This window comes from Williamsia sp. CHRR-6 (assembly GCF_018474015.1).
In the GTDB taxonomy this organism is placed as follows: Bacteria; Actinomycetota; Actinomycetes; order Mycobacteriales; family Mycobacteriaceae; genus Williamsia_A.
On sequence record NZ_JAHCSG010000004.1, the window covers coordinates 461129 to 505964 of the forward strand.

Genomic DNA, 44836 nt, shown 5'->3' on the forward strand with positions numbered 1-44836 from the left:
CCATCCGGAGATTTTTCCGGCGAGATGGAACCGAATCGGCTCCTTCGACGGTCGTATGTCGGTACCGGGCAATAATGTCGGCCACAGACGGCGGGATCACCCCGCTGGTTGCGGGCGACACCGGATGCCCGGTGCGCATCGACCTCGACAACACACCTCACGTGTAGGGAGCTTCACCATGGCCGGCGACACCAACCTCACCGTCATCGGAAACCTGACTGCCGACCCCGAGCTGCGGTTCACCGCGTCGGGCGCGGCGGTGGCCAACTTCACCGTTGCCTCCACCCCGCGGATGTTCGACCGTCAGAGCAACGAGTGGAAAGACGGCGAGGCGCTGTTCATGCGCTGCAGCATCTGGCGGGAGGCGGCCGAGAACGTCGCCGAGAGCCTGACCAAGGGCTCCCGGGTCATCGTCACGGGCCGTCTCAAGCAGCGGTCCTACGAGACCCGTGAAGGCGAGAAGCGCAGTGTGATCGAGCTCGAGGTCGAAGAAGTCGGCCCCTCGCTGAAGTACGCCACCGCCAAGGTCAACCGCGCATCGCGTGGTGGCTCCGGTGGTGGCGCCTCCTCCGGTGGCGCCAGCCGCGGCGGGTCTTCGGCACCGGCCCAGAACGACGATCCCTGGGGCAGCGCCCCGGCGAGTGGATCGTTCGGTGGAGCCGACGACGAACCACCCTTCTGAGCGGGATCGAAACGATCTTGCTCACCCGGGTCCTCACATGGCCCGGCAGCATTTTTTCGGAGCAACACATGGCAAAAGCACGAGCCGGTGGCGGGCGGAAGCTGCGCACCGAGAAGGTGGTGAAGGCGAAAGCCTGCTCCTTCTGCAAGGAAAAGAACCACGGGATCGACTACAAGGACACGTCGCTGCTGCGTCGCTTCCTGTCTGACCGGGGCAAGATCCGGTCGCGTCGCGTCACCGGAAACTGCGTCCAGCACCAGCGGGACGTAGCCATCGCCGTCAAGAACTCTCGCGAAGTCGCCCTTCTGCCGTTCACCTCGACGGCACGCTGAGCGGAAAAGGACCACTCATGAAGCTCATCCTCACTGCTGAAGTCGACAACCTCGGAGCGCCTGGCGACACCGTGGAGGTCAAGGACGGCTACGGCCGCAACTTCCTGCTGCCGCGCGGGCTGGCCATCCCGGCCACCCGTGGCGCACTCAAGCAGGTCGACGGCATCCGTCGGGCCCAGGAAGCCCGCGCGGTGCGCGGCCTCGACCACGCCAACGAGCTCAAGCAGGCCATCGAAGGCCTCGAGAGCGTGGCCGTTCAGGTCAAGACCCACGACTCGGGCAAGCTGTTCGGCTCGGTGACCACCGGCGACATCGCTGCGGCCATCAAGTCCGCCGGCGGTCCGGTCGTGGACAAGCGCGCCGTGGAGCTGCCCAACGGTCACATCAAGGCGACCGGCTCGTACCCGGTGGTCGTGACGCTGCATCCGTCGGTGCAGGCCAAGGTGACCGTCGCGGTCACCGCCGGCTGACGTTTTTCATCCACGCCACATTCCGCCGATCGGGGTTCACCCCGATCGGCGGAATTGTCGTGTCAGCGGCCCGCAGTGGCCAGGTAGGTCGCGGTCTGCGATCGCACCAGGCCCACCAGGTCGCGGTCGGCGACGTCGATGTCGAGCAGGTGCAGTCCCCAGTTCGCCTGGGGCAGTTCAGGAAGCAGGTTGGCCGGCACCGGTGACCCGCCGCGCAGCTGCAACACGTGCGGGCCGGCGCCGGTTGTGCATCGCGCCGAGTAGCTGCTGGGCAGCCCACCGGGCAGTGTGCCGTGCAGTACGGCAGATGCCGTGGATCCCAGGGCCGCGGGATTGGTGCAGAGCACGCTGTACTGCGGCCCGAACGGCAGCCGACCGGCGGGGCCGTAGGAGGCCGCGCGCGGGGCGGTACCGAACCGGGTGTCCGGCGGCGGTGTGCGACCGTAGGCCGAATAGGCCACCACACAACCGATCTGGCCGCGCGCGGTGCACGCGGGGACGGTGGTGAAGTCGCCACCGGTGGTAGATCCCTTGCGCACCAACACGTTTCCGCCGATCAACAGCGCCGAGATCAACTGCTTGCGCGCGGTGGTGTTCTCGATGCGTTCGCGGATGAGGGCCCGCAGCAGGTAGGTGCCCTGGGAATGGCCGATGAGGACCACCCCGCGCCCCCGGTTGTGGTGGGTCAGATAGTCGGTCCAGGCGTTGACCACATCCTGGTAGGCGCGTTCCAGCGCCGCGTTGCGCGCGGTGGGGTCGCTGGCGGCGAACAGTCCACGCAGGGTGCTCTGTCGATACATCGGCGCCCACACGGTGCACGCCGAGGAGAACGGCGCAGCCTGCTGCGCGGCCACCGTCCGCTCCTCGAGTCCTGGGCGCAGGTCGGAGTTGGCCCCGGGATCCAGCGACACCGTCGGGTAGACGTAGAAGCAGTCGACGGGTGCACCGGAGTTGCCGCCGCACGGGTTGTCGGGCTGACCCGGGCGGCACAGCCACGTGGTCGGCGCGGTGACCGCCCCGGCGGGCTGGGTGCTCAACGCCTGCGCGCACCCGGTGCCCAGCACCGTGATCGCCAGCATGGTCGCCAGTCGCATCGCCAAGCTGTGCGCGCTCATCCAGGTCCGAACCGTCACCGTCATCGCCTCCCGATCGTGGCGACTACCCATGGCCGCCGATCACAGTAGACACCCTCACCGTCGGGCGACGGTAGCTGCCGGCGATCAGGGAGTCGACCGGTTGTGGTGCCGTCGCCAGGGCCGGTACCGCCAGCAGATCGCCCACCTGCAGATCCTCGGGGAGAAAGGCGTGAACCCTGCTGTGTCGCAGGGGATTGTCCAACGTAGCGCAGCTGTTGTGGCCGTCGGCGAAGACCACATGGGGATGTCGGTGTGCCACCGAGATCCGCCCGATGAGACGCACCTCCTCCCACGCCGCCGCCCGTGCGGCCACGCAGCCGTCGAGCATGGCCACCGGTGACTCGGTGCCGGCGAAAACGGCGGTCACGGTGTGTACCCAGATGCCGATGATGTCGCGATCACACGCTCTGGCGACAGATGCCATGGCTGCGGCGGGCCGTGACGCCGCGATGAGGGTGCGGGTACCCCGTCGGTGTGCGGCCGCCACCGCCGACCGTCCGCCCAGGATGACGTCGTCGAGGGTGATCGTGGTTTCCGAGGGCCAGCGGTGTGGGTCGTGGGGATCGGGGATGCTGAGGCGAAGGGTGGGAATGATGTCGGTGAGCGTCATCGCCGCATCGCCCCCCGCGAATCATGTTGTGCCGTCGCGTATTGTCTCACCAGATCGGTCTACGCGCACAGGTGCGCGCTGCGGGGGTTCGTAGCGGAATCATTACGCACCCATGCATCGTGTTCACGTGATCTTGACGCTGTGTCGCGGCGTCATCAGCTGTTGGGCGGGCCTTCACGCAACGGCAACCCCCCGCTGGTTGCGGAATTCGAACACGCCCGAGGCGCGGCACGTCGCGACACGCCGAACGAATATTCCTCCACAGCCTGTTCAGCGTGTTCTCGCAGCCTGAACAGCGAATATATTCTCGCTTGCCCGGCTCCTCCACAGGCTTTCCACACGCGGTCAACACAGCTTCTGCCGTGGTCCACAGGTAGTGCACACAGCTGTGCACAGGGCCGTTTGTGGGCCGCTGACATCGGCCCTATGTTCACGGGGTGGCCTACGACGGCCTACCTGCAGTAGCGGTCGACCCGGCGCTCGTGGCGAGCCTGTGTCAGACCCCGCAGGTAGGACTGGACTCGGCGCAGCCGGTGGGGGACCGGTGGTGGTTTCCTGCCAGGCGGTTCGACTACGGAGGTTTGCAGGCGTGGCAGTTGTGGATGATCGTGGGAATCAGCAGCGCGACGAGCCGCCCCCGCCAGAGGACTTCGGCCGGCAGCCGCCGCAGGATCTGGTGGCCGAGCAGTCGGTACTGGGCGGGATGATGCTGTCCAAGGACGCCATTGCCGATGTGCTGGAGGTGCTGCGCCCCGGTGACTTCTACCGTCCCGCCCACCAGGCGGTGTACGACGCCGTGCTGGAGCTGTATGGCAAAGGTGAGCCTGCCGACGCGGTGACCGTCTCGGCGGAGTTGGAACGCAAGGGCGAGTTGCGGCGTATCGGTGGGGCACCGTACCTGCACACTCTCATCTCCACGGTGCCCACCGCAGCCAACGCCGGTTTCTACGCCGAGATCGTGGCGGAGAAGGCCATCCTGCGGCGGTTGGTGGAGGCGGGTACGCGCATCGTGCAGTTCGGCTACGCCGGTGCTGACGGCCAGGACGTGGCCGAGGTGGTCGACCGGGCGCAGGCGGAGGTCTACGAGGTGACCGAGCGCCGTACCGCCGAGGACTACGTGGCGTTGGAGGAGCTGCTGCAGCCGACGATGGACGAGATCGACTCCATCGCCTCCCGCGGCGGCATATCGCTTGGTGTGCCAACCGGTTTCGCTGATCTGGACGCGGTCACCAACGGCCTGCACCCAGGCCAGATGATCATCGTGGCGGCCCGTCCCGGTGTGGGCAAGGCGTTGGCGCTGGACACCCCGCTGCCCACACCACGCGGCTGGACCACCATGGGTGAGGTTCGGGTGGGCGATCACCTCCTCGACGCCGCTGGTCGCCCCACCAGGGTGGTCGCGGCCACCGAGGTGATGACCGAGCGCCCGTGCTTCGAGGTGGAGTTCTCCGACGGCACCGTGCTGGTGGCCGACGCGCAGCATCAGTGGCTGACCGAATGCGATGGCGTGTCGGCGGTGCAGACCACGGCAGCGTTGCGCTCGCAGGTGGGTGCGGTCGAGGTGCGCAACGCCGCACCGTTGGACCTGCCGTGGCGGCACTTCTGCTACGGCCCCTACACCGTTGCGGCGTTGGCGGGCATGGCTTTCGACGATCCGGAGATCGCCTTGCGAATCGAGGCCGAGGGTCCGGTCGACGTGATGGCTTTGATGGCCGATCTCGGCGGCCGTATCCCGCACGAGTACCTGCGGGGGTCGCAGGCGCAACGGCGGGCGCTGCTGGCCGGGCTGCTCGACGCCCGCGGCATCGTCGACGAGGACGGCTGGATCACCGTTCCGGCCGCCACCCAGCACATGTCGACCGTGGTGGCCGATCTGGTTGCTGGACTGGGGTATTCGTATCGTCGGTCCGAGACCGGTTGGGTGCGTGTGGACATCGGCGACGATGTGTTCACCGTCCATCACAAAGCGTTGCGCCACAAGGAGTTGCGTGGCCACAGCACCACCCGCACCGTGGTTGCGGTGCGTCCGGTGCCCAGCGTGCCGGTGCGGTGTGTGCAGGTCGACAACGCCGAGCACATGTATCTGGCGGGCGAATCGATGGTGCCGACCCACAATTCGACGCTGGCCATGGATTTCCTGCGGAGCTGCTCGATCGCCAATCAGATGACCAGCGCGATGTTCTCGCTGGAGATGAACAAGACCGAGATCGTGATGCGGCTGCTGTCGGCGGAAGCGAAGATCAAGCTGGCCGACATGCGCGCCGGGCGGATGAGTGACGCCGACTGGACCAACCTGGCCCGCCGGATGGGGGAGATCTCCGAGGCGCCGATGTTCATCGATGACTCGCCGAACCTCACCATGATGGAGATCCGCGCGAAGGCGCGTCGACTCAAGCAGCGCCATGACCTCAAACTCATCGTCATCGACTACATGCAGCTGATGTCCTCAGGCAAGAAGGTCGAATCCCGTCAGCAGGAGGTCTCGGAGTTCTCGCGCAGCATCAAGCTGCTGGCCAAGGAACTAGAAGTCCCCGTGGTCGCCATCAGCCAGCTCAACCGTGGCCCCGAACAGCGAACTGACAAGCGCCCCATGGTGTCTGACCTTCGCGAGTCGGGCTCTCTGGAACAAGATGCGGACATGGTGATCCTGCTGCACCGGCCGGATGCGTTTGAGCGTGACGATCCCCGCGCGGGTGAGGCCGACATCATCTTGGGCAAGCACCGCAACGGCCCCACCGCGACCATCACCGTGGCCCACCAGCTGCATCTGTCCCGCTTCGTCGACATGGCGCGCGGCTGATAGGGCCGGTGTAGGTTCTCAAAAATTTGACTGCACTTTCTCACGACTGACTGCAACACGGCTGCACTTGTGCAGAAAGACTGAGACACGCCGTCTGGAATCCGCGTAGCGGCATTTCGGAGATGCGATGGTGGCGGCATGCCGGAAGCGGGGGCACCGCCACTCCCAAATATCTCTGTGCGTTCAAGGGACTCCTTGACGGAGGCCTGCATGGAATGGGGTCGCGCTCCTCTTGAATTGATCAGCAATGCCGCGCCTTGGCGGACGTTCCGCTGGCGCCACGGTCAGACGCACTATTCGGGTACCTACTGGCCGGCGACCGAGCGGGCGCATGTCATCTACGAATCTCGCTTGCAACTCGCGCGGCTGCTGTTCGCGGACTTTGATCCCGCGGTTACTCGAATCATTGCGCAGCCGTTTATACTTCGCGCTTTCATCGAGAAGCGTGCGCGCAAGCACGTGCCGGACTACCTGCTGTTGACGGACGATGGGCCGGTAGTCGTTGATGTGAAGCCGTGCTTCCAGCTCGATGAGCCCAAAGTCAAGTTCACGCTCGACTGGACGAGGACGCTCATCGAACGGCGTGGATGGTGCTACGAAGTGTGGAGCGAACCTCCGGCGACCGAGCTCGAGACCGTCCGCTTTCTGGCTGGATTCCGCAATGCTGAGCGTTTCGACCCGGAACTCATCAACGCGCTGAAGGCCCGAGACGATCTTACAGGCCGAACGTTGGCTCACGCGTTCTGCGAGTACCGCAAGTGGACAGAGCCCATTGTGCGTTCCGCCGTCCTTCATCTGTTGTGGTCCAACTACTTTGCGGTGAGTGTCGACCAACCCCTCAGCCCCCGAACCGTCCTTAGGTAAGGATTCCGTCATGAGCGATGGCCTCGTTCGTGTCAGTGTTGGCACCCGATTCATTCACGATGGCGAACTCATGCAGGTCGTGGAAATGTAGGCCGCCGCGACCGGAACGGTGGTCGTTCTTGGAGCTGCCACAGGCGGGAGCACTGCCGTTATCCGAGTGGCATTGCGTGAGCTACTTGACGGTGGTCGTGCGCGACTGCTGCCTGACGACAGCGGCCCGCAGGCTGACGATGATGTGGACCTCGCCAGCGTCCTCTTTCAATGGAACAGCTTTGACCACTGGGGGCGGTCGAGTCCGGGACCTGCCAACCCGAAGAAAGCTGGTGGTGCAACTGCGGAGGTTCGCGCATAAAACTCGGTGTCCGGCGCAGACGTGCTCCTGGCCAGGGCGCGCGGCCGGTTCCTGGCCGTGCCGACGGATCTCGGTTGTATGGTCAGCACCATCATGAGCAGCGGCCCGCGCGTGCAGGAGGAGGTGTGACGTGAGCTTCCCCGAGGATCTGACTATGGTGCTCACCGGCGTCACCGCGCACCAGCTGCGCAGCTGGCGATCGACCGGCTTACTGGTACCAGAGATCAGCCCGAAAAGGCCGCCGCTGTACTCGTTCCGCGACCTGGTCGCGCTGCGGGTTGTGGCACATCTACGCGCGAGCACTTCGCTGCAGCAGGTGCGGAAGGCTTTCACGAACTTGGAAGAGTTCGACCTCACGGACCACCCGTCCAAGTACAAATTCGCCGTCGCCGACGGCAGCATCGCGGTGTGGACCGACGAAGGGTTCATGGATCTGGTGAAGAACCCCGGCCAGTACCACATCGTCTCACTCGCTGACATCTATCGGCCGTTCCGCAACCACCGCAACGACGAGGTGGTGGATTTCGAGCACCCGCGCGAGATGTTGCGCGGCGATGCTCGTCGCCTCGGGGGATGGCCAACGATCGACGGGACCCGGGTGCCCTTCGACACGGTCGCCGATGCGATGAGCGGTGACAGCCCGATCAACCCCGAAGACCTCCGCCATTTCTACCCAGGTGTGACGGCAGCGGCTGCCGCCGATGCACTGGGCTTCGCAGAGGGCGTCGCCATCCGAAGCCGGCGGTCGGCATGAAGTTCTTCCTCGACGAGAACATCAACGACGGGTGTCTGGCGCCGCCGCGCGCCGTGTACCGCGACCACGAATTCCGCCACGCCCACGACGAGGGGTTGGCCGGAGAGCAGGACGTTCCGCTGTTCGGCAAGCTGCAGGAGCAGAAGTACGATGCCATCCTCACCAAGGACCGCAATCAGCTGACGAACCCTGAGGAACGGCGTGCGCTGTTTGACTCTGGCCTTCACTGGATCGGCCACGTCGCCAAGGGGTTCAAGGGTCTGATGAACCTGACGATGGAGACCGCGACGGTCACCGCGGGCCTGATCTACGTGCTGAACGATTGGAAGCGTGAGCCGCACAGCTACCAACTGCGCGGGATTCCTAACGAGCCCGGGCGGCGGGTGAAGGTGCGGGCCGTTGCGCTCGGTGAATGGCCGGACGACTACAGCGGCCGCGGAGTCGCGTAGCTGGTGTGTCTCGTCGCGCTGGCCCCGGGCAGGGGATCGCAGTAGTCGGGCAATGGTGGTTTCCGGAGCACGTTCGGCGCTTTGGATGTCAGTGGTTGCCAATAGCCTTCGACCGGAGTCTTTGGGCGATCGACGGCGGTCGCGGCTCAGCAAGATTAGGGGGCATACATGACCGACAAGAAGACCGTATTCATCGCGTTCGCGATCGAGGACGAGCGCCAGCGCGACCTACTGAAAGGGCAGTCGCTGCACCCGCGCTCCCCGTACGAGTTCATCGACATGTCGGTGAAGGAGCCTTACGACACCGGGTGGAAGGAGAAGGTTCGCACACGCATCCGCCGCTCCCACGGAGTCATCGCACTCGTGAGCAAGAACTCGCTGACGTCCTCCGGGCAGAAGTGGGAGATCCAATGCGCCAAGGACGAGGGCAAGCCACTGCTCGGAGTCTGGGCTTACGCCTCCGACCGTACGAATCTCGCCGGCGTCCGGACGGTGCCCTGGACCGACGTGAACATCGCCGGCTTCATCGACTCGCTCTGATGCCGAGGGACACGCGCAAGGCGCTCATCATCGGGATTGATCACTATGACAAGATCCAGTCGCTCAGCGGCGCAGTGAACGACGCTCACAGCGTCAAGGCCGCGTTGGAACGGCATGCCGACGGCACGCTCAACTTCGCGCAACCGCGGCTGATGACGGCTACCGGTCCGGGAGCAGCTGTGTCCCGCACGGAGTTGCGTGAGGCGGTTCAGGAGCTGTTCAAGGACGATGCCGAGATCTCGCTGTTGTACTTCTCCGGACACGGCTACATCGACGGGGCCGGCGGGTACCTATGTGCGAGCGACTGCGCCTCCGGGCACGACGGTCTCTCGCTCAACGAAGTGCTGACCTTCGCCAACAGCTCGCCGGCGAAGAACAAGGTGATCATCCTGGATAGCTGCCACAGCGGGGTGGCCGGCACCAACCCAGTCGCGGAGCAGGTTGCCGAGATCAAGGAGGGAGTCACGATCCTGACCGCGTCGACCGCGGAGCAGTACGCGATGGAGTCCGGTGGCTCGGGCGTATTCACGAGCCTGCTTGTCGACGCACTGAACGGGGCTGCGGCCAATCTCGTCGGCGATGTAACCCCCGGCAGCGTCTACGCGCACATCGACCAGTCGCTCGGTCCGTGGGCGCAGAGACCGGTATTCAAGACGAACATCAAGAAGTTCGTTTCGCTGCGGGAGGCGGACGCACCGATCGAGCTCGTCAAGCTGCAGCAACTCACTGTCCTGTTCAACCTACCGACCGTGCAGCTCCAACTCGATCCGAGCTATGAGCCTGAGCGCACGGGAAACGAGGACGACTCGGTTCCGCCGCCGGACCCGGCCAAGAACGCCGATTTCGCTGTGCTGCAGGAGTTGGTCAGGGTCAACCTGGTCCGCCCGGTTGGTGCGCCGCACATGTGGCACGCAGCGATGCAGAACAAGGCGTGCGAGCTCACCGTCCTTGGCCAGCACTACTGGAAGCTCGTGAAGCAGGACCTGATCTGATGCCATCGACCGACGCAATTCGGAAGGTTCTAGAGAGTGAGCAGCTCGTCGACGAGCTCGCCGCCGTCGAGCACGAGCGTTGGGCGCACTGGCAGCGGTACGTCCATGACCACTGCGAGCGCCAGCACGATGGATCCTTAGTGATTCCGGCCGTGCTTGCTGCGCGCTGGGAGGCTCAGATCGAGACACCATACGTCAGGCTGTCTGAGCGGGAGAAAGACAGCGACCGGGAGCAGGTTCGTCGGTACCTCCCCGTAATTTCCGACGCTCTCACGCGATGACGACAACCAACGACGGTTGAGGGTCCCGGAAGGCTACGCCGCTCGTGCTTACGCGTGTCACCTCTGCAATTTGTCTGGGTGACAGCGTTGCCCAGGTCACGACCTCGGATGGGGTCGGCATGCCTGCAGCTGCAGACAAGGAATCGACGATCCTGGCCGCCTGGAACGACGCTGCCACCGGGTCGCCGCGGCCACACCGGCGGAGCCGTCTCCCGTTGAAGGACCCTCAACTCAACGCATCGGAGAAGCGCGCACGCTGCGACAGCCACCAGAAAGCACGGTAGGGCGGCCGAGATACCTACCTTAAATTCACAGATGACGTGAACCGCATAGGCACTTGACAGGTGCGGCAACTACGTGCGAATCTTCTGACATGCGATTCACGGAAACTCTCAAGGACGCCAAGGGCCGCAAGACCGCTAAGCGCCGGATCGTCCTGATCGATATCGAAAATGTTGTCGGTGGTCTATCTGCTGTCCGCGGTTACGTCTCATGGGCCAAGGCCGTAGTAGGTGAGTGCGTCCCGGCGCAGTCTGGTGATCAGGTTGTGATCGGCGTTGGTCCAACTGGATTGCTGGACCTCGCCTGCGTATGGAAGAGCGTCAGGTACGTCATGCGTCCAGGACAGAACGGCGCAGATTTGGCCTTGCTTGAAGTGCTTAGCGAAAACATCGCCGACCGCTTTACCGAAGTCGTACTGGTGTCGGGCGACGGAATTTTCACGCACGCGATTGCTGAACTCGCTGCGCGGGGAGTGACGACAACTGTGGTTGCACACGCCAGCGGTTTGTCTCGGCGGCTGGAGCTCGCTGCCGCAGAGGTCAGGCTACTTCCCGAGCAGCCGTCGCCGCGATCTGTCGCAGCCGTGTCGAACATGGATGTGGCCTGATGGGTGAATCGGCAGGGGTGCTGCTCACTCCGAGCGAGATCGCAGACCTGGCGGGCGTCACGCGAGGAGCAGTCACCAACTGGAGGAAGCGGCCGAGCGATCCGCCATTTCCAGATCCGGCGCCGGAGTCAGCGACCAAGCCGCTGTACGACCTGGATAAAGTCATCGCTTGGCTTGCTGAAACGAAGCCGGAGATCCAGATACAACGCGACAGCGGTCTGGCGGCGCTTTCGCATTCGTTGAACGTGCTGCGGGGACGTGTATCGGGTTCGGTAGCGGGTGAGCTCGCTCTAGCCCTGTGTTGTGCAAAGAAGCTGTCGCTAGAAGCCGCCGACGCGAATTGGAGGCTTATAGCGGCAGCCAGTCCGTCTCAAACAGCGGATGTACTGCGGCGGATTGCGACCGACGCGCAGTGGGACGACATTCTTTCAACCCTCGATGATGTTGAGCGGGAGACAAACGGGCGGCTCGACACACTCCCGATCGCGGCCGTGGTGAGCGCCGTTGACGGGATCGAGCCTGACCGCTTGGCGGTTGCGGCAGACGAGGTGCTCCGACGCGGAAGCGGTGAACGCGGTCGCGCCGCCGGGTACGGAGTCGGCGAACACGGGATTGTGAACTCGCGCGTATCGGAACTCCTTTCGAGCCTCGCATCGTCGACCAAGGGCCTCGTCTATGACCCCGCATGCGGGATTGCTGAGGCACTCATTCGGACGCGGACGAAACGCGCGGGGGGTGTTCGCTTGGTCGGCCACGACATCAATGTGCGCGCCATTCGGATTGCTCGCATGCGCAGCTTCCTGCATGAGCTGAACGCCGAGTTCGAGTGTGCCGACGTGCTGCTCGAAGACCCTGCCCCAGATCTTCGAGCCGACACCGTCGTCGCTGAACCTCCGTTTGGTATGGACTGGTCGCGCTCCCAGAACATCGCGGATCCGCGTTGGGCCTTCGGCATACCGCCCGCGAACAACTCCGAGTTGGCCTGGCTTCAGCACGCAATTGCTCACTTGAAGCCGGATGGGAGTGCATACGTCGTCACATCCATGGCACCGTTGACGGCGCGTGGCAGCAGCACCGCGATCCGCGCCGAACTGCTCCGATCAGGCTGGATCGAAGCCGTCATTCTGCTACCCCCAAAGATGCTGCCGCACACTACTATTCCGGTAGCACTATGGGTATTGCGGCAGGCGGACCATCCGTCCAACACGGTTGACGTCTTACTGATTGACGCTTCGGCGGCGGAGAGTCCTGAGACACACGTACTTTCGTGGCTAGACGACTGCCTAAACGGATCGGCGGTCGACGCGCCGCCGTATGCACTGGTCACAACGTTGGACCTGCTCGCTGATGACGCACAGCTCGATCCTCGGCGCTGGGTACAAACACCTGGCTCCGATCCGAAGGACGTGGCGGCTCGTCTCTCCGACTCGCAGCGTGTTCTCCAGAACGCACTCGCCTCGTTGTTGGATCGCGCGGTAGTGCCGGTACCGCAGGGACCGTCGGCAGCGCCGCGGCTCCTGACCGTGAAGGAACTAGTGCAACTAGGTGTGGCCTCGATTCAGAACGGACGCATCAAACGGGATGACCTCGACGAAGCAGATGCCGCTGTGCTGATCACGCCGAGCGAGGTGCGCGACGGGCTACCGGTGCTCGACGAGTTGCCGACCGATGGACAGCCAAGCCTGGCAGGCGGACGCGACGAACGAACGCGAGCCGGCGACGTGCTGGTGACGACCTGGAATGCCGTCCGGGCGGTGGTCGATGAGCAGGGCGGCCGAATCATCGGCAGTGGCGTACATCGTCTGCGCGTCGATGACAAGCAATGCGAACCGCACTACGTAGCACGGTGCCTGTGCGGCAGTTGGAACGAACGATTCAAGAAGGGTTCGTCCATTCAACGCGTTGATCTGCGGGATCTTGAAATTCCGCTAGTCCCGCTGCCGGATCAGGAACGCCTTGTCGAAGCATTACGTGAGATCGAGCAACTTGCTCGACATGCCGCGGCGGTGGCCGAGGCCGCTGCAGCTTCCGCCACCGCGATCCTCGACGCCGTGCGGTACGACGCGCCGATGGACGACAACAAGTGATCCCGCATTCCGTCAGAACTGGGGTGCCACACTCGTGCGACACCCACAGTAAGCGCAGTTTCAGAAGGAGAGTCAATTGAGCAAGCTGGGCAACTTCGTGTGGGGTATCGCCGACCAGCTCCGTGGTGTGTATAAGCCACACCAATACGGCGGGGTGATCTTGCCCTTCACAATCCTGAGGCGTCTGGACTGCATCCTCGAACCCACCCGCGACGAGGTGCGTGAGTTGGCCGAGAAACACCCCGGAGGCGCGTTGGATGTGCAGGTGAAGCGTAAGACCGGCCTCGCCTTCTACAACACGAGTCCCTTCGATTTCAAGCTCCTCTTGAAGGATCCGGAGGGTCTGCGCGCCAACCTGATGGATTACATCACCGGGTTCTCGGCCAACATTGATGTGTTCGAGCGGTTCAAGTTCGAGAACGAACTCGCCACACTCGACGAGAAGAACCGGCTGTACCTCGTGACGTCACAGTTCGCCGAGGTGGACTTGCACCCCAACGCTGTGTCCAACGCCGAAATGGGGGATCTATTCGAGCACCTCATCTATAAGTTCGCGGAAGCCTCCAACGAGGAGGCTGGTGAGCACTACACCCCACGTGACGCGATCCGGTTGATGGTCGATTTGTTGTTTGCCGAGGACAATGTCGCTCTGCTCGAACCTGGGACTGTGCGGACTATCTATGACCCCACAGCGGGCACCGGCGGCATGCTCTCCGTTGCCGAGGAGAGACTCCTCGAACGAAACCCCAGTGCGCGGCTGCGGCTGTACGGGCAAGAGATCAACGACCAGTCCTACGCGATCTGTAAGTCCGACATGATCGCCAAGGGACAGGACGTGGGGAATATCAAGCTCGGCGACACCCTGGCCGACGATCTCTTCTTCGATCGCACCTTCGATTTCTGCATGTCCAATCCGCCGTACGGAGTGGATTGGAAGGCGTCGCAGGAGTCTGTGAAAAAGGAGGCGTTAGTTCAGAATTCGCGCTTCTCACACGGTTTACCGTCAATTGGGGACGGACAGATGCTGTTCCTGTCGCATCTGGCATCGAAGATGCGGCCAGCGCACGACGGAGGTGGCCGCGCCGGCATTGTTCTCAACGGATCGCCCTTGTTCAACGGAGCGGCAGGGTCGGGTCCCTCCTTGATCAGACAGTGGCTGCTCGAATCCGACCTGGTGGAGGCGATCGTTGCGTTGCCGACGAACATGTTCTTCAACACCGGGATTGCCACGTACATCTGGATTCTGGACAACGCCAAGCGTCCTGAGCGTGCCGGCAAGATCCAGTTGATCGACGCCACCTCGTTCTGGACCAAGCTGCGGAGGAACCTCGGCGCGAAGGGGCGCGAGGTCGACGCCAAGTCCCGGGACCGGATTCTGGCGCTCTACGACGCGTTCGACCAAGCCGACCCGGAGTACTCCAAGGTGTTTACCGCCAACGACTTCGCCTACTGGACGGTCACGGTCGAGCGTCCACTTCTGACCCAAACAGGGAAGGTGTCGACGGACCGGAGAGGCAACCCGAAGCCGGACGCTAAGCTGCGCGACACCGAGAACGTCCCCTTTACCTACGCCGGTAACACTGACGGCGATGCCAGCCGAGCAGCGACGATCAAGGCGTACCTCGACGCCGAGGTCCTGCCACACGTACCGGACGCGTGGATCGACACGGCGAAAACGAAGGTAGGCTACGAGATTCCGCTCACTCGGCACTTCTACAGGTACGTTCCGCCCCGACCGCTGGCTGATATCGACGCGGACCTGGAGAAGCAAGTTGCCAAAATCATGGACTTGCTGCGGGAGGTTGAGGGGTGAGTCAGCCAGCACTGGCTTCATGGTCCGAGAAAGCGCTAAAGCACTGGGTCGAGAGCCTCGACGGTCGCCGGATCCCACTTAGTGCGGAAGAGCGGGGCGGACGACAAGGCGCTTACCCCTATTATGGTGCTTCAGGGGTAATCGATCACATCGACGGATTTCTGTTCAACGAACCGTTGGTCCTGGTTGCGGAAGATGGCGCTAACCTGCTCTCGCGGTCCACACCTATCGCGTTCCTCGCTACCGGGAAATACTGGGTCAACAACCACGCCCACGTATTGAAGCCACGTTCAGGTCCTGCGCGCTACTGGGCCTATCGACTCGAATCTGTTGACGTGACTCCATTCATAACCGGATCGGCACAGCCGAAGTTCACAGCAGCAGCGCTCATGGATATGAGGGTTACTGCACCTGAGTCCGTAGATGAACAGGATGCCATCGCCGACTTCCTCGACCGAGAGACGGCCCAGATTGACACGCTTACCGTAGAGCAGCAGCGGCTCGTCGAGATGCTCCGAGTTCGCAAGCGGGCGGTCTTGGACCAGGTGACGGGAGCGGCCTCAGGAACTCGCGTCCGCCTGAAGTACCTTTTCGCGCCGTCATCCGAAGCGAATCATCCGGACGAAGAGGTGTTGTCGGTGTATCGCGACTACGGGGTTATCCCGAAGTCCTCCCGCGACGACAACTTCAACCGCACACCCGAGAACGTCGCGCGGTACTTGCTTGTGCGGCCAGGCGATCTAGTCATCAACCGGATGAAGGCGTGGCAGGGGTCGTTGGGCGTCTCGGAGTATCGAGGCATCGTCAGCGGTGACTACGAAGTGGTGCGGCCAATCGGCAACCGCCTGCTGCCGCGTTTCGCGCACCTTTTCCTGCGGAGCCCTCTGATGGTCGCTGACTACGCCGTAAGGTCGACCGGAATCCGCCCGTCGCAGTGGCGCCTTTATTGGGACCAGATGGGGAACGTCGAGGTCCCAGTACCGCCGCCCGCGGAACAGGCCGGCATTGTGGAGCGCATCGACGAGCAGACCACAAAGATCGACACCCTCATCGCCGAGACGGAGCGGTTCATTGAGCTGGCGCGCGAGCGTCGTGCCGCGCTGATTGCCGCCGCGGTGACCGGGCAGATTGCCATCCGAGCGGAGGTGGACTGAGCCATGGCTCAGCACAACGAGATCGAATTCGAAAAGGACATCGCCGAGTATCTCGCCGCCCGCGGCTGGATGTACTCGCCGAACGACACTGGGTACGACAAGGAACGCGCGTTGTTCCCCGAGGATGTCCTTGGCTGGCTCGCGGACACCCAGCCCGACCAGTTGGAGAAGGTCGTCAAGCCCGGCTCGAAGGATGTTGCCAAGCAGCAAGCGCAGGTTCTCGACCGGATTGTGAAAGTGCTCGATCTGCCGTTGGAAAATGGTGGCGGTACCCTAAACCTTTTGCGTAAGGGCTTCTCACATTTGGCTGCGAAGTTTCAGACGTGCGTGTTCAAACCCGAGTCCACGCTGAATGCCAAGCGCAACGCCGACTACGCAGCTGTGAGGGTGCGGGTGATGCGCCAGGTGCACTTCTCAACCGCTGGCAATCAATCGGTCGATCTTGTGTTCTTCGTCAATGGACTGCCGGTGGCTACAGCCGAGCTCAAGACGGATTTCACCCAGACTGTCGCCGATGCCATCACCCAGTATCGGACGTCGCGGCTGCCAAAGGACCCGGTGTCCGGGAAACTGCAGCCGTTGTTCACGGCTGGCGCGCGGGCCCTGGTGCACTTCGCGATATCGAACGACGAGGTGTGGATGACCACTCGGTTGGCCGGTGAGAAAACGCACTTCTTGCCGTTCAACCGCGGCTCCGAAACAGGCGGCGCCGGGAATCCCCTGAATCCCAACGGGTCACGAACGTCCTACCTCTGGGAGCGGGTACTGCAGCGCGACGCGTGGCTCAACATCTTGGGCCGGCTCATGTACATCAAGCACGAATCCTCAACCGACCCGATCAGCGGGAAGACCAGCAAGTCGGCAACGCTGCGGTTTCCCCGCTTCCATCAGTGGGAAGCGGTCACCGAACTCACCGCGGCGGTCACCACCGAGGGCGCTGGCAAGCGCTACCTGATCCAGCACTCTGCAGGTTCTGGCAAGACCGACTCGATCGCATGGACAGCGCACCGGATGGCCCGGTTGCAGGTCGACGACCAGAAGGTCTTCGACTCCGTCATCGTGGTCACTGACCGCAACGTCCTCGACGCTCAACTGCAGGACGCAATCAAGCAGATCGACAACGACCAAGCCATCGTCGTGGCAATCGACCGCGACGAGGCAGCCAAAGCCGGCGCCTCGAAGTCAGGGCTCCTGGCAAAGGCGCTCACCGACGGGAAACTGATCATCGTCGTCACCATCCAGACGTTCCCATTCGCGATGCAAACGATCCGAGAAAACAAGGGGCTCAAGGGCAAGAAATTCGCCGTCGTCGCCGACGAAGCGCACTCGTCACAGTCTGGGCAGGTCGCCGGCAAATTGAAGGCGGTGTTGACCGCCGAGGAACTCAAGGAGATCGGAGAAGGCAAAGAGATCGACGTCGAGGCCGTCTTGGCCGCCGAAGCCACTGAACGAGCGGCATCGGAGAACATTTCCTACTTTGCGTTCACCGCCACCCCAAAAGCCAAGACCCTCGAACTGTTTGGCCGCGAGCCGGCACCGTACGAGAACCCGGTGCCGTTCCACGTCTACACGATGAAACAGGCCATCGAAGAGGGCTACATCCTCGACGTACTGACCGGCTATCACTCGTTCAAGCTCGCCTTCCAGATCGGGCAGAACGCGGGTGGCGGTGACGAGGTAGACCAGAACGAAGCCACCAAAGCAGTTATGCGTTGGGTCAAACTCAACCCGCAGACGATCTCGCAGAAGGCCGCCATATCCGTCGAACACTTCCGCGAGAACGTCGCATCACTACTTGACGGTCACGCCAAGGCCATGGTCGTCACCGACTCCCGCAAGGCCGCCGTCCGCTACAAACTCGCGATTGACGACTACATCGCCAAGAAGGGCTACGGCTACGGCACCCTGGTCGCGTTCTCCGGTGCGGTGCAGGATCCCGAATCCGGTCCGAATGACTTCACCGAAGCGACCATGAACCCGGGCGTGCACGATCTGCGCACCGCGTTCCGCGGAGACGACTACAAAATCATGATTGTCGCCAATAAGTTCCAGACCGGGTTCGATCAGCCGCTGCTCTGCGCGATGTACGTCGACCGGATCTTGTCCGGGGTGACGGCCGTGCAGACTCTGTCTCGGCTGAACCGCACCTACCGCACCCCGTCGGGGATAGTGAAGACGGCGGCCATGACTCAGGTCGTGGACTTCGTCAACGAACCCGCCGCCATCAAAGATGCGTTCGAGCCGTACTTCACCGATGCGTTCTTGGAAACTGCGACCGATCCGAACTTGGTGCATGACCTCGCCGCAAAGCTCGACACCGCCGCGATCTACACCCAAGTCGAGATCGACCAGTGCGCTGAATCTTTCGTGAAGGGCAAGGGCAACAGCGCTCTTGCCGGGGCGGTCGGCCCGGGCCAAAAGCGCTTCGCTGACCGGTACACCGCGGCTCTGATTCACAACGGCGGCGAGGGAGACAGGGCTGCGCTAGCGGAGCTGGACATGTTCCGCAAGGACGTCGGGTCGTTCGTCCGCCTCTACGACTTCATGTCGCAGATCATCGACTACGGCGATCCCGGGTTGGAGAAGAAGCAGATCTACCTGCGACTTCTCGACCGGTTCATCCAGTCGGAAAACTACACAGCGCCCATCGACCTGTCCGACGTAGTGCTCAAGCAGGTCAAGCAGATTGACCGAGGCCGAATCGACATCGGCCTCGGTGTGCGTGTCGGGTTGTCCGGGGTCACTGCTGCTGGCTCGGGTGAGAAGCGGGATCCGAAAATGGTGGCATTCCAACAGGTTCTCGATCGTCTCAACGACCTGTTCGGGTCGGAGGACTTCACCCAATCCCAAAAGGTGTCGTTCCTCGAAGCGTTACTGCGAACACTGCTCGACGACCATGCGCTCGTCCAGCAGGCAAAGGTCAACTCCGCTAAGCAGTTCGTCGAGTCGCCCGACTTCGACGATGCGGTTACCGGTGCAGTCGCTGACAACCAAGGTGCTCACGAAAAGATGAGCGATTACTTCTTCACCAACGCGCCGGGCCGCACCCACCTGATGTCCGACATCGCGAAGTGGTTCTACCAGGTCGTCACGTCAGAGACCGAGCACATCTCGTTGCAGTAAGTAATCGGAGTCGGCGCTGGCCGGCGTCGTTGTCGCTGAGGATCGAGTTGTCTCAAACGGCGGCGGTCGTGTCGGTCCCTCGGAGTACCATCGGGGAGTCGAGCAAGACTACGAAATTTGGGGGGCGAGTGAAACTCTCGACTATGTACGTGCGGTTCTACCGCTCGTTCAATTTCGACTACTTGCGCAAGAGCAGGGAGGACACTACCTCGACGCCGAACCTGTGGGATCTTGTGGGTGATAACGATCTGTTCTTTCCCTTCGTGCGCATTCCGCTGGAGCCTGACGTCACCACGGTGGTCGGCGCGAACGAGGCGGGCAAGAGCCAGCTGCTGTACGCGATCGAGGCGCTGCTGACCGGAGAGGGATACGTCAGGCGCGACTTTTGTAGGTATTCAACGGAATTCGCTGAGGAAGCGGCACCGACTCTGCCCGAGTTCGGTGGCGAGTTCACCGATCTCACCGAGGACGAGCACACCGCTGTCCTTGCGTTGGCGAAGTGGAATGTGGAGACGATCGACTCCTTCCATTTCTTCCGATTCCATGACAGAACGATCGTGTACGTCGGTGAAGAGTCTGTCGAGGTCGACGAGATGCTCTCTGGCCTCACGCTGCCACGTTCGTTTCGAATCGACGCACGAGTGCCGCTTCCAGACAGTGTCGAGATCGCCTACCTGGCCGGCGACACATCGCGGACCGGGCGGACCCGCGAGGGCTGGCTGGGCCGGATGTCCTTCCTACGCCGCAACCCCGAGTCGCTGGATACTCCACCCTCAGGCGAGGTCAGGGCGGTGTACGACGGGGCCGACGACCCGCCCAGCGATCGGCTGCTCGAGCAGTGGAATCTTGCCCGGCGGCTGCTCCTCGACGTCGCCGAAGTTACCGAGGACGAGTTCCAGGAGCTCGGAGCCGCGATCTCGATCTCAGAGGGTTACGCCGAGGCCCTCGTGAAGAAATTCAACCGTAAACTGGCCGATAGTCTCAACTTTCGACGATGGTGGACCCAGGACAGCGACTTCTCCCTGCAACTGCGGCTGCGTGATTTCGATCTGGTGTTCACGATCCGCGACCGGACGGGCACCGACTACACGTTCGCGGAGAGGAGTCAGGGTCTCCAGTACTTCTTAAGCTACTTCGTCCAGTACATGTCGCACGACCGAAATAAGGGCGAGATCCTGCTGATGGACGAGCCCGACGCCTTCCTATCGAACTCGGGGCAACAGGACCTGTTGCGGATCTTCGAAGCATTCGCTCACCCGGACACCGACACGGCGGTCCCGGTCCAGGTCGTCTACGTCACCCACTCCCCGTTCCTGATCGACAAGAATCACGCCGAACGAATTCGCGTTCTGGAGAAGGGCGAGAATGAGGAGGGAACACGGGTCGTCAAGAACGCGGGGCGCAACCACTACGAGCCGCTGCGATCCGCCCTGGGCGCCTTCGTCGCTGAGACGACGTTCATCAGCTCGTGCAACCTGATGTTGGAAGGCCAGGCCGATCCCATTCTCCTCGCCGGGGCTAGCGCTGTGGCGAGGAGAGTCGCGCCTAGCGGCAACGCGCTCGATCTGAACACTCTGACCCTTGTCCCGTGTGGAGGTGCTCGCAACATCGCCTACATGGTTCACCTGGCTCGTGGACGTGACGAGGATAAGCCGGCAGTGCTCGTCATGGTTGACGACGACGATGAGGGCCGGGCGGCGATCGAGGACGTGAAGGCGATGAAGGGACTATTGCCGACGTCGCTGGTGTTCACCGTGGCTGACACAGTAGACGGCGAGCGGCGCCCAGGAACTGTCGAACTTGAGGACCTCGTTCCCGTCGCGTTCGCCAACGAAGCCGTTAAGCGGATCGCGGACGCGGTGCTGCCCGCCGACCAGGCAGGGGCTTTCAGGTCCGCATGGGTCGACGTGAAACCAAGAGGTGGACAGCGGCTCTTCAAGTTGCTGAAAGACGCCACCATCGCTGCCAGCGCCACGGGCGAACTGGGTCGGCCGCTTGAGCTCGAGAAGGTGCCCTTCGCGCGAAGTGTGATGGATCTTGCGCTGGCCAAGGACGCCGACCTCGAGCGGCAACAGGAGTTGTACAAGAATTTTCAACCGGTACTCGCGCACATCGAGATGAGGCAACGCGAGGCCATGCGCGACCATGCACAGGCAAGGATCTCGACCGTCATCAACCGGCTTCGGAAGAACTTCATTCAGGACCATCCGGGGAGGATCCGCAAGACCGATGCGGTGTCGTTGCTGGAGTCGTTGCAGGCCCAGCTTCCCCTCGAAGCAGCCGAGGCCGATGCGGTGCTGCAAGGAATGCGCTCCATCCACCGCGACTTCAAACTGGCCGACGATCCTCGCTCGATGCTTGATGAACCGGACCTATTCAGGGATCGGCTTTTCACTCTCAGCTACGGAGCGACGAATGCGGTGCAGCAGGAACCCTGACAGGGCGTCGGCTGGTGGACACCTGCTGATCTTCGCCCCCGAACCTGTCAGTCTGGTTTCTTACCGATGGGGGCAGGACAAACTGTGGCGTGGTTGTGCATCAGACCCGGCTTGCTCGGGCTGTCTGATGCGGTGTTCCGCTCTGTTTACTAGGGCTCGGCTGAAAACGATAAGCGCTGGGCCGAACGTGAGGCGGGGGCGAACGGGTGAGCGCGGCCAGCAACCCCGCTGAGTCCAGTACGTTTGCCCGGGCGCTGGTCGGCCAAGTTTGCCGGCATGCGCGCGAGTTCTCGGTAAGATGTCTCGAACGGTGACTGCCGCGCAGGTTGAGGAGAACAAGGGCCATGGCACGTGCAGACCTGCTCCTAGCACTCGTCCAATCGGGTGCGGGTGGTGACGACCTCGCGTTCAGGCGTGCTGCGGAGGCATTGATCGCCGAGGAGGAAAACAAGCGGCACAATGTTCTCGCTTCGCAGCTCACCGAGGCGCTGCGCCGAAAGCGGCCCCAGTCTTCATCGAGTGTGACGGCGCTGAGCCGCAACGAGGCGACTAGAGGCTTGTTCTTCGAGCAAGAGCCGGAGCGCCGTGTATCGGAGTTGGTCCTACCATCCGAGGTACGCCACGCCGTCGGGCAGCTAACCGAGGAACACTATCGACGCGATCTGTTGCGCAGCCATGGGGTCGAACCTCGGCACCGCGTCTTGCTCGTGGGCCCTCCCGGTGGTGGCAAGACGTCCTTGGCGGAAGCGGTCGCCACCGAACTCGCCGTGCCGCTGCTCAGCGTTCGCTACGAGGGTCTGATCGGGAGCTTTCTCGGCGAAACTGCGTCGCGGATGGAAGCACTCTTCGACGCAGTGCGTGTTCGTCCCTGCGTCTTATTCTTCGATGAATTCGACGTGGTCGCTAAGGAACGCGGAGACACACACGAAACGGGCGAGATCAAGCGCGTAGTCAGCTCTTTGCTGTTGCAGGTTGATCGTCTACCTAGCCATGTGGTGGTGATAGCGGCGACCAACCACGCCGAGTTGTTGGACCGAGCGGTTTGGCGCCGGATGCAACTGAGGCTCAACCTCCCGCACCCAACTCGGGCGGGGAAGGTTGAATGGCTACAAGCTTGGTCTGCCAAGTCCGGAATCCGCTTGGGTCTGACGCCGCGAACCATCGCGGATCGGCTTGGTCGGGTCAGCTTCGCTGAGTTGGAAGAGTTCGCACTCGACGTTCAGCGACGTTCGATCCTGTCGGGTCCTGAGCCGGACGACACGGCGGTTACCCAGCAGGTTCTTAAACAATGGTCCGCGCGAGCCGGCGCTGAAGACGGGTAATGGCGCCTGAAGAGCGCGCCTCGACCCGACCGGTGATCTTGGGGCGCGTTACCCCACCCCGCGCGATACCGCCACGTCGTGGAGGCGGGGGACGAGCTCAATTCACCGATCCGGATGCCCGCGCGCGGCGCATCGATGCACAATTTGACGCTGCGGTGGCTGCAATCGGCGACCAGGTGCGTATCTCGGATTCTATCCAGGCCGCTGATCCGCAGCTGGTCCTCGTTTTCGAGGCGCTTGACGAACAGATCGACCTGACAAACGTTGCCGAGAAGCTCGGCATCGAAGTGTTGATTGAAGCCGAAAATGCTGTACTGCCGACCGACGAAGTTCGGCTCACGAGCGACAAGCCCCGCAATCCGTTCATCGCATCGTGTCTTCACGCGGTCTGCATGAATCAGTCGGCGTTCGACAACCTCTTGTCATTGTGGCGTACATGGAGGGACAGTCGAGAGCTGCCGCGAGGGTACTCACCACTACGAGACTTGTTCGCCCGCCTCAAGGATGTTCGGCCGTGGGGTCCGCAAGACCGGTTGCAGACGATAGATTGGGATGAATATTTCGACGGCCGAATCGACGACCGCCTCCACTCAATCGAGATCGAGCTTTGGTACCGCCGCGGCCCCACTGCACGCGACAAGAGCCAGCGGGAGGTCGTGACTCTGGTCGAGCAGGCGGGTGGGCGAGTCGCCACAGTCGCAGTCATCGATCAGATTGGATTTCATGGGCTCAAGTGCGAGGTCCCGACCGCGCTCTTGCGCGAACTGGCAGCGGGCAACTTTGATGGTGTCCGCTTAGTTCGTTCCGCCAACGTGATGTACCTGCGAATCACGGGGCAGGCGCTGCCGATAGTCGGACCCTCCATCGAGATCTCCGAGGAGATCGACGATCCGCTGCCTGGTGGCGACCCCGTTCTTTGCCTTCTTGACGGTGTGCCCATGGCGAATCACGTCCTGCTACGTGATCGAGTAGCTGTCTATGACCCAGACGATCTCACCCAGCTTGCGACGGCCGGCGAACGCCGACACGGAACTTGGACAGCGTCTATCGCTGTTTGGGGTGACCGCGGCTCGCAACAGGTTCCGGCGGCTCGGCCTGTGTTAGTTCGCCCCGTGCTGGTTCCATCGGACGAGACAGCCGATCGGACAGAGGAATTGCCATCCAACGAGCTGGTACCAGATCTGATGTGGCGGATATTCCGGGAGTTGTTCGAGGACGGCCCGAGCGGGCCTGCCGCGGCACCCACCGTCGCTATCGTCAACATCTCAGTAGGTGACCCCGCGGTGCCCTTCGAGACCGTCTTGTCTTCCTGGGCGCGCATGCTCGACTGGCTGAGCTACGAATACGGTGTTCTCGTCGTAATTTCCGCAGGAAATCATGGCAAGCTGACACTAAGTCCTTTGGTGTCAACCGATCTCACGGGAGCGGCCGGAACTGACCGGCGTCAGGTACTGCTGGATGCGATCGATCGTCGACAGAATGAGCGGAGACTGCTCGCTCCGGCGGAATCTGTCAACGCAATCACCGTGGGAGCCACTCACGACGACGGTTCGACCGCAGTCGCGCAAGGTTACCTCGTCGACCCGACGGACGGGTGTCCAAGCATTAGCCCCGTGACCGCGACGGGAAGTGGATATCGCCGCAGCATCAAGCCGGACGTACTGGCCCATGGTGGTCGCGCGTTCTACGTTGACGGTGCAACAGCCCAAGAAGTGATCACGCTGCGTGGCCTCTCGCCTCTCGGCCCCGGGCTCAAGGTGGCGACTCCGCCGGGACTCAATGAAACTCATGTAACAGGAACCAGTTTCGCTGCAGCACTAGTATCGCGACAGGCTGCACGCCTCCATGATCTCGTCGAGGAAATCGCGACGGGAACCTCCTTAACTCGCCGCCAGCGAGCGGCGGCGATAAAGGCATTGCTGGTGCATGGCACTGCGTGGCCGCCTGATCTAGCCTACGATCCCTTGTCCCCGGAGATTGCGATCGGGAATGGAGTTGTATCACGGGACTATGCGGACGGATGTGCCAGCAACGAGGCAGTGATCCTCTACCTCGGCTCGATTGGGGCAGCGGAAGAGCAAGAGCTGTTGTTTCCGTTGCCTGACGGACTCAATGTCCGCGAGGCAAAACGGATCGATGCAACCCTTGCCTGGCTTACGCCAGTCAACTGGCGCAGCCGCCAGTACCGTTGTGCAAGTTTATCTTTCGTCACACCGAGCGGTGCCATCCCAAGGCTTGGCACGCCAGCTGGCCATCCATCGGCCGTAACCACTCGCGGCGCAGCAACCGTACAGCACCAACGATGGGAGCTGGAAAAGACTTTCGCTTCGGGGCAAGGAAGCGATATGAACATTCGGGTGAAGTGCTATGAACAAGCTGGCGGACTTGGTGGACGTGCTGTGGACTTCGCCGTAGCAGTCTCCTTGTGGGTAGCGCCGACTATCAACGTTGATGTCTACAGCCAAGTCCGGGACCAGGTCGCTGCGCGCGTAGCGGTACGACCTCAATGAAGCGTGCCGACCGGGCGTAAATCCGCATCCCCGCACTCTCCTAGGAAATGAAGCGCTCCGTGAGACAAAACATAGTGCAGCGATCATGAGACAACTCGGATACCCCCAGGTCAGCAATGCGTGCATATGCAGCGAAAAGTGAGAACCTACAGCCGCGCCTTCGGGTTGCGGCGTATGTGCTGCGACAGCGAGAAGCGTTCTGGGACCTACTTGTTTTCGAGCAGGCCGGTCAACCCGGGGCGGGTCTGCAGGTCCCGGCAGGCGGGGTGCATCCGGGCGAATCGCTGGTCGCGGCGGTACTGCGGGAGGTCGGTGAGGAGACAGGGCTGCACGCCGTGGCGATCGGGCAACCCGTTGCAGTCGAGGACAAGCCGCACCCGGTGACCGGGCAGCCCCGCCGAACAACGTATTTCGTCGCACACGTTGACCGCGACACCCCAGATGGCTGGGAGCACCGGGTCAGTGGTGACGATGGCGATGCGGGCATGGTGTTCGTGTGCAGGTTCATGCCGCTACCTTTGCGTCAGGCATTGGCCGATGATCAAGACCGGTGGCTGGGTGAGATCGACCCGGCGAACAACTCAGCCGGGTAGGTCTCACGGGTGACACGGTGGACGTGATGGAGATGGTGACGGTGCGTGAGCTGCGAAACAACGGTGGCGAGGTGTTGAACCGTGTGGCACGCGGCGAGGGTTTGGTCGTGACCCGCGACGGGCAGCCTGTCGCCGAGCTGCGTCCTGTGCGTTCGGGGTGGTGGCTGCGGGATTACGCGCCGCTGGACGCAAGCCGGCGGCTCGCGCCATGACGCGTTGATCGCGGCTACCGCGATCGCCAACGACATGCCGATCTACACGTGCAGTCCCGACGACTTCGCTGACATCGACGGCCTGACGGTACACGCGGTGCCCCATCCCGATCACCAGGCCCGCGTGTAGCGCGGACAAGTGCGATCAGGCGTGGCAGGGTCCGCTTCAGTCGACGCCGTCGGCGCAGGAGCGTGACCTGGTGACGGCAACTCGCGTCCACCGGGCGGCAAATCTCATCGGCTGGGCGGAAGCCTCCGAACTCGTGGCGAGCGACGCTCTGACGCGACGGTGAGGGCAGATGTTTGGCGCCCAGCGGACGGCAACTAGCGCCCACTCGGCGGTGGTGGAGGCATCGACGTGGTGGATGCATGGCATCGGGCCTGAATCTTCAGCCCAACGCTATCGCCGTTGCCAAGGCGGTCGCGAACACCGCTGAGGGGACGAACATGCCGGCCACGAATGCAGCACCGAAGCGCCTTCCGCCAGAGGTGAAGGCGAGTATCGACTTGACCAACAGGTTGGAGCCGAGCGCGGCGCCGATGGCGATCAGTGCGGTGTCGGTGGAAATGTCGCCCTGGGCCGCGAGGCTTGCCGCTGCCACCGAACCGGCGTGAGCGTCGGCCAGACCGGCACCGAAGGCGCCGAGAACAGCTCCACTGGAACCCAACACGTCGGCACCCCAGCGCCCCACCAACAGGGCCAGGGTGAGGACGACGGCGAGGATCAGTGCAGGTTTCAACGCGAAAGGCCGCGCGCGCGATGCCGGTTCGGTCGACGGATCGGACTGGGCGGCCGCCTGCCCTCGCCGATACACCAGCGCAGCGACTGCGGCCAGGACCAGTGCTCCGGCGGCGGCGGCAGGCCACAGTCGTTGCAGCACATCGGTACTCACCACGCCGATGACGGCGATGAGTTGGATGAAGGTGGCCAGGCTGGCCATCAGCGCGCCCGACAGCGGGGCCTGCCAGTTGGCGGCGGTGCGACCGAAGCGCCCCATGGTGGCAGTTGTGGCACTCGCCGAGACGAAACCGCCGGCCAGGCCTGAAACAAGCAGTCCCCGTTCTGGTCCCAGCGCGCGTACGGCAAGATAGCCCACCCAGCCGATGCCCGTGAGTAGCACCACCAGCAGCCACACCTTGGCCGGGTTCAATACGCCGTAGGGACCCAGACCCCGGTCGGGGAGCAGCGGCAGCACCACGAAGACCACCGCGAAGAACTTGATCGCGTCCTCGAGTTCGGTTTCGGTGATCACCTCGCGAACAAACGTATGCAGGCGACTCTTGGACACCAGCAGCCCGACGACGATGACTGCCAACGCGCCGGCGATGGCGGACCGTGACACGGCCAACGCACCGAGCAAATAGGTCACCACCAGGGCGATCTCGGTGGTGGTGCCCGGGTCGGCGCGGGAGGTGCGCAGGTAGGCGACCACCGCCAGCGCGGCCGCCCCTAGCAGGCCGACCACGATTGCGGCGCCGCTGACTGTCGCGCACGCCGCACCAGCCAGCGCCAGCAAGGCAAACGACCGCGAACCGGCCGGGAGGGTGCCGGCATGGCTGCGTTCGCGTTCCACCCCGATCAGCAGGCCGATGGCCACCGCCACCAGAAACGGCTGGATCTCGTTCCAGCTCATCGCATCCCCACCGATCCGCCGACACCACGTCCGTTGACGTCTGTCAATCTAGACGCGTGCGGATGTGATCGACGACCGGTTCGCGACCCGTTGACCGGACGCCTGGGTCTTCTTGACCCGATCCCCGCGCGTTGATCACACCTACGAAGGACCGGTGTGGCTGAGAGCTGAGCAGCGTTGTGATCACGCGGGTAACGGCGGAACCCGCTTGAGTCGGCGCCGTCGGATCAGCGCACTGACGGCGACCGTGATCAGGGAGATGATGGCCGGGATGGACGCAAACAACACGAACAGGACCACAGGTGCGCGTATCGCAACACCAGAAACGCTAGAGCTCCACTCGTAGTGATGGTGCTGCAACACTTCTGCGCCAGTCAGGTCGGTATCTGCTAGACACCGCCAGGGACGCCGACACTCGTCTCTGCACCGAACGAAATGGTCCGACTATCGGGGACCTGCCACGCTGAGATCAGGCCGCGACGCCGGTGTTGGCGCGACGACGGTTGAGTACGTTCATCACCACCAGGGCGATCAACGCCAACGCCATCAACGTGGTCGATGCCGCGTAGGCGCCGTATTCCTTGCCCTCTTGGTGGCGGCCGTACACCAGCAATGTCAACGTCTGCGACACGCCAGGTTGGTTGCCCGACACCATGATCACCGCGCCGAACTCGCCGAGACTGCGTGCGATGGTCAGGATGATCCCGTAGCTCAAGCCCCACCGGATGGCGGGCAGCGTGATGCGCCGGAACGTCTGCCAGGTACCCGCGCCCAGGGTGGCCGCCGCCTCCTCCTGCTCCACCCCGATCTCCTGGAGCACCGGCTCCACCTCGCGCACCACGAACGGCAGCGTCACGAAGATGGTGGCCAACACCATGCCGGGGACGGCGAAGATGACCTTGAAACCCCAGTCGGACAGGAAGCCGAACCAGCCGTCAACCCCCCACACCAGGATCAGCGACACACCCACGATCACCGGTGAGATGGCGAACGGCAGGTCGACGATCGCCTCCACGACCGCCTTGCCGCGCCACCTCCCGCGGGCCAGTGCGATGGCGATGATCACGCCGAACACCACGTTGAGTGGCACCACGATCGCCACGATCAGCAGCGACAGGTTGATGGCCGACTGTGCGGCCGGGGTGGTCATCGAGTCGATGAACGAACCGAATCCGGGTTCGAAGGTGCGATACATGATGAGCCCCAACGGAACCACCAGCAGCACAGTGAGATAAAGCAGCGCGAACGCGCGGTTGAGGTACTTAACTGTGGGTTTCGATCGCATCGGCGCGCCGCTCCTTCCGCGAGATCTGTGCTGCGGCACTACGCAAGACCAACAGCACCAAGAACGACGCGAGCAGCAACACCACCGACACCGCCGCAGCCGCCTGCGGGCTGTCCTGCTCGATCAGCGCACGAATGTACTGCGAGGACACCTCGGTCTTCTTCGGGATGCCGCCGCCGATCAACACCACTGAGCCGAACTCGCCGATGGCCCGCGAGAACGCCAACCCCGCCCCCGACAACAGCGCGGGAGCCAAGGCGGGCAACACGATTCGCCGTAGAATGGTCAGATTGCGCGCGCCGAGGGTGGCCGCGGCCTCCTCGACATCAGCCTCGAGCTCCATCAGCACCGGCTGTACCGTGCGCACCACGAACGGCAACGTGACGAACAGCAGCGCAATACCCAGCCCGATCTTGGTCTGCTGCACATGGATTCCCACCGGACTGTTGGGTCCGTACAGCGACAGCAACACGATGCTCGCCACGATGGTGGGCAGTGCGAACGGCAGATCGATCAGCGCGTTGACGACGCCCTTGCCGGGGAAGTCGTCGCGAGTGAGCACCCAGGCGATCTGCAAGCCCACCACGGTGTTGATCAAGGTGACCACCAACGACGTGCCGATGGTCACCTTGAACGAGGCGATGGCCGAGTCGGTGGTGACGGCCGAATAGAAGGTGTCCCAACCGTTCTCGAACGATTTGGCGGCGATGGCGGCAATCGGGATGAGCACGATGAGGCTGAGCCACAGGGTGCCCACCCCGACGCCGATCGCGGGGACGAACCGAGCGCGCCGCCGCCCCGCACCAGGGTTCCGGTGCGGGGCGGCGGCGGGCTTGACGGGCGACGATGTGTCGGTGTCCGACATCTAGCCGGTCGCCTTTGCGTACAACTTGGTCAGCAGCCCGTTGTCCTTGTCGAACAGGTCCTTGTCGACCTTCGTCCAGCCGCCGAGATCATCGATGGTCCACACCTTGCCCAAGGCGGGGAACGACGACGCCGTCGCCGCGGCCACCGTGGTGTCCACCGGACGGAAACCGGCTTCTGCCCACAGCTTCTGACCTTCTGGTGAGGTGATGTAGTCGACGAAGGCCTTGGCCTCGGTGGGGTGCGAGCCCTTGACCACGGCCACCGGGTTGTCGATGCGGAACGTGACCGGCGGATCGATGAACTCGATGTCCTTGCCCTGACGCTGCAGGTTGATGGCCTCGTTCTCATACGAGATCAGCACGTCGCCGGTGCCCTGCAGGAACAGATCTGAGGCGTCGCGGCCCGAACTCGGGCGAGCCTTGATGTGGTCGGTGACCAGCTTGCTGACGAAATCGAGGCCGGCCTGGGTGTTCTTGCCGCCGTCGCTGGCTGCCGCATACGGCGCCAACAGGTTCCACTTGGCGGAGCCCGACGAACGCGGATCCGGGCTGACCACCTCGACACCTGGCTTCAGCAGGTCGTCCCAGGTCTTGATGCCCTTCGGGTTGCCCTTGCGGACCACCAGCGAGACCACGGAGCCGAACCCGATTCCCTTGTACTGGCCGGCATTCCACGAGGCATCCACCTTGTCGGCCTTGACCAGACGGGTCACGTCGGGCTCGACGGAAAACGCCACCACATCCGCCGACAGACCGCTCACCACCTTGCGGGACTGATCGCCCGAGGCGCCGTAGCTCTGGTTGAAGCCGATCTTTTTGCCTGCCTCGGTCTTCTGGAACCCGGGGATCACCTTGGCGAAACCGGGCTGCGGCACCGCATATCCGACCAGCGAGAGGGTGACGTCGGACTTCGTCGATCCCCCGTCGCTGTCGTCGCTCGAGCCACCTCCACACGCGGTGAGGGTCAAAGCGCTCGCCACGGTCAGGGCCGTGAGGGTGATGACTCCACGTGCTCGTCTCATCGACACGAGACCTTCCACTCGGCGACGACCCACCGGCCGTCGGAAAACAGGAGAAAAGCGACAACGTCGTGTGCAGCGGATCGAGCACCCGACGACGGATCGAAGGCTAACAGCGGGGCGTAGACCTGCCCGGATGACTGTTGAGCCGTTGAAACGACCCAGCTCACGGCCGCATTGACGGCCTCGCGAGGTCAACGGTGAACACCCAGCTCAGGGCCATGGCACCGCTGTGACCAGCAGGTTGTCTCAAATGCGCGACACCAGCGTCAACTTAGAATCGAGCTGATCGCAACGTCGGGCGCAGGCTGCCACCGCTCCACCGTCTGCAGCAACCAGTACACCGCGAACTCGGCGAGCAGGGTGGCTTCGATGATCAACAGCCTTGAGCCGGTCGCGTCGAGTGCGGTGTGCGCCAGGATGGTGAGCACCAGGGTGAGACCCATTGCGCCTGCGACCACGAGGTAGCCCAGACCGAAGGCGTGCGAACGGGAGTCGGCGCGGCTTCGGCTGCGCAACGCCTGCGTGAGCACCACGCCGATGATCGCCACGAACAGGCCGATCGCGGCCACCGCATGCGCATCCCGGCGGAACCCGACCGCGTCGACGGCGTGGGTGAGGAGAACGATCGTGCCGGCGACACTGAGCGCCAACCGACCGAATCGGCGCGCCGCGTGTTCGAGCCGACGAAGCAGCCGATGACGGCACCACCGCAACGAGCGGGTGTCCACACCCGGATCGAGCAACACCTGCGCCAACACCCCCGCAGCCGCTGCCACCCCACCGATCGCGGGGACCGACACGTCGACGAACGCGGTCGGGTCGGTGAGATCGACAGGTCCACACCGGCCGCTCGGTGCCCAGGTGGGAACGGCGGCCACCACGATGGCCGCGAACCCGGCCAGGTCGAGCAGGGTGTCCTCCACCGCCGAGTCGCCCCGGTAGGCGATGAGGATGGTTCCCGCGGCGTAGAGCGCACCCACGAAGACGGTGCGGGCCGGGGTGTACCAGTACGCGCTGATCGAGGATTGCGCGCAATCGCTGGTGGCGATCACCTGTCCGATGGCCAAACCGATCGTGATCACAGCGAACACCAACCCGATCCGCAGCGAACGATAGGTCGACACCTCCGAGCTGACCGCCGTCGTGATCCTCACCGCGTAACGGTAGCGAACATCACGACCCGCCCGGATCGGGAACTTTCTGCACTCCCCGCCCGACTACCCCTTCGACTTGAGTCATGGCACGACCGAAAGGGGATCGACGATGGGTGGCGGCCCACTGCTGCAGTGGTCGTCGACCGCGATCTTCGCTGTCGTCGTGGTGCTGTGCGCTCGAGACCTGCTGACCCGTGGTGACCTCGCCGCCCGTCTCGCCGCCGGGCTACATGTGCTGATGGCGGCCGCGATGATTACCATGACCTGGTCGTGGGGGTCGCACATCCCCGTGCTCGTCTACGTGCTGGTGTTCACCGCCGCCGCGCTGTACTTCGCCTTCCTGGCTCTGTATCGAGACCGCCACCCCCATGCCAGCCCGTACCACTTCCTGATGATGGCGTCGATGGCCGTGATGGCGGTGGTGATGTACGCACCGGGCAACGGCGCGTTGAGCACCGCGCAGGCGTCAGGCACCGGCGGGATGTCGCACTCGATGGCGGGTATGTCGATGGGGTCGGGCGTCGGCGGTGACACCCCGTTCTGGGCGGTGGCGACCAGTGTCGTCGGGGCCACCGCGTACGCCGTCGCCTTCCTTGTCGGCTTCTACCTTTTGGTCCGGTCGTCGGGCCGCACGCCCGACGGCGGCTCCACCCGTCCTTACGCCCAGGTGTTGATGGCGGCCGGTATGGCCGTCGGCTTCGCCACGATGATCTGACCACGTGAAATACATGCTGGTCGCAACAGATGGAGATGTTCCACGATGAAGAGATGGTTCACCCGGTTGATCGCTGTCACCGCCGTCCCGGTGGCCGCCTTGACGTTCTCAGCCGGAGCGGCAGCGGCGCACGTGCACGTCGACGGCACAGATGCCACCCAGGGCGGATACGGCGTGCTGACCTTCCGCGTGCCCACCGAGTCCGACACCGCGTCGACCACCGGACTGACCATCACCCTGCCCGACGACACCCCGATCATCTCGGTGTCGGTGCAGCCCAAGGCAGGCTGGACCTCGGAGCTGGTGAAGAAGAACCTGCCCACCCCGCAGAAGGACGACGACGGCGGCGAGATCTCGCAGTACGTGTCCCAGATCGTCTGGAAGGCCACCGGTCCGGGTGCCCCCATCCCCCCGGGTGGTTTCGACACGTTCGCCGTCTCCGCAGGCCCGCTGCCCAAGGCCGACTCGATCGCGCTGCCGGCGTTGCAGACCTACAGCGACGGCAAGACCGTGAACTGGAACCAGAAGACCGCGCAGGGGCAGCCCGAGCCGGACAACCCTGCGCCGGTGCTGAGCATCGACGAGGCCTCCGACGACCACGGTGCCGGCCACGACCACAGCTCGATGGGCGCGGCATCGACCTCGGAGAAGTCTGACTCGGCGTCGTCGAACAACTCCTCCGACAGCGACAACGGACCCAGCTGGCCCGGCGTCGTCGGACTGGTGGTCGCAGTGATCGCGCTGCTGCTCGGAGTGGCCAACCTGGCCGTCGCGCGCCGCAAGAATTGAGGCGACTGGCACCACTGCTGGCGACGCTGGGCCTGATGGTCGCCGGCGCCGCAGTGTCGCCGGCGCCGGCGTCGGCGCATGCCACGCTGTCGTCGTCGAACCCCGCAGACGGGTCGCGCGTGGAGACCGCACCCACCGAGGTGCGGCTGGTGTTCGACGAGGCTGTGCGCGTGGGAGGTGGTGCCACCGCGGTCATCTCGTCGACCGGCGGTCGTGCGGACGCCGGGCCGGCGCGACAGATTGACGGCACCACCCTGGTCATCCCGCTGCGCGCGGGACTGCCGCGTGCGGCATACACCGCCACCTGGCGGGTGGTCTCGGCCGACTCCCACGTGGTCACCGGGTCCATCTCGTTCGGCGTCGGGCAGGACGCGGTGGGCGCCCCGGGCGGTGCACCGGCGGACAAGGCGTCCTCGCTCACCCTCGCCGACGATGTGGCGCAGGGGGTGTTGTACGCCGGAGTGGTCGGCGGCGTGGGGGTCCCGTTGGTCGCAGTCGCGTTGTGGGGCTGGGCGTTGCGTCGGCGTGTGGTCCGAGCGACCGTGATCGTCGGCGGCCTGGCGATGCTGGCCGCCACCGTCGTCCAGTTCCTGATGGCCGGACCGCGCACCCTCAACGTCGGTTGGGACCAGGTGCTTACCCGCGACTCGCTGCGGGCCGGGTGGGAGGGTGACGGCGGCCAACTCGCCTGGAGATTGGTGTTCATGGTGGCGGCCACAGTCGGCGCCACGCTGATCCTGCGGGTGGGCGGGCAACCACGGTGGCCGACGGTGCTCACCGGGGCGGCGGGGCTGGCGGCTGCGGGGGTGATCGCACACGATGGCCACGCTGGCGTGGGCTCGGACGCGTGGCTCGCCACCACCGTTGCTGCGGTGCATATCTCGGCGATGACGTTGTGGCTCGGGGGTCTGGCGTTGCTCATCGCCGTGGTCCTGCGCACCGAACACACCGACGGCCTGCGACGCTGGTCGTTGCTCGGATTCGGGTGTGTGGCCGTGTTGATCCTCACCGGCGAGTACCAGTCGTTTCGACAGATCACTCCCGTCGAAGGGCTCTGGGACACCCGCTACGGAGTGACCCTGCTGATCAAACTGCTGCTGGTGGCCACGATGCTGGCGCTCGCGGTGGCCGGTCGTCGGGGCTGGCGGCGCCGTGCCGCGCCGACGTTGGATTCGGGGCGGTTGCGACGCACCGTCCCGATCGAGGCGGCGCTGGGGGTGGCGGTGTTGGTCGCCACCAGCTTCCTGGTGGCCGAACCGCCGGCCCGCACCACGTTCGGGCCCCCGTTCACAACCGTTGCCGCCCTCGATGGTTCACGCTCTGTGCGCATCCAGACCGACACCACGCGGCGAGGTCCGGCGCAGGTGACCATCACCGCGCGAAACCGGGACGGCGAATCGCTGGCGGTGTCGTCCATCGCTGCCCGGCTGTCCTCGACGGACTCCGACATCGCGTCACTGCCGTTGCGGCTGCGCGAGGACCCGACGACCGGATCGTGGCGCAGCACCTACGCGGTGATCCCCGAACCCGGTCGCTGGACGGTCACGGTCACGGTGAACTTCACCGAGGCCGACGCCGTGGTCACCTCGGCCGCGTTCCGGGTGTGGTGATCAGTCCGCGCAATCCTGGGGTGCCAGTGTCACTCTCGGGCGGCCGGTCAGCGGGTTCTCATCGACGAGTCCGCGCACCCCGAACACCGACTGCAACACGTGGGCGGTAAGGACCTCGCGCGGTGTGCCGTGGGTGACGATGCCCCCGTCGGCCACCACCACCAGCTGATCGCAGTAGGCGGCCGCGAGATCGAGGTCGTGCAGGGCAGCCAACACGCCCAGACCCAACTCACGCACCAGCCGCAGGATCCGCAGGGCCGCACCCACGTCGAGGTGGTTGGTGGGTTCGTCGAGAACGATGAACGGTGCTCTCTGCGCTATGGCGCGCGCGATCAGCACCCGTTGCCGTTCACCCCCAGACAGATTGCCCAACAGTCGATCGCGAGCCCACGACATGTCGACCCGGGCCAGCGCGTCGTCCACGGCCTGCTCATCCGGTGCGCTGGCGCGCTGTAGGAACGTGCGACCCGCCAGCGCGCCGGTCAGCACAGTCTCGGCCACCGTGAGATCGTCTGCAGCATCTTGCATCTGGGTGACGATGGAGCGGACGGTGGCCGCGCGCCGCAGTGGCATCGACAGCAGATTGTCGTCGTCGACGGTGATCGCGCCAGATGCCGGCTTCAGCGACCGGAACACCGTTCGTAGCAGCGTTGACTTTCCGCTGCCGTTCGGGCCGATGATCCCCACCATCGCGCCGTGCGCCACCGCAAGCGAGACCTGCGTCAGCACCCGCTGCCCGGCCAGGTCGACGGTGACCTCGGTCAGACGGAGTCCATCCGATTCGTTCACGTCGTGGTGTCCCGCCGACGCATGAGGAACAGGAAGAACGGCGCCCCGATGGCCGCGGTGAGAATCCCGATGGGTAACTCGTTGGGGGAGTCCAGGGTTCGCGAGGCCACATCGACCAAGACGAGAAACACTGCGCCGATCACCATCGACACCCCGACCACCCGGCGATGATCGCCACCGACGAGAAGTCGGGTGACATGCGGGATGATCAGGCCGACAAAGCCCACTCCGCCCGCCACCGAGACCACCGTCGCGGTGAGCAGTGAACCGACCACCAACAGCTCGATCCGGAACGCGAACACGTTGATACCCAGACCGAATGCTGCATCGTCACCGGCTGCCATCGCGTTGAGAGCGCGGGAACGCAACACCAGCCAGGCCGCCAACAGTCCGACAACGATCGATGCCAGCTGCAGCTGCGACCAGGTGCTGCCGGCGAGACTGCCCAACAGCCAGAACATGATTCCCTGCAACTGGCCGGGTTTGGTCGACAGCTGCACATATGACGTGATCGCGTTGGCGAGATACGCCACGGCCACGCCCGACAGGATGAGCCGCGTACTGGTGATCCGGCCGAAGCGTTGGGCCAGCGCGAACACTGCCCCGGTGGTGATCAGCGCGGTGACGAAACCGGCTGAGGTGGCGCCTAATCCGGCTGCAGCGGCTGAGCCGAACGCGAACACCAGCACTGCACCGACCGATGCCCCTGACGCCACGCCCAGCACGAACGGGTCGGCGAGAGGGTTGCGCACCAGCGCCTGGAACACCACCCCGGCCACGCTGAGGGCCGCGCCCACCAGCGCCGCCAACAACACTCGGGGAAACCTGATGTCCCAGAGAATCTGGTCGGCCAGCGCATCAGAAGCGCTGTGGCCCTGCAGATGTGCCCACGCCACCGAGGCCACCGATGACAGCGGCAGGTGCACCGATCCGATCGAGGAGGCCAGCGCCATCACCATGATCAGCAGTGGCAACCCCACCGCAAGCGGCCCGCGGACGCCACGGCGTGCGCGGGCCACCGGTGTGGCAGACGTGGTGCTCAGAGGCCTGCGTCCGGGTGCACGGCCTGAGCGATCTTGCGGACCGCGATGTTGTTCAACGGTCCGAAATAGACGCTGTCGGAGACGATCACATACTTCTTGTTCTTCGACGCCGACCACTGCGGATACTTGTCGAACAGGGCCTGGGCCAGCGACGGCCCGTCCTCGTCGGGGGTGAACAGTCCGATGGCCAAGACGTCGACATTCGCCGCAGCCAGCTTCTCGGCGTTGAGGGTGCTGGTCAGATCATCTCCGGCGTTGGGGAAGGAGTTTCGCGCCCCGGCCGCATTGAGGATGTCGTCGTAGACACCGCCGCTGAACACGGCGGGAAGTCCACTGGAGTTCATCATCGACATGCCCGGATAGGCGATCAACACCGACTTCTTCGGCAGGCCGGCCACTTTCGCCTCGACGGCCGCGATGTCGGCCGACTTGGCGCGGATCACCTCGGCGGCTTTGGCCTGCACATCGAAGATGCGTCCGAGATCGATCATGAACCGATACGAGGAGTCGATGGACCGCTGGGCGTAGGTCTTCTTCTCGGCTGGGCTGGCGTCGCTCTTGCCGAACGCACAGTTGTCAGGGTTGACGTAGGAGGGAATGCCCGCGGTGGTCAACTGATCCCGCGTGGCGAACCCACTCTTGGCTTCGAAGCCGCCCGACCAGGTCGACACCACCAGATCGGGTTTGGCCGCCAACAATTGCTCGGCAGGCACGTCGAAGTTCTTGTTGCTGGTGAGCCCACCGGTGGGCAGGGCCTTGATCTTGGCCACCATGCCCGGGTCGTCGGAGACGCCGTAGCTCTGCGCGTTGCCATAGATCGACTTCTCCAGGCCGAGTTCGATGAACGTCTCCACTTCGCCCACCGACGTGCCGTTGAGGATGACCACCCGCGACGGAGCCTTGGAGAAGGTGAGTTTCTGTCCGCAGTTGTCGATCGTCAGCGGATATGACGTCTTCTCGGGAGTCGGTACCGCGAACGCGGTCGAACTCGGCGCACCCGACGAGGACGTGGTCGAAGCGTTGTCATCAGAACAGCCGGCCGTCAGCAGGGCGAGTACCGCGAGGGCGACCACGCAGTGCCGTCCCATGACGTGGGCCATCAGACGGCCGTCTCGGTCGGGGTGTCGGAGGACTGGTGTCGCAACCGCGACACCAACCCCACCGCGAGGTCGATTGCCACGAACGCCGCGAGCGACCAGCCGAACAGCGGTACGTACCAACCGATCCCGATGATCGCGACGACAACCAGCACTGCCTCGACGGGTTTGAGTTCGAACAGTGCGCCCCGGCGCGGGGCTCGGGGCAGGCGTCGGCTGCGGGTCGGTCGGCGCCGCCACCACATCCGGTAGCCGAGCACGATCGAGGTGATCAATCCGATCATCAACAGCGCCAACACGATCTGGTTGGCCAGGCCGAAGAGGATGCCCATGTGGGTGTCGATGGTCCAGTTGGTCATCTTCGCCATCAGCGGCCACGACGAGAAGTTCACCCGGTCGGTCACATTGCCGTTCGTCGGGTCGACGGTGATGGAGTCGTAGCGCGTGGGCATGCGTCGCTTGTTCTCGTCCACCTGCCAGCCCTGTCCGGCGCTCGACGGTGGCGACAGATACATCGGACTTTTCAGTCCGGCCTCCCGCGCGCTCTGCAGCACCCGGTCCACGCCGGCCAACGACTCGGCCTGACTCAGCGACTTTGCCTCGGAATGGTCTGCGCCGTGGTGATGTTCGTCGGCTGCACCACCGCCCGCGGTGAGGCTGGTATCGACCGACGGCGTGGTCCAACTCAACGACGTCCGCAACTGCGCGATGGACTCACCGGCATACCGCGACCAGGTCAGGCCAGTGACCGAGAGGCCGAGCAGGCCCACGATGATCCAGACGCCGATGGCGCCATGCCAGCTCATCATCCGTCGCCGACCACTGGTGTTGTTGTCGGGCAATGCGATTCGACGTGCCTCACGCCGGCGGACCCGGTAGCCCACCCACAGGGCCAGCCCACCCAGCGAGACGATCCACATCCAGCTGGCGGCCAGCTCGCTGTAGTTGCGGCCGAACGCCCCCAGGTGCAGGTTGCGGTGGAACTCGTCGAACCAGGCCCGGATGGGCAGCCATTGGCCGTAGGTGGTCAACGCGCCGCGCACCGTGCCCGAGTAGGGATCGACGAAGACAGTGCGGCTGTAGTCGGTGGGCACGTCGGGCGCGGCCATCACCACCTGCGTGGTCTCGTCGGCGGCCGACGGCGGGCGGATGGCGGTCACGCGCCCCTCGGGGTGGGCGGCGATCGCAGCGTTGATCTGCTGACTCATCGGCAGGCGGTCGCCCGTCACCTGGGCCACCTTCAACTCGTCGCGGTAGACGATCGGATCGAGCTGCGGGGTCAGCGTGTACAGCAGCCCCGTGACCGCCGCGATGAGCAGAAACGGCCCGGCGAACATGCCGGCGTAGAAGTGCAGCCGCATGAGGAACGGTCGCCAGCGACGCCACGCGCCGGTCTCGTCGGTGGTCGGTGCGGTGGGGGTCGCCTCCAGCGGGGTGCCGGAATCGGCAACATCGGCCGGCGTGCCGGGATCGGCGGTCTGGCTCATCGGTGACTGCTCCTATGCGTCAGGTGTGATCGCAGCAGTAGTCGGTTGGGTCAGCGGTTCGGTTCCCGTCCAGGTGCGCTGGTGACCGTGCTGGATCGCGTCGCAGTGGTGGGAGATGATGGCTACGTGAACTGTGACGTCGCTCGCGAGGCGCTCTCGGCTCGCCTCGACGGTGAGCGCGAATCGGTGCCCGCTGCTCGCGTCGACCAGCACGTCAACAGCTGCCGACAGTGTCAGGCTTGGTTGGCGTTGGTCGACGCGCAGGCGCATCAGATGGGTGAGCTGCGAGCGCCTCGAGACCGGTCGAAGGCGATCCTGGACTCGGTGCCCAGTGCGGCAGGCCCTGCCGCGTGGGTTCGTGCGCACGGAATGACCGTCGCCCTGGTCGCGCTCGGCGTGGTCCAGGTCGTGCTGGCGCTGGCTCAGCTGGCCGGGGTCCATTTCGGTATGACCGATGGCGGGCACTCGCCGACGTCGGGCGATCACCTGATGAACGAGTCGACGGCGTGGTCGATCGCGTTGGGTGCCACCACGATCGCTGCTGCATACCGGCGCGCGCTGCTGCCGGGTCTGGCGGTGGTGCTCGGGGTGTTCGTCGTGCTGCTGTTCGGGTTCGTGGTGCACGACGCCCTCACCTCCGACGTCACCTGGACCCGCGGGGTGTCCCATCTGCCCGTCCTGGCGGCGTTTGTCTGCGTGGTGGCCGCCGTGCGTACCCGGCGTCGTCGACCGGATCCGGCGACCAACGTCACCTCGGTCGATGCGACGCCGAGTCGTACCCTCGGACTATGACCACCACCTCCACCGACCCCACCCCGGCGGCCCCGTCACCCGAGGTCGCAGGCCCAGTGGTGCGGCGCGGCCCGCAGTCGGTGCTGTGGGGTGTCGTGGCCGCCGGGGTGGTCGTCCTGTTCGTCTACGCCCAGGTCAGCGGCGCCACCCGCTTCACCGAGACCGGCGACCAATACCCCGGGCTGTTCACCGCCGCCGCCACTCCCATCCTCTTCTTTCTCGGACTGCTGGCCGCGGCCATCACCTTCGGTGGGCTGGTGTTCGTGATGATCGCCTCGCGCCCCGACACCGACGGCGCCATCGGACACGAGACGTATCGGGCGCATCGCCTGCTGGAACGCACCACGCTGGGGTGGTTGGCCGTCTCGGTGGTGATGGTGGTGCTCACCGCCGCCGACCGGTCGGGCATCGAGGTGGGCCGCGTGCTGCGCAACCAGGGACTCACCGACCTGATCGACGCTTCCGAGCAGGCCAAGGCGTGGATCGTCAGCGCCGCCTGCGCACTGGTGGTGGCGGTGATCGTACGGGTGTCGTTGCGCTGGACCACCCACGTGTTGTTGATCGTCCCGGCCGGTATCGGGACGGTCGCCCTCGGTGTGGCCGGCAGCGCCGGGCAGGGACCGGGCCACGACTACACCACCGGCACCGCGTTGGTGGTGTTCGCCGCCGCCGGTGTCCTGGTCGGGATGTCGACGTGTGCCGCCATCACGGTGCCCACCGACACCCCGGAGTCCGACGTCGCTCAGGTAGCCCGGCGACTCGCCCCGCTGGGGACCCTGCTCGCCGCCACGGTCGTCGTCTACCTGTCGGTGCAGACCGCCATCCTGGTGCCCGCCGGGCAACTCGTCGACAGCGCCTTCGGCAGGTTCGCGTTGATCGCCATCGTCGCCGCGGTGGCCGCACTCGCCGTCAACGGGCTGGCGTGGCGGGCCGCACATGCCGGCACCCTCGACCGTCTCGGTGTAATCCGATCGTCGACGGTGAGCGCCGTGGCGGCCATCGGGCTGATCGCGATGCTGGCGGTGATGGAGACCCGCACCGCGCCGGGTCTGTTGTTCCACGACTTCACCGCCTTCGACGTGTTCCTCGGTTACAACCTGCCTGAACCGCCCAGTGCCACGACCATCCTCACGGTGTGGCGGTTTGACGTGGTGCTCGGCGTCGGGGCGATCGCCGCCGCGGTGGCCTACATCTGGGCGGTGCGCCGCATCCGCAGTCGCGGCATCGAGTGGTCGCGATGGCGGATGCTGTCCTGGGTCCTGGGCTGCCTGTCGCTGATGTTCGTCACCAGTTCCGGTGTGCGGGCCTATGGCTCGGCCATGTTCAGCATGCACATGGTCGAGCACATGGCACTGAACATGTTCGTCCCCGTGCTGCTGGTGCTGGGCGCCCCGATGACGCTGGCCCTGCGCGTGCTGCCGACAGCCGAGCGAGGAGCGCTGCCCGGGCCGCGGGAATGGATTGTGTGGCTTGTCCATTCACGGGTGACCACGTTCCTCAGCCACCCGGTGACGGCACTGATCATGTTCGTGGCGTCGCTCTACATCGTCTACTTCACCCCGCTGTTCGGCATCCTGGCGCGCTACCACTGGGGCCACGAGCTGATGAGCGTGCATTTCCTCATCACCGGATACCTCTTCTACTGGGCCATCATCGGCATCGATCCCGGCCCGCGGCGGCTACCGTTTCTCGCCCGGTTGGGATTGCTGTTCGCGGTCATGCCGTTTCACGCGTTCTTCGGTATTGCGACCATGACGATGAACACCGTCATCGGTCAGCAGTTCTACCGGTTCGTCAACCTCTCGTGGCTGGACAGCCTGTCGCACGATCAGTTCGTGGGCGGTGCCATCGCCTGGGGTGCCAGCGAGGTGCCGGTGGTGATCGTGGTCATCGCCCTGGTCAGTCAGTGGGCGGCCTCAGACCGCCGCGCCGGGGCGCGTGCCGACCGGCAGGCAGATGCCTACCCCGACGACGAGTTGGCCGCCTACAACGCGATGCTGGCCGAGCTCGGTCGCGGCCGACGCTGATCCGTCACGACAGTTCTTCGGGGCCGGCCAGTTGCTCGGCCAGCCGCCCGAGTTGACGGAAGTCTGCGCTGCTCATCCGGTCGACCACCAGTGCACGCACCAGCTCCACATGCCGGGGTGCGCTGTCGACGATCTTGGCGTAGCCGGCGTCGGTGAGGTGGGCGGCAGTGCGTCGCCCCGGCCCGGGAAGTCTTGTGCGGGTAAGGAATCCGCGCTTCTCCAGTCGTGCGATCACGTGCGACAGGCGCGACAGCGAGGAATGTGTTGCGGCGGCGATGACGCTGAGCTGTTCGCTGCGATCGGGGCGCTCGGACAACACGGCCAGCAACGAGTACTCGAAGAAGGTCAACTCCACCGCTGCGGTCATCTCCGCGTCCAGGGTGCCGGGCAACTGAATGAGCACCTTGGCGAACGCGATCCAAGCGGTCTGCTCGGCTTCGGACAACCACGGCGTCTCGTCGGTCATGGCGACGACGCTACCAGTAGTTGACACATCAACAACCAAGGTCTAGCTTTTGTTGAAGCATCAACTACACCCGTTGTCGGGACTTGAGAGGAATCGACCATGAACATTGCACTGTGGATCATCGCCGGACTGCTGGCCGTCGGCTTCGCCGGCGCTGGCGTGATGAAGCTGACCAAGTCACCGGCTGAGCTGGCCGAGTCCGGGATGGGGTGGGCGGCCGACGTCTCCCCTGCTGCGGTCAAGGCGATCGGAGCCGCTGAGTTGCTCGGCGCGATCGGACTGGTCCTGCCTGCGGCGGTGAACGTGCTGCCGGTGCTCGTCCCGATCGCGGCCACCGGCTTGGTGATCGTGATGGGCGGCGCCGTGGTGACGCACGTACGCCGCAAGGAGATCCCCGGCGCTGTGCCGGCTCTGGTGCTGTTGGGGTTGTCGGCGTTCGTGGCGGTGGCTCGCTTCGGTCCGTACGCCTTCTGAGCCCGCGGGGTGGCGGCCGCAGCTCGAGCGGGCGTTACCGCGCCGTTATCTGCCGTGACCGTTCCGTGACCTTGCTGACGCGCGTCTGCGGTTCGGTGTCAGGAGTGTGGAGGCGTAAGCCGCACCAAGAAGGGAAGAGTTTCATGTCCTCCAACACTTTTCGTCGTATCGGTGGCATCGCCGCGCTGACCCTGGCCGCTGGTGGCGGTGCTGCCCTGGCCGCCGCGCCCGCTTCCGCGGCACCCACCGCGCCCAACCCGGCCGTCTGCCCGGCCCTGGCCACCCAGAAGGTCGACCTGGTGAACTGCTCGGCTGACTCGTCGCCGACCGGTACCTCTGCGGGCATCGGGACCAACGGGGGATCGGGCAAGGCGAGCGCCGGTACCAACGGTCTGGCGTTGGGCATCGGACTCAACGGGGGTAAGGCCACCTCGACGGCCAAGGGCTACTCGGCTCCGGCTGCTATTGCGGTGGGCCCGGGTGCCACGGTGACTCTGCAGGGCATCAAGCCGGGTCTGGCCATCGGTATCGCCGGTGCTGGGGCCACGGTCACCATCGACGGGAAGAACGCTGCCACCTGCTCGGGTGGTCCGTCGTTCGCCGGTGACTTCCAGACGTTCACCGGCTGCATCAACCTGGGCAACGGGACCATCCTGCTCGGTCGCCGCTGACCTGTCTCGCGCCTGACCCCCACGGCGGTTCCTCCTTTCGGAGGGACCGCCGTGATGCGTCTTGGCACCGAATCAGCGTCTGAAAAAGTGTGTTGAGTCGACGACGAATCCGGGATCTGTGCGGACGTCATGTGTCTTGATCGCGCCGGCCCCAACGATCTCACGAAGTATCAGCCGCATCGCCCCTTCCGCTGGCGATGTTCCTGGTGGTGCGTGCTCTTCGAGTATTCGGTGGGGTTGGTGGAGGTGGTTGGTGCGGAGTGGGTTGGTGGTGCCGTTGGCGGTCCAGCCGTAGCGGCCGCGGTCGGGTCCGCTGGTGATTTTGACGGTCTGCCAGCCGCCGGGGTTGTTGTGGACGGCGCGGTTGTGGGGTCCGCAGGCCGGCGCGAGGTGGGTGGAGTTGGTGAGTCCGCCTGCGGCCCAGTCGGTTTCGGCGTGGTGGGCTTCGGTGTGGGTGAAGGGTGCGGGGCAGGCCGGCGTCGAGCAGCCGCCGTACATTGTGAACAGCAGGA

General features: G+C 64.4%; 39 protein-coding genes and 1 pseudogene. 27 read left to right on the top strand and 13 right to left on the bottom strand.

Annotated features, from left to right (window positions below; genetic code table 11):
- The first annotated feature begins 178 nt into the window (after window positions 1-178).
- From KIK15_RS13660 to rplI, 3 genes are all read left to right on the top strand, one after another.
- Entirely contained in the window at window positions 179-682 is a 504-nt protein-coding gene (locus KIK15_RS13660) for a single-stranded DNA-binding protein (RefSeq protein WP_214245235.1), read from the top strand.
- Window positions 683-750: 68 nt separating this feature from the next.
- Window positions 751-1014, top strand: a complete 264-nt coding sequence (gene rpsR, locus KIK15_RS13665) for a 30S ribosomal protein S18 (protein ID WP_214245236.1) — start codon at window positions 751-753, stop codon at window positions 1012-1014.
- Window positions 1015-1031: 17 nt separating this feature from the next.
- Window positions 1032-1484 (top strand): 50S ribosomal protein L9, encoded by a 453-nt coding sequence (gene rplI / locus KIK15_RS13670; RefSeq protein ID WP_214245237.1) that lies wholly within the window; start codon window positions 1032-1034, stop codon window positions 1482-1484.
- A gap of 62 nt (window positions 1485-1546) precedes the next feature.
- On the opposite strand, the gene KIK15_RS13675 is transcribed toward rplI, so the two are convergent.
- Window positions 1547-2599, bottom strand: a complete 1053-nt coding sequence (locus KIK15_RS13675) for a DUF3089 domain-containing protein (protein WP_250324587.1) — start codon at window positions 2597-2599, stop codon at window positions 1547-1549.
- 43 nt (window positions 2600-2642) lie between these two features.
- Window positions 2643-3230, bottom strand: coding sequence for a hypothetical protein (locus KIK15_RS13680; RefSeq protein WP_214245238.1), 588 nt, complete (start codon window positions 3228-3230; stop codon window positions 2643-2645).
- Window positions 3231-3819: 589 nt separating this feature from the next.
- Here KIK15_RS13680 and dnaB point away from each other — a divergent pair.
- From dnaB to KIK15_RS18460, 17 genes are all read left to right on the top strand, one after another.
- Window positions 3820-6030 carry a replicative DNA helicase gene (dnaB, locus tag KIK15_RS13685; RefSeq protein ID WP_214245239.1) on the top strand — a complete coding sequence of 737 codons (2211 nt, stop codon included), beginning with the start codon at window positions 3820-3822 and terminating at the stop codon, window positions 6028-6030.
- A 210-nt stretch (window positions 6031-6240) separates the two neighbouring features.
- Entirely contained in the window at window positions 6241-6894 is a 654-nt protein-coding gene (locus tag KIK15_RS13690) for a TnsA-like heteromeric transposase endonuclease subunit (RefSeq protein ID WP_214245240.1), read from the top strand.
- Between the two features lie 482 nt (window positions 6895-7376).
- Window positions 7377-8000: a DUF433 domain-containing protein gene (locus KIK15_RS13695; RefSeq protein WP_214245241.1), complete on the top strand. Its 624-nt coding sequence runs from the start codon at window positions 7377-7379 to the stop codon at window positions 7998-8000.
- Window positions 7997-8449: a hypothetical protein gene (locus KIK15_RS13700; protein ID WP_214245242.1), complete on the top strand. Its 453-nt coding sequence runs from the start codon at window positions 7997-7999 to the stop codon at window positions 8447-8449. The genes KIK15_RS13695 and KIK15_RS13700 overlap by 4 nt, the downstream gene beginning before the upstream one ends.
- Before the next feature lie 168 nt (window positions 8450-8617).
- Window positions 8618-8989, top strand: a complete 372-nt coding sequence (locus KIK15_RS13705) for a TIR domain-containing protein (protein ID WP_214245243.1) — start codon at window positions 8618-8620, stop codon at window positions 8987-8989.
- Window positions 8989-9981 carry a caspase family protein gene (locus tag KIK15_RS13710; protein WP_214245244.1) on the top strand — a complete coding sequence of 331 codons (993 nt, stop codon included), beginning with the start codon at window positions 8989-8991 and terminating at the stop codon, window positions 9979-9981. The genes KIK15_RS13705 and KIK15_RS13710 overlap by 1 nt, the downstream gene beginning before the upstream one ends.
- A complete protein-coding gene (locus KIK15_RS13715; protein WP_214245245.1) occupies window positions 9981-10262 on the top strand; it encodes a hypothetical protein in 282 nt (93 codons plus the stop codon). The genes KIK15_RS13710 and KIK15_RS13715 overlap by 1 nt, the downstream gene beginning before the upstream one ends.
- A 373-nt stretch (window positions 10263-10635) precedes the next feature.
- On the top strand, window positions 10636-11151 hold the full coding sequence (locus tag KIK15_RS13720) for an NYN domain-containing protein (protein ID WP_214245246.1): 516 nt from the start codon (window positions 10636-10638) through the stop codon (window positions 11149-11151).
- Entirely contained in the window at window positions 11151-13238 is a 2088-nt protein-coding gene (locus tag KIK15_RS13725; RefSeq protein WP_214245247.1) for an N-6 DNA methylase, read from the top strand. Before KIK15_RS13720 ends, KIK15_RS13725 begins: the two co-directional genes overlap by 1 nt.
- 76 nt (window positions 13239-13314) lie before the next feature.
- Window positions 13315-15051: a class I SAM-dependent DNA methyltransferase gene (locus KIK15_RS13730; protein ID WP_214245248.1), complete on the top strand. Its 1737-nt coding sequence runs from the start codon at window positions 13315-13317 to the stop codon at window positions 15049-15051.
- Entirely contained in the window at window positions 15048-16205 is a 1158-nt protein-coding gene (locus tag KIK15_RS13735; protein WP_214245249.1) for a restriction endonuclease subunit S, read from the top strand. The genes KIK15_RS13730 and KIK15_RS13735 overlap by 4 nt, the downstream gene beginning before the upstream one ends.
- A gap of 3 nt (window positions 16206-16208) precedes the next feature.
- A complete protein-coding gene (locus KIK15_RS13740; RefSeq protein WP_214245250.1) occupies window positions 16209-19328 on the top strand; it encodes a type I restriction endonuclease subunit R in 3120 nt (1039 codons plus the stop codon).
- A 143-nt stretch (window positions 19329-19471) separates the two neighbouring features.
- Window positions 19472-21766, top strand: coding sequence for an AAA family ATPase (locus KIK15_RS13745; RefSeq protein WP_214245251.1), 2295 nt, complete (start codon window positions 19472-19474; stop codon window positions 21764-21766).
- 344 nt (window positions 21767-22110) lie between these two features.
- A complete protein-coding gene (locus KIK15_RS13750) occupies window positions 22111-23088 on the top strand; it encodes an AAA family ATPase (RefSeq protein ID WP_214245252.1) in 978 nt (325 codons plus the stop codon).
- A gap of 155 nt (window positions 23089-23243) precedes the next feature.
- On the top strand, window positions 23244-25598 hold the full coding sequence (locus KIK15_RS13755) for a S8 family peptidase (RefSeq protein WP_307851890.1): 2355 nt from the start codon (window positions 23244-23246) through the stop codon (window positions 25596-25598).
- 116 nt (window positions 25599-25714) lie between these two features.
- Window positions 25715-26191, top strand: coding sequence for an NUDIX domain-containing protein (locus KIK15_RS13760; protein ID WP_214245254.1), 477 nt, complete (start codon window positions 25715-25717; stop codon window positions 26189-26191).
- Between the two features lie 26 nt (window positions 26192-26217).
- Complete coding sequence (locus KIK15_RS18460; protein ID WP_250324588.1) at window positions 26218-26403, top strand: type II toxin-antitoxin system Phd/YefM family antitoxin; 186 nt, start codon at window positions 26218-26220, stop codon at window positions 26401-26403.
- Window positions 26404-26792: 389 nt separating this feature from the next.
- On the opposite strand, the gene KIK15_RS13775 is transcribed toward KIK15_RS18460, so the two are convergent.
- The 5 genes from KIK15_RS13775 to KIK15_RS13795 all read right to left on the bottom strand — a co-directional run bounded on the left by KIK15_RS13775 (window position 26793) and on the right by KIK15_RS13795 (window position 32364).
- Window positions 26793-28037: an MgtC/SapB family protein gene (locus tag KIK15_RS13775; protein ID WP_214245255.1), complete on the bottom strand. Its 1245-nt coding sequence runs from the start codon at window positions 28035-28037 to the stop codon at window positions 26793-26795.
- Window positions 28038-28506: 469 nt separating this feature from the next.
- A complete protein-coding gene (gene cysW, locus KIK15_RS13780; protein ID WP_214245256.1) occupies window positions 28507-29322 on the bottom strand; it encodes a sulfate ABC transporter permease subunit CysW in 816 nt (271 codons plus the stop codon).
- A complete protein-coding gene (gene cysT, locus KIK15_RS13785) occupies window positions 29300-30187 on the bottom strand; it encodes a sulfate ABC transporter permease subunit CysT (RefSeq protein WP_214245257.1) in 888 nt (295 codons plus the stop codon). The genes cysW and cysT overlap by 23 nt, the downstream gene beginning before the upstream one ends.
- On the bottom strand, window positions 30188-31210 hold the full coding sequence (locus KIK15_RS13790; RefSeq protein WP_214245258.1) for a sulfate ABC transporter substrate-binding protein: 1023 nt from the start codon (window positions 31208-31210) through the stop codon (window positions 30188-30190).
- A 266-nt stretch (window positions 31211-31476) separates the two neighbouring features.
- On the bottom strand, window positions 31477-32364 hold the full coding sequence (locus KIK15_RS13795) for a hypothetical protein (RefSeq protein WP_214245259.1): 888 nt from the start codon (window positions 32362-32364) through the stop codon (window positions 31477-31479).
- A 109-nt stretch (window positions 32365-32473) separates the two neighbouring features.
- Between KIK15_RS13795 and KIK15_RS13800 the strand changes: the two genes are divergently transcribed.
- The 3 genes from KIK15_RS13800 to KIK15_RS13810 are packed head-to-tail and all read left to right on the top strand — an operon-like array spanning window position 32474 to window position 35478.
- Entirely contained in the window at window positions 32474-33079 is a 606-nt protein-coding gene (locus tag KIK15_RS13800; protein ID WP_214245260.1) for a DUF5134 domain-containing protein, read from the top strand.
- A 45-nt stretch (window positions 33080-33124) separates the two neighbouring features.
- Window positions 33125-33868 carry a YcnI family protein gene (locus tag KIK15_RS13805; protein ID WP_214245261.1) on the top strand — a complete coding sequence of 248 codons (744 nt, stop codon included), beginning with the start codon at window positions 33125-33127 and terminating at the stop codon, window positions 33866-33868.
- Window positions 33869-33903: 35 nt separating this feature from the next.
- Window positions 33904-35478 (top strand): copper resistance CopC/CopD family protein, encoded by a 1575-nt coding sequence (locus tag KIK15_RS13810; RefSeq protein WP_214245262.1) that lies wholly within the window; start codon window positions 33904-33906, stop codon window positions 35476-35478.
- Here the strand turns inward: KIK15_RS13810 and KIK15_RS13815 are convergent, their stop codons facing one another.
- Genes KIK15_RS13815 through KIK15_RS13830 form a run of 4 tightly spaced genes read right to left on the bottom strand, consistent with a single transcriptional unit; the run spans window position 35479 to window position 39894 of the window.
- Window positions 35479-36267, bottom strand: coding sequence for an ABC transporter ATP-binding protein (locus KIK15_RS13815; RefSeq protein ID WP_214245263.1), 789 nt, complete (start codon window positions 36265-36267; stop codon window positions 35479-35481).
- Window positions 36264-37286, bottom strand: coding sequence for an iron ABC transporter permease (locus KIK15_RS13820; RefSeq protein ID WP_307851891.1), 1023 nt, complete (start codon window positions 37284-37286; stop codon window positions 36264-36266). Before KIK15_RS13820 ends, KIK15_RS13815 begins: the two co-directional genes overlap by 4 nt.
- Window positions 37287-37306: 20 nt before the next feature.
- Window positions 37307-38410 carry an ABC transporter substrate-binding protein gene (locus tag KIK15_RS13825; RefSeq protein WP_214245264.1) on the bottom strand — a complete coding sequence of 368 codons (1104 nt, stop codon included), beginning with the start codon at window positions 38408-38410 and terminating at the stop codon, window positions 37307-37309.
- Window positions 38410-39894: a PepSY domain-containing protein gene (locus tag KIK15_RS13830; RefSeq protein ID WP_214245265.1), complete on the bottom strand. Its 1485-nt coding sequence runs from the start codon at window positions 39892-39894 to the stop codon at window positions 38410-38412. Before KIK15_RS13830 ends, KIK15_RS13825 begins: the two co-directional genes overlap by 1 nt.
- Window positions 39895-39975: 81 nt before the next feature.
- Between KIK15_RS13830 and KIK15_RS13835 the strand changes: the two genes are divergently transcribed.
- Both KIK15_RS13835 and KIK15_RS13840 read left to right on the top strand, forming a co-directional pair.
- Window positions 39976-40686 carry a zf-HC2 domain-containing protein gene (locus KIK15_RS13835; protein ID WP_214245266.1) on the top strand — a complete coding sequence of 237 codons (711 nt, stop codon included), beginning with the start codon at window positions 39976-39978 and terminating at the stop codon, window positions 40684-40686.
- The gene (locus KIK15_RS13840; RefSeq protein WP_214245267.1) at window positions 40683-42713 is read left to right on the top strand and encodes a cytochrome c oxidase assembly protein; all 2031 of its coding nucleotides are present in this window, start codon (window positions 40683-40685) and stop codon (window positions 42711-42713) included. Before KIK15_RS13835 ends, KIK15_RS13840 begins: the two co-directional genes overlap by 4 nt.
- A gap of 4 nt (window positions 42714-42717) precedes the next feature.
- Here KIK15_RS13840 and KIK15_RS13845 read toward each other — a convergent pair whose 3' ends face one another.
- Window positions 42718-43179, bottom strand: a complete 462-nt coding sequence (locus KIK15_RS13845) for a MarR family winged helix-turn-helix transcriptional regulator (protein ID WP_214245268.1) — start codon at window positions 43177-43179, stop codon at window positions 42718-42720.
- 99 nt (window positions 43180-43278) lie between these two features.
- Here KIK15_RS13845 and KIK15_RS13850 point away from each other — a divergent pair, with 99 nt between their 5' ends.
- Both KIK15_RS13850 and KIK15_RS13855 read left to right on the top strand, forming a co-directional pair.
- Window positions 43279-43653, top strand: coding sequence for a DoxX family protein (locus KIK15_RS13850; protein ID WP_214245269.1), 375 nt, complete (start codon window positions 43279-43281; stop codon window positions 43651-43653).
- 143 nt (window positions 43654-43796) lie between these two features.
- Window positions 43797-44324 (top strand): DUF6764 family protein, encoded by a 528-nt coding sequence (locus KIK15_RS13855; protein ID WP_214245270.1) that lies wholly within the window; start codon window positions 43797-43799, stop codon window positions 44322-44324.
- A gap of 72 nt (window positions 44325-44396) precedes the next feature.
- Here KIK15_RS13855 and KIK15_RS13860 read toward each other — a convergent pair.
- A pseudogene (locus tag KIK15_RS13860) lies at window positions 44397-44836 on the bottom strand (hypothetical protein); the annotation flags it as partial.

Excerpts from the sequence above, each read along its gene's own strand:
- KIK15_RS13660 (WP_214245235.1), top strand. The coding sequence starts at position 179 with ATGGCCGGCGACACCAACCTCACCGTCATCGGAAACCTGACTGCCGAC.
- rpsR (WP_214245236.1), top strand. The coding sequence starts at position 751 with ATGGCAAAAGCACGAGCCGGTGGCGGGCGGAAGCTGCGCACCGAGAAG.
- rplI (WP_214245237.1), top strand. The coding sequence starts at position 1,032 with ATGAAGCTCATCCTCACTGCTGAAGTCGACAACCTCGGAGCGCCTGGC.
- KIK15_RS13675 (WP_250324587.1), bottom strand. The coding sequence starts at position 2,599 with ATGAGCGCGCACAGCTTGGCGATGCGACTGGCGACCATGCTGGCGATC.
- KIK15_RS13680 (WP_214245238.1), bottom strand. The coding sequence starts at position 3,230 with ATGACGCTCACCGACATCATTCCCACCCTTCGCCTCAGCATCCCCGAT.
- KIK15_RS13690 (WP_214245240.1), top strand. The coding sequence starts at position 6,241 with ATGGAATGGGGTCGCGCTCCTCTTGAATTGATCAGCAATGCCGCGCCT.
- KIK15_RS13700 (WP_214245242.1), top strand. The coding sequence starts at position 7,997 with ATGAAGTTCTTCCTCGACGAGAACATCAACGACGGGTGTCTGGCGCCG.
- KIK15_RS13705 (WP_214245243.1), top strand. The coding sequence starts at position 8,618 with ATGACCGACAAGAAGACCGTATTCATCGCGTTCGCGATCGAGGACGAG.
- KIK15_RS13710 (WP_214245244.1), top strand. The coding sequence starts at position 8,989 with ATGCCGAGGGACACGCGCAAGGCGCTCATCATCGGGATTGATCACTAT.
- KIK15_RS13715 (WP_214245245.1), top strand. The coding sequence starts at position 9,981 with ATGCCATCGACCGACGCAATTCGGAAGGTTCTAGAGAGTGAGCAGCTC.
- KIK15_RS13720 (WP_214245246.1), top strand. The coding sequence starts at position 10,636 with ATGCGATTCACGGAAACTCTCAAGGACGCCAAGGGCCGCAAGACCGCT.
- KIK15_RS13725 (WP_214245247.1), top strand. The coding sequence starts at position 11,151 with ATGGGTGAATCGGCAGGGGTGCTGCTCACTCCGAGCGAGATCGCAGAC.
- KIK15_RS13740 (WP_214245250.1), top strand. The coding sequence starts at position 16,209 with ATGGCTCAGCACAACGAGATCGAATTCGAAAAGGACATCGCCGAGTAT.
- KIK15_RS13745 (WP_214245251.1), top strand. The coding sequence starts at position 19,472 with ATGTACGTGCGGTTCTACCGCTCGTTCAATTTCGACTACTTGCGCAAG.
- KIK15_RS13750 (WP_214245252.1), top strand. The coding sequence starts at position 22,111 with ATGGCACGTGCAGACCTGCTCCTAGCACTCGTCCAATCGGGTGCGGGT.
- KIK15_RS13760 (WP_214245254.1), top strand. The coding sequence starts at position 25,715 with ATGCGTGCATATGCAGCGAAAAGTGAGAACCTACAGCCGCGCCTTCGG.
- KIK15_RS18460 (WP_250324588.1), top strand. The coding sequence starts at position 26,218 with ATGGAGATGGTGACGGTGCGTGAGCTGCGAAACAACGGTGGCGAGGTG.
- KIK15_RS13775 (WP_214245255.1), bottom strand. The coding sequence starts at position 28,037 with ATGAGCTGGAACGAGATCCAGCCGTTTCTGGTGGCGGTGGCCATCGGC.
- cysW (WP_214245256.1), bottom strand. The coding sequence starts at position 29,322 with ATGCGATCGAAACCCACAGTTAAGTACCTCAACCGCGCGTTCGCGCTG.
- cysT (WP_214245257.1), bottom strand. The coding sequence starts at position 30,187 with ATGTCGGACACCGACACATCGTCGCCCGTCAAGCCCGCCGCCGCCCCG.
- KIK15_RS13790 (WP_214245258.1), bottom strand. The coding sequence starts at position 31,210 with ATGAGACGAGCACGTGGAGTCATCACCCTCACGGCCCTGACCGTGGCG.
- KIK15_RS13800 (WP_214245260.1), top strand. The coding sequence starts at position 32,474 with ATGGGTGGCGGCCCACTGCTGCAGTGGTCGTCGACCGCGATCTTCGCT.
- KIK15_RS13805 (WP_214245261.1), top strand. The coding sequence starts at position 33,125 with ATGAAGAGATGGTTCACCCGGTTGATCGCTGTCACCGCCGTCCCGGTG.
- KIK15_RS13810 (WP_214245262.1), top strand. The coding sequence starts at position 33,904 with ATGGTCGCCGGCGCCGCAGTGTCGCCGGCGCCGGCGTCGGCGCATGCC.
- KIK15_RS13825 (WP_214245264.1), bottom strand. The coding sequence starts at position 38,410 with ATGGCCCACGTCATGGGACGGCACTGCGTGGTCGCCCTCGCGGTACTC.
- KIK15_RS13830 (WP_214245265.1), bottom strand. The coding sequence starts at position 39,894 with ATGAGCCAGACCGCCGATCCCGGCACGCCGGCCGATGTTGCCGATTCC.
- KIK15_RS13840 (WP_214245267.1), top strand. The coding sequence starts at position 40,683 with ATGACCACCACCTCCACCGACCCCACCCCGGCGGCCCCGTCACCCGAG.
- KIK15_RS13845 (WP_214245268.1), bottom strand. The coding sequence starts at position 43,179 with ATGACCGACGAGACGCCGTGGTTGTCCGAAGCCGAGCAGACCGCTTGG.
- KIK15_RS13850 (WP_214245269.1), top strand. The coding sequence starts at position 43,279 with ATGAACATTGCACTGTGGATCATCGCCGGACTGCTGGCCGTCGGCTTC.
- KIK15_RS13855 (WP_214245270.1), top strand. The coding sequence starts at position 43,797 with ATGTCCTCCAACACTTTTCGTCGTATCGGTGGCATCGCCGCGCTGACC.